The organism is Stenotrophomonas bentonitica, from assembly GCF_002887735.1.
Lineage (GTDB): Bacteria > Pseudomonadota > Gammaproteobacteria > Xanthomonadales > Xanthomonadaceae > Stenotrophomonas > Stenotrophomonas bentonitica_A.
This window is the reverse complement of record NZ_PKQP01000003.1, coordinates 1-52,192: the sequence shown is the minus strand read 5'-3', so window position 1 is coordinate 52,192 and position 52,192 is coordinate 1. Positions and strand designations below refer to the sequence as shown.

The following is a 52,192-nucleotide window of genomic DNA, read 5'->3' as shown; positions in this document are numbered from 1 at the left end:
TGCTAGGTTCTATTCCCTCTCCCAGCCGGTGGCGCGAGCACTACATGGCCAACGAACGTCCTGCCCAGCAAAACGACATCAAGCTTCTGATCAGCAAGGGCCTGGAACAGGGCTACCTGACCTACGCCGAAGTCAATGACCATCTGCCCGACGACATCGTCGACCCGGAGCAGATCGAAGATATCATCGGCATGATCAACGGCATGGGCATTGATGTCCATGAAGTTGCTCCCGATGCAGAAACCCTGTTGCTCAACGATGGCAACACCGGCAACCGCGAAGTCGATGACACCGCGGCCGAAGAAGCCGCCGCCGCGCTGAGCGCGCTCGACACCGAAGGTGGCCGCACCACCGACCCGGTGCGCATGTACATGCGCGAAATGGGTACCGTCGAGCTGCTGACCCGCGAAGGCGAAATCGCCATCGCCAAGCGCATCGAAGAAGGCCTGGGCCAGGTCCAGGCCGCACTCGGTACCTTCCCGGTATCGGTGGAATCGCTGCTGGCCGACTACGACGCGCACAAGGAAGGCAAGAAGCGCCTGGCCGAAGTGATCGTCGGCTTCAACGATCTGGTCGAAGAAGTCCCGGCCCCGGCCGTGGCCGAAGACACCAGCGATGAGGCTGACGAAGACGCCGATGAAGACGACGACGGCGACGACGTCGAGGAAGAGGCCGGCCCGACCGGTCCGGATCCGGAAGAAGTCGCACGCCGCATGCAGGCCCTGAGCGATGCGTACACCGCGTTCAAGAAGGCCGCTGCCAAGGGCGACCGCAAGCCGCTGGCCAAGCTGCGCGACGACATGGCCGCCGTGTTCGTGACCCTGAAGCTGCCGTTGCCGCTGACCGATGTGCTGGTCAAGCAGCTGCGCGACGTCATGGCCTCGATCAAGTCCCACGAACGCCGCGTGCTGAACCTGGCGACCGTGACCGCGCGCATGCCGCGCAAGGACTTCATCCGCTCGTGGGAAGGCAACCAGACCAACCTGGAGTGGGTGGAAGACGCACTGAAGCGCAAGCAGAAGTGGTCCTCGGCCCTGCGTGACGTGAAGGACCAGATCATCGCCGAACAGCAGGCGACGATCGACATCGAGAAGACCACCTGGCTGGAACTGGACGAGCTGAAGGAAATCAGCCGCGCCATGGCCTACGGTGAAGCGCGTGCGCGCAAGGCCAAGAAGGAAATGGTCGAAGCCAACCTGCGCCTGGTCATCTCGATCGCCAAGAAGTACACCAACCGCGGCTTGCAGTTCCTCGACCTCATCCAGGAAGGCAACATCGGCCTGATGAAGGCCGTGGACAAGTTCGAATACCGCCGTGGTTACAAGTTCTCCACGTATGCGACCTGGTGGATCCGCCAGGCCATCACCCGTTCGATCGCCGATCAGGCGCGCACCATCCGTATCCCGGTGCACATGATCGAGACGATCAACAAGTTGAACCGCATTTCCCGTCAGATGCTCCAGCAGTATGGCCGCGAGGCTACGCCGGAGGAGCTGGCCAAGGAAATGGACATGCCGGAAGACAAGATCCGCAAGGTGATGAAGATCGCCAAGGAGCCGATCTCGATGGAAACCCCGATCGGCGACGACGAGGATTCCCATCTGGGCGACTTCATCGAGGACACCAACGTGGAGTCCCCGATCGAGAACACCACCAACATCAACTTGTCTGAAACCGTGCGTGACGTGCTGGCCGGCCTCACCCCGAGGGAAGCCAAGGTGCTGCGCATGCGCTTCGGCATCGACATGAACACTGACCACACCCTCGAGGAAGTGGGCAAGCAGTTCGACGTCACCCGCGAGCGTATCCGCCAGATCGAAGCGAAGGCGCTGCGCAAGCTGCGTCATCCGAGCCGGTCCGAGCAGCTGCGCAGTTTCCTGGATATCGATTGATCGATACCGGCGCATCGCGTTGAAACCCGACAGACCCCGCGCAAGCGGGGTTTGTTGTTTGGGGCGGGTGTCGCCGCGTGGTGTACTCGAGCCTAGCGGCGGCGCAGCGGATGGAGGGGTGTTCGAAGGGGTCGGGATCGCTAGGCTGATTTGGTGATTTCGTTGCGTGTTTCGTAACTTAATTACGGATTTTTTCTCGGTGTTCTCCGGGGTGATGTTATTTAAATCAATGGCTTGTATGTTTAATTGGGTTGCGGTTCGCCGAAGATTGGCGTATAGATTCGTAACTTAACTCGTCCCGAAACTCAGGCCATGGCCCGTCCCCGTACCGTCCAGCTCCAGACGCTGTTCGACAACCTGCCTGCTGGCGAGGTCGTATCAGCTGCCGATCTCGTCGATCGCCTGGGAGTTACCCGGACAACGTTGAGTCGTCTTGTCGCCGAGGCCGGGGACCGCGTGGTGCGACTGGGCCGCACCCGCGCCACGGCCTATGCCGTCCGCCAGCAGACCGCCGCGGGCAGCGAGTGGCCGCTGCTCCGTCTGCGCCCGGACGCCACCCTTGAAGAACTGGGCTCGGTCGTGGCACTCACGGGCGAGTCCTTCCACGTGTCGACCACCGCCGCACGCCCCAATCTGACCCGTTCGCCCAACGAGACCGTCGACGGCCACTTCCCGGGGCTGCCGTGGTATCTGGATGACCTGCGCCCACAGGGCTTCCTCGGGCGCATGTTCGCGCATCGTCGCGGGCGTGACCTGGGCATCCCCGACGACCTCAATCGCTGGCAATTGGGTGACACCCTGCAGGCGCTGGTACGTGCAGGCGGCACCGGGATCGGTGACCTCCTGCTCGGCGGCGATGCCGTGCAGATGGCGTTGCGCGCGCTCGATGCGCCTGGCGATCACGTCCTGGCCGGGCAGCGCGCACGTCGTTATCCCGAGCGCGCCGCAGCGGCCCTGGAAGGCGAAGACGTCGGATCGTCGCCCGGTGGCGAGCAACCGAAGTTCACCGCCACGGTGGAGCATGAGGGAGGGCGCTATGCGGCGCTGGTGAAGTTCGCGCAGCCCACCGCAGGCGAGGCCGCCGAACGCTGGGCGGACCTGCTGGTCTGCGAGCACCTGGCCCTGCAGTGCCTGCGCGACGCGGGCGTGCCCGCAGCGGCGTCCGAGATCCTCCAGACCGACACGCATACGTTCCTGGAGGTGCAGCGCTTCGACCGCACCGTCGACGTGCTCGGCCGGCGTGGCTTCGTCTCGCTGCTGGCGCTGTCCTCGGCCTTCGTCGGTGACGTGACCGTGGACTGGGGAACGGCTGCCGACGCGCTGCTGACGCAGCGCTGGGTCGATCGCGACGCGCAGGCCGCGATGGGAAGGTTGCACGCGTTCGGCCGGCTGATCGGCAACAGCGACATGCATCAGGGCAATCTGGGTTTCCACCTGGTCGATCGCGGCCCGCTGCCGTTGGCGCCCGCGTATGACATGTTGCCGATGTCACTGGCCCCCTCGCGCACGGGGGTGCTGCGTGCCGCTACGCCACTCGGCTCCATCGCGCCGGAGCGCAGCGGCGAGCTAGCGCACCTGCACTGGGCGGCGCCGCTGGCGGTGGACTACTGGCAGCGTGTGGCGGGTTCGGCGCTGCTGCGCTCGAGCGTGCTGCGTGACCTGGCAACGGAGAATGCGCGTCGGGTCCAGGAGATGGGTCAGCGTTTCGGTTGATGTGAGGGGTGCAGTGGAAAGCGCCTACTGGCCTCCACTACACTGTGCGGCCGCAAGGGCCTATAGCTCAACGGTTAGAGCAGAGGACTCATAATCCTTTGGTTGAAGGTTCGAATCCTTCTGGGCCCACCATCGAATCAGACACTTAGGATCAACCGCAGTGCCTTCGTCGTCAAGCCATCGCCCTCCGGTGACCGCTCGGTGACCGTTTAGGCTCCGCTGCCGTCACAGTTGGCCGCCACCTGCACCGCGTTCTCCGGGGTCCAAAGAGGGGCACGACGGCGTGCGTGGATCCACCGCTGAACATCGCTCTGATACCAGCGGGTTCCGCCACCGATCTTGTGCTTGGGTGGGAACGTCCCCTTCTCCATCTCGCGGTAGATGTAGCTCTTCTTCATCCCGGTCTGGGCTTCAACCTGCTCAAGCTTCAGCAGGACTTCGGGGATGTTTTCAGCTGCGCCCATGACGAGCCTCCATTGCGTCAGATGTGAATTCCGGCAGCAGCGCGCCCTGGGATCCGGCACGTGCGCGCCCCAACTGGTTTGCGATCTGCATCAGGTCCATGGTTGGATCGTCGAAGAGGGCCAGACCGATCTGGGCAGTCAGCCTCTGGCTCGCCGTTGCCGTGAGCGGAGCCGGTGTGTCGATCGTGGCGACGGCGTAAGCGCGCCAGGCATCGCGGGCGGCCTGCAGCTGCGGTTCTCCGACGAACGTGAATGTCAGAGACCAGCCGCCGCCGGCGGACTGCTCCGAACTGGTCAGAGCGGTTTCAAGCGCTGCTGCAACCGCGATCGCAGTGCGGTGCTGGTGGGCCAGCGGAGATCGGCTGTCCGTGGTGATGTGCTCGATGTTCAAGGCTATTTCTCCTTGGTATGCATTTCGTGGATCCGACGTGCTGCGGCGATTGCTCAAGCATCGCCCTGCAGAAGCATCGACGGGTCAATGTTCCAGCCCGCTTCGCGCGCGGCGCGCAGGCGCAGATCGTTGGCGTCAAACTCGTCCAGCTGCAGCAGGGTGATCACTCCCTCAACCTGGCGCGGAAGCAGAGGGCGACTGCGGCCGAATACGCGCCACACGCTGAGCACTTTGCAGTCCCATGCGGGGGCGAGGCAGGCCAACTGCTTCCCATGCTCGCGGCAGTACCGGCGGATCATGTCGCGCACTGTGACGTGCGCGGGGGCTGGGCCGCGCAAGGCGGCGCGTACAGATGCGGCTTTGAGGCCGGGGCTCATGGGACGTCTCCAAGTGCAAGGCACGGCTGCCGACGGGAGCGCACCTCACCGATCATCACGCGCGCTGTCTGCTTGGCCTGGTGGATCTGTTCCATCAGGCCGCCTCCACCAGCGGCATGGCCACCGGATCCAGGTTGGCCTCGGCCAGAGCGCGCAGCGGCGGTGGGCTGACGCTGTTGCCGACCATGCGCACCGCGGCGCTGGTGGTGAGCGGGGTGCCGTTGGCCGTGCGATCGATGATGTAGCCCACCGGGAAGCCCTGCGCGCGGTAGAGCTCGTGCGGCTTCAGCATGCGTAGACCGATATCCACGATGACGTAGGGCGTGCCCTTGATCACCACCGTGACCAGCGCCAGCCGGTCTTTCGTGGTGATGGTGTCGGCGGGATCGGTCAGGCTCGGCACGTTGGCGCCGGTGCCGTAGTACTTCACCAGGAATGCGGCCACGCGCAGTGCCCCGGCTTCCTGATCCGGCGATAGCTCGGCCAGGCCTGCGCTGACCAGTCGCTGCTGGCTGCCGGTGGCAGTAATGGTGCTGACCGGCTCGCGGGCATCGTTGCCTGCACCTTGGTAGAAGCCGCCATTGGCCTGCTCCACGAATGCTGATACGACGCCAAAGCGCGTTGCCCCGGCAAGTACGGTCGGGACCGGGTCGCGGAGATCATTGCCCACGACGTTCTGTGCCATCGCGGTCAGATGAGCGCAGGCCAGAGCATGGTGGCCGCCTTGCGCTGCGATGGTCGACAGAGGCTGCTGCGCATCGGCGCCAGCCATGTTGTTGCGAAGGGTAACTAGGCTCGCAGCCGCCACGGCATGACCACCGCTGCCGCTGGCAGTGACAGTGCCAACAGGAGCCCGGGCGTCCTTACTGCCAATGCCCCAGCGCTGCACTCCGCCTGGTCGGCCTTCGCCGTGCGCGGCCTGCACCAGCACCGGCGCCACCAGCGCGGTATCCGCCTTCGCGGTCATCGTGTACAGCGGGTCGGCGCCGGAGCGCGGCTCGGACTGGCCCGCGCGCCCGCCGACGCCGGCGAGGATCGGCGTCACCACTGAGAAGTGGCCACCCTTCACCCCGGCGCAAACCGTGCGCAGTGGCTCGTCGCCCGCCATCGTGCGCTGATTGCTGGCATTGGCATGCTCGGCAATGAAGGCTGCCGCGGCTTCGCTGTTGTCCGCGCAGCTCGCCGGCACCGGCACCACGAAGGGATCAGCGGCCTGCAGCACATGCCGCATCACGCCCTTTGCGACGCGGCGCATGGTGGCATCCGCGAGGTCACGTTTCCGTCCGAAGATGGAGGGGCAGGGGATACTGAAGTCCAGACAATCGGCGGCGGATACGCGCGGCTTCTGGCCCGGCGCGGTGCCGTGGCTTGCCGCCGGCCACACGATCGGCTCGCCGTCGCGACGGCCCAGCAGGAACAGGCGTTCCCGGCTTGTGCCGGCGCCGTAGTCGCTCGCCACGAGCTTGCGCCATTCGACCGCGTAGCCCAGCGCACGCAGCGCGGCGACGAACTGCCGCCAGGTGCGGCCGGTGCGGCTCTTGTCCGGCACCAGCTGCTGATGCTCGACCGGCACGCGCTCGCCGCGCGCTGCAACGGTGCCGTCCATCTTCAGCACGCGCCCGGTGGACTTGCAGCGCTTCGCGATCAGCGGGCCCCACGTCAGGATCTGCCACACGTTCTCCATCGAGAAGATGCGCGGGGCGGTATTGGTGCCGTTGACCAGATCGGCGCGCAGCAGCATGCCAATCCACTTCAGCACCACCCAAGACAGGGCGCGTGTCTTCCGGCTGCGCGGCTGGCCGCCCTTGGCCTGGCTGAAATGGGTGCAGTCCGGGGACGCATGGAACCAGCCAATCGGGCGGCCAGCCACGTCGACGCGCGGATCCGCATGCCAGATGTCCTCGCGGTGGTGGCTGGTGAGCGGGTGGTTCGCCGCGTGCATGCCGATCGCCAGTGCGTCGTGGTTGTAGGCGAGCGCCGGGTCTTGGCCCAGCGCTTGCTTCAGCGCCTCGCTGGCGCCGCCGCCACCGGCGAACAGATCGACCACGATCTCACCGGTGCGCAGGCGCGAGCGCTGCGGCAGGGGGAAGTTGAAGGAGCGGGAGCCATCAGCCATGGGAGCAGTCCTTGTGTTCGGTATCGGGGCGCAGCCTAGTGCGCCGGTTACGCGGCGGCTTGACGGTAGCCAGAGTGACTGGCCGCGCTGCGATGGCGGCACACGTGGCAAAATGCCGGCCAGTCTCCGGGGGGATCAACGAATGAGCACATTGGACGGCATTAGCCAATGCTGGGCCCTTGGAGAGGCTTGCCATCCTTGGTGGGAAGCGTGGGGAGCGGGTGCCACTCTCGCTACAGCTTTGGTGGCTGTCGGGGCGCTCGCAATCGCCTGGATCGGAGTCGGAGTTACCGCCGCGTCGGCGTTTGCAGTCTGGAAATTGGGCATAGCCGCCAATGCAGCAAGTGGCGAAGCCACACGAATTGCTGCGACGGAGTCTGCGAGAAATGCGTACGAACGGGAGCGGCGCATGTATCGGGAAGAGACTGAAGAGTTGCTGGTACTCATGCAGATCCACTTTGAAATCTCGAACAATGTGGATGTCATGAGGGAAGTAGTAATTTTGCTTCGCGGAGCCGAGCTTGGTCAGGCACTTTTCGTATTGGACAAGGCCTATCGCGGAAAGGTGTTCGAAGATGTCGGGCGCATTAGATTTCCGGCAACCAATTCGGTAATCGAACGCCTGCATTATCTTGATCGTGGCGTCAGCGGGCGACTCCTCCGTGCGATTGGAATGGTTGGTTACATACAGGAGATGGATCTCGAATCGGGTGCGGGGGACATGTCCGAATGGTTTGAAGAAGTGCACGACAGTCTTCTGCGAACTCTCCCGCTGGTGATCGATGATTTGACTGTTGTCCGCCAAGCGTGCGCAGGCGCTCGCGTGCGACTTGCGATCAATCGCTCTGGCGAGACCGATTAGTCTTCCAGATGGATGCAAGGCAACTCCAGAAATTCGGGAAATATCAGCCATTGCCCACTCCCGGCGCTGCATCGCGCTGGTCGATCAGGTCCAGCTGTGCGGCGATCAGCGCACCCGCCCGCACCAGGTCGCGGCGCGCATCAACCGGCTTCCACCAGTGGGCCTCCCACGGCCAAATGGCCGGTGGGTTGAGCCAACCTATGTGACCGCGCGTTCCGGCGTCCAACTCCATCGCGGCCAGCTGCGCATATGCAACGGCTGCCTTCGCCAGTTCTCCCCGCTGGTACTGCTCATCGTGTGTAGAGGTGAAGCGCTCGGCCGCCATCTGCCGTTGGCGTTCGATTGCGATGGCTTGAACGCCCGGCCCCAGGTCGATGCCCTGCGCAGGAGGAGCGGCGTAGAGTGGAGCATCCCCGGGCTGCATGGACGCACCGAACCTGAGCACATTGCCGCTAAGCGTTCCGTCCTTGCCAGCCATAAGGAACAGGTGCCGAGGGTCAATACTGGCAACCGGCAGCTGCGCCCCCGGCTGGCGGGCGGCGAGGGCGGCTTGCCAGGCGGCTTGCCAATCTTCCCACCGAACCTGCTGTTCGGCTGGGCCATATTTCTCCGCATGCACGCCGTTGTGCATGTCGCGTGTCGGAGCGCCAGTCTGCCAGCGGGTCTTGAATTTCTCGCAATGCCACGCCTCAAACTGCGCCCGCGCATCCCCCTGCACCTCGCCACCCTGCTGCTTGCCAGTTGCGGCGAGGTGCTGCGCCAGCGCGCAGGCGAAGTCGGCGGCCAGCGTCGTGGTGATGTAGCGGGCGAAGTCGTGGCGACGAAGCTCCCGCGCGAAGAAGTCCGCGACGTAGCGGCGGCCGCCCTCGCTGGTGCTGAGGTCATAACGCGCCACAGATGTCGCGTTATCGCCGGAAGTGCCGGTGTTCTGCGCCACAGATGGCGCTTTGTGCATCTCGGTCGTCATGGCTGGCTTCCCTTCTCGTGGTCTCTGATGCGGTCGATGAGGTATGTGGCTTCCTTTCGCCATTTGTCGCGGTCGAAAGGGTTGAGGTTCTTGGCGAGGTAGTGGAGCTGTTCGAGCGGCTGGATCAGCCAGGTGATGCGGAAGGGCATGGAGGAGCGGTGGTCGCGGAGCGGGGCGTGCGGCCGGCAGTCCGGCCCTGCGAGCCATTCGGCTTCGTCGCAGTCCAGGCACCTGCCGTCACCGTTGCTTCCGGGCGGCCAGCGGTGCTGCTGCTTTCCGACCGGCGGGTGCAGGTAGAGCGCGCGGATGATCAGATTCCGGCGCCGCGGGTTGGCCACGTCCTCGGGCTCGGCCTCTTCCCATGGCTCTCTACTGCCGCGTCGCCGGCACTCATACCTGACCGGCTTCTGCGAGCCATACAGCTGCTCCATGAAAACCTTTGCCCAGGCAGCGGCAACCTCGGCCGGCACGGGCTCGCCGGCGGCGCCAGCGCGGCGCATGGCGCGCACCGTAGAGGCGACGGTCGGCGTCTGCATGCTCAGGCACCCGCGCTGCTGACGCGGAAGGAAGCAGCTAGCACGTCGAACAGCTGGCCCAGCTCGCCGGTCTGCAGAGCAAAGCGCGCGTCCAATTCCGCGCGCCGACCGTCCTGGTCGGTGGCAGCCAGCTTGTCCAGCGCCCCGTCTAGGAACTTCAGCTTGCGCACGATCAGATCGTCGCCCAGCACGAAGGACAGGTTGTCCTGAAGGACCAGGGCAAGCTTTGTGACCTGCTTGCCGGCGTCCAGGTGACGGCCGATTTCATCGCTCAGCAGCTCCTGTTTCTGCAGGCGCGCGACGCTTCCTCCTTCGACGGGATCACGCAGTTCGGCTTCTTCGCCAAGGGCCAGGTATTCCGGCAGGGGCTCGCCAGCGATCCAGCCAGTCAGTACCGATCGTGTGGCGACTTCCGCGTTCAGTGGCATGGCTGGGAAGGAGCCAAGCAGAGCGCGGATATCGGAGATCACGCTCTCGCCATTGCCGCGGCTGCTGCTATCCACGAACGCCACTCCGCGCTTCAAGTCCAAGAACACGTCGGTGCGGCCAGAAGTGACCAGGGCGCGTGGCATCAGCTCGTGCAGGAGGTCGTCCTTCATGCGCTTACGCTCACGTCCGCCAGGCTTGCGCCCCTCAATTTGCTCGATTTCCTCGATCTTTACCGCCAACAGGTTGTTGACCGCCGCGCCAGGCAGGATCTTCTTCTCGGTGCCGACGGTCAGCCACAGCCAGTCGCCGATGCGGTGGGACAGTACGGCGGTTTCCTCCCGGCCGAACGGCGAGATGAAGCCGCGGGAGGTCATTTCCAGCGGGCCGACCGGCTTCAGCTGCAGCTGCGGCAGCAGTGCATCCACTTCGGAGAAGTCGGTGGCGATTGGGAAGCGGAACAGGATCAGGTTGCGAAGGAACATGTGATCTCCAGATCAAGTCTTGTCGACGGCGCGGTGGCGGGTGTATCCGACGCCTTCTATCGGGATGCCGCGCCAGGTCAGTGCTGCGGCGGTGAGCGGTGCGGGGCGCGCGTCGCGCCACTTCTCCTTCGATCCGGCCTTGCGGCGTTCCAGCCAATCGGCCTTGGCTTTATCTCGGCGTGGTCGCTGCATGCGGCTCAGGATCCGGCGGACGCAGTGCCTCAGGTCCGCAGCGTTCACCACGATGCGAGCGGGGAGGGTGCTCTTAGCGAGCCCGTAGCCGTCCACATAGGCGGACACCTGGGCCCGAACGATTTCGACCTTGGGAGCATCGCCATTCGGTTTCTCAGGGAATTCGGGTTCACGGGCGAAATCGACAACGATGGTCGGGGCGTCGTCCGCCGGCTGGTGGGAGTGCTCATTGGCTCCCTGCGCTTTCCGCGCTGCCGGCGTTGTCGGGTTGGTTGCTGCACCGGTGCGCGCAACGGCACCGGATTCAAAATCCGTGTGGGTCATCGGGAGTGCCCTCGAGGTCGTTGTTAATCCGGTCGATCCGGATGGGGTGAATGTCGTTAGGTACGTTTCGGCGACGTCTCAGCGAAGTTGGGTCCGCGGCCAGAGGGCCGGCATGCGCTTCTGCCATCCGGCGTAGTTGATGCGGTGGCCGGCCTTGACCGCGCGCTGGTGCATCTCGCCGAACTGCACGCGCAGCCCATGGAAGCGATCGGGGTGCGCGACCAGTGCCGCCCGGTACCGCTCCAGGCGCTGCTCTGCAGTCGGTCGGACGGTGCTGGCGAACAGGGCGTCATGACCGCCTCCCAAAAGATGCAGGCCGTCCATCAGCGCACCAGCCTGTGCACGCCTGGGGAGATGCGTTCGCGGCGTTCGGCGGCTTCTCGCTCCGCCTGGCCGCTGCCCTGATGGAAGCGATACGGGTGCCGGCGCGGGCTCTTGGCGCGATCCAATGCCGCGCGCTGGTCTTGGGACAGGGCCGGTGCCGGCAGCTTGATGGCAGGGGCTTTCATTCGATGTGGTCCTCGCTCCTGGCGTGCTGACGGAGCGCGTGGTCGATGGCCTCGCAGTCGTCGCAGACATGGTTGTTGGTCGGGTCGCATTCGCAGCGGTGTGCTGCAAGCGCGATTGGGCTCGCGAGGGGCGGGATGCCGATGCGCATGTGTTCAATGAAGTCGTGCTCGGTCACGAGTCACCGCCCTTGGCGAGCAGCATGCGGCGCAGGCTCTTTCGCACGTCAGCGATGGCCCGGCCCGCGCTGGCTCGGCGATTCAGCACGGCGAAGGCGGCAACGTCTGCGGCAGCTGCTGCCTGATTGGGAGAGAAGCCCATGCTGGCCGCGGCGGTGGCTACGGCCTTCGCTGCTCCAGCCGCGCGCTCGGCGAGAGGGTAGGTAATGGCGGCGATCATGCGGCACCGTCCTGGCTGATCGTGTAGCCGCGGTTGCGGGTGGCGTTGATGCGGTAGCCGTGCTGGCCCAGCTTCTGGCGCAGGCGGCAGATGGTCACTTCCACCGTGTTCGACTTGCGGGCGTTGGCGCCGTACAACTTCTCTTCCAGCGAAGCGCGGCTGATGGGAGCTTCGCCCGCATCGATGATCAGCTGCAGCACCTTCGACTCGGTCGGACTGAGTGGCAGGCGGGCGCCGCCGACCATTGCGGCGCGCGGCTCAGTGCGAAGGGCGGTGATCACGGCGCCACCTCGATGAAAGCCAGGTCGTGCATCACGCACTGAGCCCGGGTCAGCACGGCGGGCGTGCTCGGCAATTTGCCGTCTGTGGTCAGCAGGGGGAAAACTGCATTGGCCCGGACGCATGCCGCGGGGGAAACCTGGTAAGAACCGCTCAGCACGGCATCGGCCGCGTCGAGGGCTAGCTGCCAGCGTGCAGGCTGGAAGTTCTGGGTGAGGGCTTTGGTGATGCCGGGCGCGCAGTCGGGGACACGACTCGCGTCGCGGAAAGCGTTGAGGCTGGTGTTTGCCACCGTGGCGCGCAGGGCCCAATCGTCGGCGGCGGCCAGTTCGTACACGGCCAAGGCTGCGCAGATTCGCGGGCTGGTGATCACCAGCCTGTCGGGGGCGTCCTCAGCGGCATCCGCTGCCGGCGCTTCGCCGGGAACGGCCCAGGCCGCAACGGCCAAGACGATGAAGCAGGCGAGGGCGATAAGGCCGAGGCGGGCTGATCGCAGGTTGCTGTTGGTCAAAGGCATTGCTTGGTCTCCGTCCCGGCGATTGCCGTTGGCGGAAACAATAGCGCTGCTATCTAACCATTACAATAGCGATGCTGTTTATACAGGCTAATTCGGTGCAAAAATTTCTGAATTCGTTAAGAAATCAGGATTCCCAGCGCCTCAAACAGCCTGCGTACGCGTTATCACGGAACTCGCCTTGAGCGACTTCCTTGGCCGAATCGGTTGAGAGGCGGGGCATTTCATACGCTTCGCGTACGTACCCTATGTAGGGTTCCCCCTGCTTTGTGGCGGCAGCCATCACGGTCGACATCGCCACCCCGGCCTGCCTCGCCGACATGATTCTTTCAGCAGCTGTCGACTCGCCTTCGCACAATTCAGCGGTAGACGATCGGAGAGTGTCCATCGCCTGCTGGGCCTCTGCAGCAGCCTCATTCGCTGAGGCTGCTGCGCGCGCAGCTGCTGCGCGCGCCGCGGTGTTGTCGCCCCCGGCATTGGCGCAGCCGCTCAGCGAGATGGCAAGAAGGGTCATGACAGTCAAGGACTTTCGCACTCGTGGTTCTCCTTTCATCCGTAGCGGCTGCGCAGCAGCCCTGCATCTTCGAAACTGACACCGTCCCGCATGCAGTCCTCGGCCCTCTCCAGGTCTTTGTGGAGCTGGATCAGATCATCATCAGGTAGGTGCTCGATGCCCATGTACCCGAAGCATGCCTGGTCGATGAGCAACTGCATTGGTGCGCCCCACCTGCGCAGGAAGTGCCGAATCATGCGGTAATGGGATTCGCGCAGGACAACATCCATGCGCATTGCAGGCCTGGCGCCAGACGCCATGGATGGCCGTGCATCAGCCGGCTTTGCGCTTCCTACCGCCGTTAGCATGGGCTTCACGCCCATCTTCCGCTGCGCGCGCAGTGCGATTAGCTGCGCCAGCTTGTCCATTTCCTGATCGAGATCCATCGTTCCCCTTCCCTTGTTTTCTTAAATCTGCGGCAAGTGCTACGCGCAGCGCTTGGGCAAATAGATCGGGGGATTGCTCGACATCGAATGTCTCACCTGTGGCCAGATCCAGAGCCTTGCGCACCACAGCGATGGCGGAGTTCACGATATCGGCGTCAAGTCTCGCAACCTGAGACGTGCCGAAACGATCCATCAGACGTGCGTATTCGGCGCTGATTTCTTGGGGCTGCAGACCCAGCACATCGGCCAGTGCTTCAGCCTTGTCCCAAGGAACCGGGCGAAGACCAGTCGCGAACTGGGAGATGAAGCTGGGGGTAACTTCCAGGCGCTCAGCTACCACTGCCTGTGTAAGGCCAGAGCGAGTGATGGCCTCCGCTATCGAGCGGCCTTCGGTGGTCTTGGGGTTGGCTGGCCTAGGCATATAGCGATGCTATTTGAAGGGGTTCAGGAAGACGAACAGCGTTGCTATTTACATGCGTTAATAGCACTGCTATGTTTGGCGCATGAACGCACTGACTCAGACCGTGACACCGATCCAGAAGGCCATCGACGCGGTAGGTGGACAAGGCGCGCTGGCGCGTTTGCTAAAGGTCCATCCGGCCTTGGTATCTCAATGGCGGACGGGCCGGAGGCCCGTTGCTGCCCACCACATTCTGTCGATTGAGGCGATGACCCAAGTGTCTAGGCACGAACTACGGCCCGACATCTTCGGTGGGAGCGCCGGGTCCGAGCCTGACCCAGACGCAGATCGCATCGTCCCGGTAGAGGGGGCATGAGCGATGCGCACTGGAGCTCTCCACCACTCGTCGCAACCCAGTGATCTCGCTTCTGCCTTAGCTGACGGAATGACCCCCCGGCAGCTCAGCGAGGTTGTTCTTTCCTCGGGCCTTCCACCGCAAGCCGGGTCGTCTCGCTCACCACCGCAAGCCCCCGCTGCAAGGAGGACTCGAGCTGGCTCGCATGTGGCCGTTTCGATGCCCCCTGGTTGGACCTTGGAAGAGGCACCAGAGGGCAACTACACCATTCGCTCAGCTGACGGACGTGGGCCCGGAGAGCGTGGGCCTGACATGCATGTCGATCTCGCCCACGTCGCCCTGAGTAATGAACGAAAAAGATCCGTTCGCCAGCAGAAGAAAAGTAACCGACGAGCCTGAGTGGAAGTGAACCGTAACGTCCACGTCCCGTCCGTTGGGGTTGTTGATGGTGGTTGTTTTTCCGGGCTGAGGTTCCAGCGGAATCTTGAAAACCTGATCGTTTTCCATGGCGCACTCCCTGCGTGCTGTGTTGTTGGCACAACAAGCTTAACGCCGGGAGTGCGCTACCCCAACTCAATTTGTGGGTCGTCCTGTCCATGGCGACCACTTTGCATCGCCTCCCGAGGTGCGTAAATGAAGCCTGATCCTCAGTACCAAGAACCGCGATCAGCGGTGGTGTTCCGCCACACGACCGACGCTATCCGCAACAGCGGCCACACCGATACGAGCCTGGCTCAGGCAATCGCCGAGCAATACCAGGCAGACGTGGCCCCCAGCGAGCGCAACGTCCAGTTCCACTCGGGCGATGACGCCGACAGCATGGAGCGCGCGCTGAAGGCGAACGCCCAGCTGGTTGGCCGGATCCGCAATGGCACGGTCAAGATGCCAGTGGATCTGGAAGAGTCCTGGGTGCGCGCGCTGCCGCCGCAGTGGCGCGACGCCTGCTCACGCGAGTTGGCCCAGCGCTATGGCTTCCTGGGCGCTCGGATCCCGATGATGGAACCGCATGCTGGCGTGCTGGCTGTGGCCCGTTTGTCGGTCGAGTTTGGCCACACTCTGGAAGCGCTGACCAACATCCTGGCCGACGGCCGCATCTGCCCGAAGGACATCCCCGAACTGCGCCGCGCGCTGGACGAGATGGGGCAGCTGGAAGCCGAGCTGATCACCGCGAAGCGCTACGTCACCGGCCACCTGCAGGATCTGGCACCGCGCGCGGTCAGTGGTGGGCGCCCATGACTTCGGCAGTCATGGTGAGCTGGGCGATCGCCGTGGTCGGCGAGTTCGAAGCCGCCGGCCGCCGTATCCCTGAAAACCTGGTGCAGCTTCTGCCCATGGTGGACGTGGTGTTGTGGGCTAAAGAACAGCCGCAGCCACTGCAGGTGGATGCGCTCCAGGCGCAGTTTGGCCTCTCCCGCGCTACCGCCTACCGGTGGCTGACTGCGCTTCAGGACGTGCACGATCCTGCTGCTGCTCGCAGCAGGTTGCCAGACGCCCGTGCGCCCTTCGCCGGCCGTCCCAAGGAGGCGCAGTTGCAGCGCGGCGTGGGGGATCGGGTGTGATCTATTTCGAGATGTACCCCGGCGACTACCTTAAGGACACAACGCGGCTGTCCCTGATCGAGCACGGCGCCTACTTCAAGCTGATGCTCGCCTACTACGCAGAAGAGCAGGCGCTACCGGAGAGCTTGGCAGAGCTGTACATCATCGCCGGCGCTATCACCGGGGGCGACAAGGCAGCGGTCAAGAAAGTCGCCGAGCGCTACTTCCCGGTGGGTGACGATGGACTGCGCCACAGCAAGCGCTGTGACGAGCAGATCACCAAAGCCCAGGGCCGCATTGCCGAGGGCAAAGGGCGACGTGATGCGCGGAAGAGTAATGAGACGGAGCGCCAAGCACGGACCCGTGCACGCAGAACGATGCTTTTCGAGGATCTGCGGGCCGTGGGCGTGGTTCCGGAGGGTCTGGTAACGATGGCTGAGCTTAAGGCTCTCCATGTCACGCATGTCACGCACAGCGAAAGCGTGACTAATGCAGCTATGTCACGCGTGACTGACCGTGACATGTCACACCTGTCACGCGTGACAGGGGGTGTGATCACAGGTGTGAACACGGGTAACCAGACCCCAGACCCCATATCTATTACTCCAGATACATCACTGCACACTCAGAGATCTCTGAGCGGTGTGACCGATGCCGGGCGTGCGTGCCTGCTGATGCGCCAGGCCGGTTGCCACTCGACCAACCCCAGTCATCCCGACCTTCTCGCCGCGCTGGCCGAAGGTGTGACCCCGGAGGAATTGGGTGACACCGCAGCCGAGGGACTGAGCCGTTCCCCGCCTGTCGCCAAGCCCTTCCCCTGGGCAATCCAGACCGCTCGAAGCCGAAAAGCCGCCGGCGCAACGCCGACGAACACCACCACCACCGGAGGCCCCAATGCAAACTCTCAGCTCGGTTCTGCCGACCACGTCGCAGAGCAGCGGCGCAAATTCGAACAGCGCTCGGCAGCTGGCGGCTTTGGCGGACCAGGCAGCGACGTCATCGACGCCGACTTCGAACTCGTCCAGCACTGACCCGGATCAGCGCGCGGTGAGTGCCCTGTGGACGGTATGGGAGCGCATGGCTGGCATGTTCCCCGGGAAGTGGGTGCGCGAGAATGGCTCATCCCCGGTGAACAACGCCGGTGGCCTGACGACCGCAGGAGAACTGTGGTTCCAGGTGCTGACAGGCATCACCCCGCGTCAGGTAGCAGACGGCCTGGCCAACTGCCTACGCAGCGCCCTCCAGTGGCCGCCGAATCCCGGGCAGTTCCGTGCGATGTGCCTCGGCGTCCCGGCCTTGGCCGAAGTTGATGGCCAGATGCGGCCCGGCCAGGCCCACAGCGGATTCACCGTGCTGGTGCGGTCGAAAATGGACCTGCACGCCTACGCCACAGCCGAGAGCGGCGCGGTGCAGCAGCGCATGGTGGCTAACGCCTACGAGCGGGCGGTGAAGCACGTCATGGACGGCGGCGCCGTGCCCGCGCCGGTGGCCGCGCTGCCCGCGCCGAAGCCCGAGCCGCAGGTGGTGCGCGATCGCGACGCGGCGCGCAGCGCCATGGCACAGGCCGCCGTTGAGCTGGGATTTGGAGACATGCATGGAGCCGACTGACATCCGCGCCTACCAGCGGCAGCTGGTGCTGTTCTGCCTGGGCATTCATGGCGACAGCACCGCAGCTGAGGCACTGGAACTGATGGGCAACGCGGCACTGGAGGCAGGCGCGCCGCGAGAGGCCATGCTACTCACCACCGCTGCCGCGGCCGGGCTGTTGCGTGAGCTGGACCGCGAGGGGCTTGTTCGTCGTTGCGAGAACCGCGCCAGTGGCCGCGACGGTCGGCCTGTAGCCACCTGGGCAGTTAGCGATACAGGCCGCGTGGACAGCATGCCGCTTCCCCCCTCGGGTCAGCAGCAGCTGGCCATGCCGCAGCTGGCACCGGCACCGACGCACCGCACCCGCGGTGGCTTGACCATGCAGCAGCTGATGGGCCTGCTCAACGTCGAGTTCGACTGCATGCTCGAGCAGATGGACCGTGAGCACCAAGCCACACAACAGCGTGCGCGCCACGACTTCGAGGCATTCCGACAGCGCGCGATGCGCGTATGGGCTGCTTCAGAGGCGTCCGCCTGATGGCTCCGAAGACGAAGGGTCGCCGCTCGCTGCGCTACGCCACCACCCAGGAGATGCCAGAGGGCATGCGGCGGCTGGTCGAAACCAGCACAGCGGTGGCACCGCAACCCTCCGCGGCGCGTGCCTACCGGCCCCCGGCCGCCGCGCAGCCCTTGGCGAGCGGCAACGCCGCCGGCAAGGTCTCGCGCGGCAGGCCGCGCCACGTGCCGGGCGAGATGAACAAGACCGAAGAGGCCTACGCCGCACACCTGACGCTGCAGCTGGCCGCTGGCGCGATCGCGTGGTTCCGCTTCGAGTCCGTGAAGCTGAAGTTGGCCGAGAAGACGCACCTGACCATCGACTTCTTCGTGATGACGGCAGCCGGAGATCTGGAGGCGCATGAGGTGAAGGGCTTCTGGGAGGAAGACGCCCGCGTGAAGGTGAAGGTGGCCGCGGCGATGTATCCGTTCCGGTTCCTGGCAGTCCAGCGCGCCCCAGGCGGCGGCTGGAAAACGGAGGTGTTCTCTTGAACGTGATGATGATTGGCGGCGCCAGCGTGCGCCGCGACGACGTGGGAAGGTTCTGCCTGAACGATCTGCACCAGGCCTCCGGCGGCGCCAAGCGGCACCAGCCCAGCGACTGGCAGCGCCTGAAGCAGACCGAGGAACTGGTGGCCGAACTGGTCAAATCCGGGGATTCCCGGGTTTACCCGGTGCACTCCGTGGCCGGCCGCTATGGCGGCAGCTACGTGGTGCGCGAGCTGGTCTACGCCTATGCGATGTGGATCAGCCCGAGCTTCAGCCTGCAGGTGATCCGTGCGTACGACGCGCTGGCTGCCGGCACTCCCGCACCTGACCCGATGCAGGCGCTGACCGATCCGGCGACGCTGCGCGCGCTGCTGCTGTCCTACAGCGAGAAGGCCGAGATCCTTGAGGCGCGCGTGCAGTACCAGGAACCACAGGTCCGCGCGCTGCTGCGGCTGACCCAAGCCGATGGCGCCTTCAACATCAGCACCGCGGCCAAGATGCTGCAGGTACAGCCCCGCCAGCTGTTCGCCTGGTTGTCTGAACACGGCTGGATCTACCGCCGCGCCGGCAGCAAGAACTGGCTGGCCTACCAGACCCGACTGCAGCAGGGCGTGCTCGCGCACAAGGCCAGCGTGCAGCGCCGGGATGGTGAGCCGGATCGCGTGCACGAGCAGGTGCTGGTCACCGCCAAGGGTCTGTCGCGGCTGGCCGAGAGCATCGACCGGGACCAGATGACCTGGGCGCAGGCCGACGCGGCGAGCGGGCTACAGCTGGCTGCGGAGGTGACCTGATGGAAAACGCATTGGTGAATGAGGCTCGTTGGCTGGCGGAAGAGGCACATGCCACCCAAACCGATAAGGCTGGCCGGCCATACATCGAGCATGTGGCTCGGGTCGCAGCGGCGGTCGCCGGCGATGACGCCGCCGAAATGGTGGCATGGCTCCACGACGTACTGGAGGATCAGCCGGCCTTCGCGACCAGCGTCATCCTGTTCCCGCAGGACGTGGTGGAGGCTGTGTTCGATCTGACACGCGGCGTGAACAAGAGCGAGGCGTTCTACTACTGGAACATTCGGCAGAACCCCCTGTCGCTCAAGGTGAAGCTGGCGGATATCGCCGACAACAGCGACGAATCGCGACTGGCCCTGCTGGATCCTGAAACGGCAGCTCGCTTACGGGCGAAATACGCCAAGGCGCGCGCTGCGCTGGGGGTGAAGTGATGGGCGGTCCGATCATCACGCAGCGGGAGGTGGCACCGATGAAGCCGGGCACTGCCATGGAAGAGCAGCTGCAGCTGAAGGGCATTGGCCGGCTGCTGGCCGGGTTCGGGTATCGCTACGGGTCGGAGGTCCAGCTGCACGAGGTTCTGGCCACTGTCTTGGATCGCGCGGGCCATGCGCACGTGCGCGAGTACCGGCTGGACGCCAGCAACCGCGCTGACTTCTGGCTGGATGGCCTGGTGATCGAGGTGAAGGTGGCCGGCTCGCTCGCCGATGCCCTGCGGCAGGTCGGGCGCTACATCAACCTGCCGCAGGTGCGCGGGGTGCTGCTGGTCACCACAGAGCGCTGGGGGGAACGCCCGCTCGTGGCCCGGCCGGCCTGGCACGGCAAGCCCTTCAACATCATCCGCCTGAAGAGGCAGGCACTGTGATGCAAACGACCTATGGCACCCTCCTGTACAGCGCCGCCGGCAGCACTTGGCGTGTGATCTGCGAGCCGCAGGTGCGTGCGCGCATGAAGCGCGTGTTTCCCCGGGTCCGCCAGCACGCCGCTGAGCACATCGACCTGTCGGCCACGCCCGAGAACAGCCGGGAGCTGCAGTGGTTCACGCAGCGCTACCCGCTCTCGATGGATGCCGACACCGAGCGCGCGCTGCAGCTGCTGGCCGCGGAGCATGTGGATATGGAGCGCAGCCTGGGCGAACTGCTGGCCGGCCGCGTGCAGATCCCGGAGTTCACCCTGGCCAAGCCGCCGCGTGAGTATCAGCGCGTGGCGGGGGCGCAGCTGTCCATTCGTGGTGGCCTGCTGCTGGCCGACGATCTTGGCCTCGGCAAGACGGTCACCGGCATCTGCCCCATGGCCGCCGCGGGCAACCTGCCGGCGGTGGTGGTGTACCCGGCGGCGCTGCCGAACCACTGGCCGGAGAAGCTGGCCGAGTTCGCGCCGCAGCTGCGCGTGCACCACATCAGGAAGGGCGCGCCGTACCCGCTCGTGCGTCAGCCGAAGCAGCGGATCAAGGATCTGTGGGACACGCTGCCCGACGTGATCCTGGTCAGCTACCACAAGCTCCGGGGCTGGGCTGAGACGCTGGGGGAGATTGCGCAGTACGTGGTGTTCGAGGAATGCCAGCAGCTGCGCAGCCCGGACAGCAGCATCCACAGCGCCTGCCGCCACCTGGCCAGCCGAGCACGACTGCGCATGGGTCTGACCGCCACCCCGATTTACAACTACGGGTGCGAATTCTTCCACGTGGTCGACCCGCTGCTGCCGGGGTGCCTGGGCACTTATGACGAGTTCCTGCGGGAATGGTGCATCTCCGCGCCGGGGGAGAAGGCCAAGCTGCAGGACGCAGAGCAGTTTGGCCAGTACCTGCGGCGGCAGGGGATCATGCTGCGCCGCACCCGCAAGGAAGTAGGGCGCGAGCTGCCTGCGCTGTCGAAGATCCCGCATGAGGTGGAGGCCGACACCAAGGCGCTGGACGCCATCACCGGCGACGCCGCAGCGCTGGCGCGGATCATCCTCCGGGCAAACGAGCAGTACCGCGGCGAGAAGATGCAGGCCGCCGGTGAGTTCGACCGGCTGCTGCGGCAGGCTACTGGCGTGGCCAAGGCACCCTACGTGGCAGAGTTCGTCAGGCTGCTGCTGGAGAGCGGCCAGAAGGTGCTGCTGTTCGGGTGGCACCGGGAGGTCTACAGCATCTGGCAGGAGAAGCTTGCTGCGTACAACCCGGTCATGTACACCGGCAGCGAGTCGCCGACCCAGAAGCAGGCGGCGAAGGATGCATTCATTGCCGGGGACAGCCAGGTGATGCTGATCAGCCTCCGCTCTGGTGCTGGCATCGACGGGCTGCAGCACGTGTGCAGCACCGTGGTGTTCGGTGAACTGGACTGGTCGCCTGGCGTCCACGAGCAGTGCATCGGCCGTGTGCACCGCGACGGCCAGGCAGAGCCGGTCATGGCGTACTTCCTGCTCTCCGACAGCGGCAGCGACCCGATCGTGTCGGACGTTCTCGGGGTTAAGCGCGAGCAGATCGAGGGCGTGCGCAGCCCCGGGGAACACCTGATGGAGCGTCTGGACGTAGGCGAGAACCAGTTGCGCGCGCTGGCCCAGCAGTTCCTTCAACAGCAGGGCGTGGCCCTGGAAACAACAAACGTTACAACCATGGAGACCTCCCGATGATTCCCAAATTCTTCAGCCTGGACGAGGCAACCCACCACCTGTATCTGGAAGGAAAGGAGGGCCCCATCAGGTGCCAGGTCGACGGCAGCCTGTGGGAGGTCTGGCAGGATGGCCGGTCCCGCTGGGTCAGCAACTGCGAGGTGGCCTGATGTCAGCAGTGGAGGCGCCCGCAGTGGCCCTGACGCCTTGCGGCAACTGCGGCAGCGAGGAAGTTCGCATGCGCGCGCGGGGCAGTGCCGGCAGCCGGCGCACCGCGCAGGTGGTTTGCGCGCGCTGCAGCGCGCGTGGAGAACTGCATGTTGGCGCAGATGCGGAAGAGGGCGCCCGCAGGGCGTGGACACAGCGGCCGATCTACATGCCGGCGCCGACGGCAGTCAGGGTGGTGCATGGCCGTGTGCCAGTGCCAGAGCCGACCCTGGAGCGAGATCCGCTCGAGCTGATCGCCCGCATGCTGGTAGGCGGGAGCTTCCGCGAGCCAGCGGACGGCCGGTCAACCATGCCGCCGCTGACGTCTGCCGACATCGCCGGCGCCGTCGGCATGATGCGTGACTCGGTGGCCAAGCAGGCCGTGCTGGCGGTGGCGCTGCGCGGGCAGGGCGTGTCCCTGTCCGCGCTGGGGCGCTCCCTGGCCAGGCGGGTGATGCGGCAGATTCAGTGGCAGCGACGCAATTGCACAAAGCCAGCGCTGCGGATGGATGACCCGGCTGACCGCTGGCGCATGAGGCTGGTGCTGCAGGACGCGGTGAACGACCTGGTATGGCCCGAAGGGAAGATCGCCGCACAGGATGCTGCCAAGGCGGCCAAGATGCGGAAGGGGGACTACCTGCGCGTGTACGGGATCGCTGCTGCAACGCTGCGACAGGCACTGGATGATGGGCGGAAGGAGTTCAGTAGCAGGGTTTTCAATGGTCAAGACTAAATATGTGGCGGAACAACAAATTGTTGTCCCGCAACAATCAAGTCAGAAACCAGTCTTGATATCAAAGCTGACCGCTTTGTGTCCAAGATCATGCTGAGAGCCCATCAGCAACGCATAAAGATCGTCACCTTGTTCCTTCGTGAGAGAAGTGAAATCGTGGGTCTGCCCTGATTTCATGTAAACCGACAGAGAAATGACGCTTGGGCGGTACTCGAATGACGCAATTTGATCAGCCAAAATTACTGTCGTGTAGGAGGATGCCTTTCCAGTGGTGTGCTTGCGGGTGCGAGTGATTTGAAGCATTTCAGCCATGTTCGATCTCCTTGATAGAAGGCCCGGGCGTTAAGCAACATTACCGCAGTCGCCGCGAACCTTACCGCATTCGCCCGACTGCGGTAAGGAACCTTACCGCAGTTGCAGCGGGAACCGGAGTTGTTGTCCAATTGGGACCATGGGCGAGAAAGCGCGTAACGGGGTGTACGACTGCAATGGTCGCTGGGCCCTCGGCCGATGCTACGTGTATGTGTTGATGGCCCGCGACGCGCAAGGCCCCATGTACGTCAAGATAGGAGTAAGTGACGATCCCTATTCACGGATCGGCGCTATCCAGACGGGGTGTCCAATCCCGTTAGTCAAGGCGGGCATGGTCAAGTGCATGAGTCGTGCCCAAGCCAGGTTGATTGAGAAGGAACTCCACGTTGAACTGGCCCCGTTTGGATCCAATGGGGAGTGGTTCCGATTCGATTGGGCTGACGTAACGCACAAGCAGGCACTCAATGTCGCCATCGAGGCGCATATGTCGAGAGTCAAGGAATGGGCCCTTGAGGATGTGGACCTGCAGAAGGTCTTCGCTATGAAGCGCCTTATCGAGGCACATCGGAAGAATGCGTATCGCGAGAAGCGCCGGCGTGCGACAGCTGTGAGGGCAGCAGTCGGAATCTGAAAGGTTATGGCGGCCGCAGGCCTGGACTCGGGAGGTCCAGTGACCTGCGGTTCGTCGTTTCAGGACGGCCGAAACCCGGATGCTGACGAGACGAGCTCTCCTCTCAGTTGCGTGGGTCGGCGCAATGTTCTGGTGACCGCCTGCAGCGCTTGGTCGTTGGGAAACCTTTCGGATAGCCGCTGAAGGCGAAGGATGATTGTTCTGACATCGGACGTGACGAAGTAGTCGGCCTGTGCCTCCAAGGAGGCCTCTAGGTGTTCCACGTCAAATTCCTTTCGCCGAATCGTCTCGTCGTACAGGAACGTGCCGGCTGACTGTGCTCGCACGGCGGCTTCATGGATCAAGCGTTCATGGTCGACGCCATCCGCCGTGAGCATCACGTCCAAGCTTCCCCCGTGGACGCCTCCAAATAGGATGCTTCCGTCGAGCTTGAACGAGCCATCTGCTCGTGTGAGCGGGATAGGTACGCGGGTTGAGTGGCCTTCGGTTCGCCTCCGCACCTCAGTAGCAAGCGCCTCACCGAGCTCAAGCATTACCCGTTCGTCGTACAGAAGCCGGGCCTGCACATGGCCGAGTTTAATGGCCATGACAACGTCATCGAATGCGGTGGCATCTGCGCAGTGCGGTGATAGGTCGCTGATTCGGCCTGCTATCCAAGAGAGCCAGTGGCGCCAAACGCACGTATCAACAAAGATTTTCAGCATTTCTTCCTGACCTTGCTGTTGGGAGGAACCAGGTGCATTCAAGCACCGTAATTTACGCCCGCATCCCCCGTCCGGATCAACCCTCGCGCCTAGCCGGCAGCGGGGCGGGCACCCTTCTGCAGGAACCCCTGATGGCCAAGATCAACGCTCAACAGGCCGGCGGCACCAACGTCGTCGCCTTCCTGGACATGCTGGCCTGGTCGGAGGGAACGAGTACCAGCCCGGCAACGAAAAACCAGGGTTACGACGTGATCGTGACCGGTGCTGACCGTGTGCCGGAGATCTTCACCGACTATTCGGTGCACCCGTTCTCCCGCGGACGGAAGTCGAAGGCCATCAACAGCAAGGGCCTGACCTCCAACGCATCTGGTCGCTACCAGTTCATGCTGAAGGACTATGCCCACTACCGCGCCCTGCTGAAGCTGCCGGACTTCGGGCCCCTCTCGCAGGATCTCTGGGCCATCCAGCTGATCCGCGAACGCCGCGCTCTGCCGTTGATCCAGGCGGGTCGCATCACCGACGCCATCAAGGCCGTGCGCAACAGCTGGGCGAGTCTGCCGGGCGCTGGCTACGGCCAGCCGGAGCACGCTCTGGAAAAACTGCTGGCTGCCTACCGCAAGGCTGGCGGGGCAGTGGCGCCGTGACCGAGCCGATGAGCACCCTGAAAACCTTCGTTGGGACGTTCACCGCTGCGGTGGTGGCGCCGGCGACGGCTGACGCGTTGCGCGAGGCCGAGCGAATCATCCTGGGCGTGCCGCAGTCCGTGCTGCTGGTGGCAATGGCCGGCGCGCTGATCGGCGTGTTGTTGCTGCCGGAGAAGGATGCAGAGCGAGTAGCCGCTGATTCCAACCGCAGGCGTGGCCACCGACTCCTGCAGACGGCTGCGCGCTGGGCTGCGCTGGCAGTGGCAGTGGTGGCCTACGCCATCGTGGCAGCATGGGTCATCGCAGTTGCCGCGTCGATCTGGCCGGCACTGGCTGGCGCCCCACAGCTGCCGCTGGCCGGTCTCTCCGGTGTCCTGATTCGCCGGCTGCTGCCCGGCTACGTGCGCATGGTGGAGAGAGCCACCGGCGCCATCGGAGGCGAGAAGCCATGAGCGTGCTGATTCGATTCTTGGGCGCGCTGTGGGCGCTGGTCGTGGGTGCCGCTGCCGACGCGTTGCGCTGGTTGGGCAAACCTGGGAGCAAGGTCAAGTTGGTGTGTGCCGTACTGGCCTTTGGTTGCTTGGTCTCCGGCCTGACGGCTTGGGAGAAAGAGCAGAAGATCCGTAATCTGAACGCCCAAGTCATCAAGGTCCAGGCTGACTGGAAAGCGGACGCTGCCCGGCTGCAGGCTGACGTGGACACCCGTGATCAACGACTGGCCGAGATTGCCATCGCGCTCCGAGCTGAGGCCGAGAAGCTGGAAGTGCTCAAGGCCGAGAGCGCGGCTGCACTGCAGAGCCTGGCCGGAAAGATCGAGGCGTCTGAGAAGGAGGCATCCACCTGGCGCGGTAGGTATGAGCAGAGACCTGACACCTGCAAGGCAGCGCTGGAGCTGCTTGATTCCGCCTGCCCGGATCTGAAGGGGTACTGACATGCGACTCATCGTGATCGCCGCATCCGCTCTTTTGACCGCCTGCCAGTCGGCGGTGCCCAAGCAAAACCCTCCGGCACCGGCCATCTTGCAGGTGCCGGTAGCTACCTATGTCCCCATCGACGCCGCGCTGACCAAACGCTGCAGCTGGGTGCGCGACGACAGGCCTTCAGCCGTGTTCGACGTGAGCAACGGCCGCAAGCGATGCCTGGAACGCTACGAGGCACAGTTCGATGCCATTGAGCAGGTGCAGGGCAAGCCGGTGCCCGACTAGGGCCCATGAGTGCCTGTGCCGCGCCTAGCGGCTTGACACTGCCTTTGTCCCAGTCCGGCAGAAATGTTTCACGGAATAGTTTCACAATGCTCTCTGGGAAGATGAAACTGAACGGAAATGGGCGATATCCACAAGATATCCACAGAAAGCTGAACGGGGCGGGGCCCCCGGGGTTATCCACAGCCACCGGGGGGAATTCGGACCCCGGTAAAAGACAGTATTTCGGCCTCTAGGGTGCTCCACCACAGGTCTCCTTTTTGGCGGATTTTCTCGGGAGAAACCGCATTTTCACGCCTGAATAGGCTGTGCATCGGGTAGGACATGGCTGACATCCACGAATTCACCAAAGGCTGGTCCGTGGCCCGGCTGGCTGATGAGTTCGGAATGGACCGCCGCACTGCCAGCAAGCGCCTGAAGGAGGCCGGCGTTCCCCCGCTGACCAAGCGGGCTGGGCACGACGTCTATCGCCTGGCCGATGCTGCCTCCGCGCTGGTGAATCCTGGCGCTGCGGCCTTCGGCGCTGAAGGTGTGGTGGATCCACGCGACCTGCCGCCGATGGAGCGGCGCGCCTTCTACCAGTCGGAGAACGAGCGCCTGAAGGTCGAATCGACCATCGGGCAGTTGGTCCCGGCCGCAGAGGTCGAGGCCGACTACGCCGAGCTGGTGAAGAAGGTCGTGCAGTTCTTCGACACGCTCCCTGATGTTCTCGAGCGAAAGGCCGGGCTCACACCAGAGCAGGTAGTCAAGGTCCAGGACGAGTGCGATCGCGTCCGCCAATCCATGTACGAGGGCATCACCGATGACGACGTACGCGACAGCGCGTAGCGTGCGCCAAGGCGTTGCCGAGATGATCCGGCCGCCGCGCCGGATCAGGGTGAGCGAAGGTGCACGGGTGCTGCAGGTGGCCAATGCCGCCGGCGCCGCCGGTTCTTGGGATCCGGACACCACGCCCTACATGGTCGAGCCGCTGGATACGACCGGCAGCCGGCACTACGAAGCAGTGGTGTTCATAGGGCCGGCACGTTCGGGCAAGACCATCTCACTGATCGATGCGCGCCTTGCCTACCTGATCACTTGCAACCCGGCCGACGCCATGGTTGTGCAGATGTCCAAGGATGCGGCCGAGGACTACAGCAAGACCCGTATCGCCCGCAGCATCGCCGCCAGTCCGGAACTACGCTCCCGGCTGAGCCCGCGCGCCCACGACGACAACATCCTGCTGAAGTTCTTTCGGTCGGGAATGTCGCTGCGCATGGGTTGGCCCTCGGTGTCGGTCCTGTCGGGCAAGGACATCCACGACGTCCTGATGACGGACGTGGATAACTACACCGGCGACCTGACGATCGATGAGTGCTTCGGCCTGGGCCTGAAGCGCACGCAGACCTACATGTCGGCCGGCATGGTGGTGGCCGAGTCGAGCCCGGCAACGGACTACGCCGACGGCGCTTGGAAGCCACTGCACCCGCATCAAGGCCCACCGGCCGCCGGCATCGCCGCGCTGTATGCGCGCGGTGACCGGCGGCGCTGGTACTGGCCCTGCCCTGAGTGCGGAGAGCGGTTTCAGGCAGCGCCAGGCTATGACGGATTCGCCTTGCCACCGATGGAGGAACTGCTGGAGCGGGTCGTGCTGGATGACGTGCAGAAGATGGCGCGGCACTACTCGCTGTTGCACTGTCCGCACTGCGGCGTCGGCCTGCAGCACCGGTGGAAGAATGGGATGAACCGCAGCGGTGTGTGGGCTGCGGAGGGCCAGGTCGTGCACGCCGACGGAACGGTCACCGGTGACCGGCCGGAGGCGCGCATCGCCAGCTACTGGCTCGGCGGTGTCGCCGCGTCGTACCAGTCCTGGGAATCGCTGATAGAGCGCTACCTCCAGGCGCTGCGTACCTTCGCCACCACCGGTGAAGAGCGCCCGCTGAAGACAACGCACAACGTGGACGGGGCGATCAACTACGTCCCGATGGCAGCGCGGTCCGCCAGTGATCCGAACGAGATGCAGGAGCGCGCCGAGGTATGGGCGGCTGGCGCTGTGCCCGCTGGGGTGCGCTTCCTGTTGGGAGAGGTCGACGTCCAGGCCAACCGATTCGTCGTGCTGGTGCTGGGCTTCGGCATCGGCGAATCCGGGCAGCTGGAGCGCTGGGTGGTGGATTCCTTCACCCTGCGCACGTCCAAGCGCGAGGACGGCTCGGGCGGCTTCCTGCCGCTGGATCCGCCTAAGTACCTGGAAGACTGGGAGCGGCTGGTCGAGAAGGTCATCAGCCGCCGCTACCCGCTGGACGATGGCACCGGCCGCAGCATGCCGGTCCACGCAGTGGGCGTCGACTGGGGTGGCAAATCCGGCACATCGGTGAGGGCGCTGGAGTTCTGGCGTTCGCTCAAGGCCCGGAAGCTGCACGCCCGGGTCAGGTTGATCAAGGGTGATGCGCGCCGCGAAGGCGGGCTGTTCCGAGAGACCTTCCCCGACAGCAGTAAGCGCCGGGACCGCAAATCAGGGTCGAAGGGCGATGTGCCGCAGCTGCTGCTAAACGTGGACAGGCTCAAGGACACCGTGGACGCCAACGTGAAGCGAGCAGAGCCCGGCCCGGGCTACTACCACTTCCCCGACTGGCTGCCGGAAGCGTTCTACGCCGAGCTGACGGCCGAGTCGAGGACGGCAAAGGGCTGGGAGAACCTAGCGAAGCGACGAAATGAGGCGTTCGACCTGTGCGGCTATGCCGAGGGCATGGCGCTGTGGCTGAAAGTTCCGGCCATCAACTGGACCGCGCCGCCGCCATGGGCCGCGCCGTGGGACGACAACCCAGACGTGAGGGCAGATGACGTCGCGCTGGCGCCAATGCCGCGCACTCGCACCCGCCGCGTCATCCGAAGCAAGTATCTGGGACGCTGAAATGGCATTCACCAACAAGCAAGTCGAGCAACTGGAGGCCGCGATCGCGGCCGGCGTGCTGAGCGTCCGATATGCCGACCGCACCGTGACCTACCAGAGCCTGGTTGAGATGCGTCGCCTGCTGAAGCAGATGCGCGATGAGCTTAGCCAGGCCGCAGGGGCACCACGGCGTCGACGCATCGTGCGCCTCTACCAATCGGGGACCGGCAATGTCTGATACCGCCGAGAGCAGCTACCGCGCCGCCGGCAACGGCCGCCGCCTCCGCACCTTCCGGCCATCCTCGCTGGGGCCCAATGCTGCATTGCTGGGCCTGCCCACGCTGCTCGCCAGGGCGCGGCACCTTGCCCGCAATGACCCGTGGATGGTCAGTGCACTCAACAAGAGCGTGTCCAACGGCATCGCCACCGGCATCCAGGCGAAACCGATATGGGGCACGAAGGAGCACAAGAAGAAGCTCACCAAACTGTGGGAGCGCTGGGGCAAGTACGCCGATGCCGACGGCGTGCTCGGCTGGGGCGGGCTGCAGGCGCTGGCCTGGCGGGAGTGGAAGGAGGCTGGCGAGGTGTTTGCCCGCATCCGCTACCGGCGACCCGAAGACGGCTTGCCGGTGCCGCTGCAGGTGCAGCTGATCGAATCGGAGCAATGCCCGCAGTACTACAACGGCGTCGCCAGCAACGGCAACGTGATCCGGCAGGGCATCGAAGTCGATAGCATCGGCCGACGCGTGGCGTACTGGATGTACCGGGAACACCCCGGAGACATGCAGCTGACCGTCAACGGTAACGAGCTGGTTCGCGTACCGGCGGAGCAGGTGCTGCACCTGTACCGGCCGAACCGGGCAGGTGCAATGCGTGGCGTGCCGAGCTCGGCGCCGGCGCTGCTGCGCATGTTCAACCTGGACCGCCTCGATGATGCGGTGCTGGAACGGCAGGCATTGGCGAACTTGTTCGCCGGCTTCATCACCACCGATGCCAATGCGGATGGCGAAGACGGTGATGCCGTCGGGGATCTGATCACCGGTGAGGATGCCGACGGCACCGCGATCGGTGGTCTCGAGCCGGGCACGATGCAGGAGCTGCCACCCGGCCGCAAGATCACGTTCGCCGAGCCGCCCAGCGCTGGTTCGGACTATGCCGAGTTCCTGCGTGGGCACCTGCTGGCGATCTGCGCCAGCCAGGACGTGCCCTACGAGGTGCTCACCGGCGACCTGCGCAACGTCTCCGACCGCGCACTGCGCCTGATCCTCAATGAGTTCCGCCGGGTGATCGAGCAGGACCAGTGGCTCTTCATGATCCCGATGTTCTGCCAGCGGGTCCGCGACGCCTTCATCGACCAGGCGGTGCTGTCGGGTCTGCTGAAGGTGCCGCGCTATGCGGCCCTGCGCGATGACGTGACCGAAACCCTGTGGGTGCCCGAGGGCTGGCCCTGGAGCCACCCGGTGCAGGACGTGACCTCCGAAATCAAGGCGGTGCGGGCGGGCTTGAAGTCGCGCAGCAAGGTGGTGCTGAGCGCCGGCGAGGATCCCGAACAGGTCGATGCCGAGCAGGCGCAGGACAACGAGCGCGCAGACGCGGCCGGGCTTCGCTACGACAGCGACCCGAGGCGAACGAACGCCTCCGGTGCCCGGCAGGACGACGAACCCGGCGCCTCTGGCGCCAACGACGATGAAAGGAATGACGATGACGAGTAAGCCTGGCCTGTTGGCCCGAATGCTGGGTCGCGGCAGCCGTGCGCCCGTGGTGGCCTCGCTCGCCGCCGCGGTCCTCAATCAGCCCCTGCTGGTGCAGCCGGCCATCGGTGAAGCACTGGTTGGCGGTTATCTGGAAGGGAAGGTCACCAGCGACGACAGCGTGCTGAAGGCCGACCGCTTCGAAGTGTCCGGCACCGATGGGCAGCCGGTGGGCGTCGCCCAGAACCTGATCGGTGTGATCAACCTGTCCGGTGCGATGGTGAACCGGCCGATGCCCGGCGCTAGCGGCCCGGGGCCGGTGAGCTACGCAGCGGTGCGCGACACCTTCGACGAACTGCTCAACGATGATGCGGTGACGTCCATCATCCTGCGGCTGGATACGCCGGGTGGTATGGCGTCGGGCTGTTTCGACCTGGTCGACCACATCTTCGAGGCGCGCGGCCGGAAGCCGGTCTATGCGCTGGTCGATGACCATGCGTACTCCGCCGGTTTCGCGCTCGCGTCTGCGTGCGACGAGATCTGGATCAGCCGCACCGGCGGCGTCGGGTCGGTAGGCGTGGTCTGCTATCACCACGACTGGAGCGTCAACAACGCCCAGATCGGCCTGAAGGTGACCCCGCTGTTCGCCGGCGCCCGCAAGATCGACTTCAACCCGAACTTCCCGCTCAGCGAGGAAGCGCACGCCGAGGCCATGGCCGATCTGGAGGACATGCGCACGATGTTCGTGGACACCGTGGCGAGGAATCTTGGCATGGAGGCTGAGGCCGTGCGCGCCACCGAGGCGGCCTGCTACCGCGGCCAGGCCGCCGTGGCAGTGGGCTTCGCTACCCGGCTCGGCACCTGGCACGACCTGATCGCACACCTCGGTGCCGCCGAAGCACCGCCGCCGCCCTCGCCGGGCAATCCCGACCCGGACGACGAGCCGGAGGCAGCGGCAGCCGGTGCGGTGCCCGAGGCGGCCACCGCACCGGCTGCAGCAGTGGTGGAGAACCCGGCGGCAGCGTTGGCGGCAGCAGTCGCATCCAGTGAGCTGCCGCCGGCACTCGCGGTGGCCCTCCTGCGGCGCCCGCTGCAGGAGGCCGAGCCGGCGGCCTGCGCCATCGAGTACGCAACCGCCGTGCAGGACGCCTGCGCAGCAGCGCTGCGAGGCGATGACACCCTCGCAGCCAGCTTCATCGAGAAGAACACCGACCTCGACACGGTGCGTGCACAGCTGCTGTCGATGAAGGCGGAGGAAGGCCGCAGCACCCAGGTCGTCACCGCACACCCGGCTTCCATGGCCGATCAACGCGCCGCCGACAACAAGGCGAAGCTGAATCCCAATCACATCTACAAGCAACGAGGTAACTGACGATGGAAATCTCCCTGGCCGGCACCCGTACCGGCGAATTCCTGCTGTCCGAAGCGGGCGGCGAGCGCAGCCGCGAACTGATCCGTCTGCCGGCCGGGCAGGGCATGCTGTCCGCTGGCACCCTGCTCAAGGCAGACAACACCGTCGCTGCCAACGGCACCGACGCAGTGAAGGTGCTGTACGGCCCGATCGACACTGGCACCGATTCCGCGGCGCTGGCCGTCAAGGGCGCGGCGATCGCGCGCGACGCCGAAGTGTTCGGCGAGAAGCTGGGCTGGGCCAGCGGGGTCACCGCTGACCAGAAGCTGCTGGCCGCGTTGAGCCTGGCCGAGTCCGGCATCATCACCCGTTGGACCCAGCAGCCGATCGCGTCGAACGCCGCCGATCACCTGGTGTTCGTGTCCGCACCGCTGACCGGCACCGCTGGCGTGGCGCTGGGCCCGATCGTGGCGCACGTCAAGGACGTCTTCGGCGCCCTTGTCACCGGCAGCACCGTCAGCGCCACCCTGGCCAAGGCCAGCGGCACCGGCAATCTGGCCGGCGGCGGCGCGAAGGCCGCTGTGGGCGGCGTCATCACCTGGGATGCCGCGACGCTGAGCGCCGCCGGCGACTACACCCTCAAGGTGACCGCCACCGACCTGGACGAAGCCGTCAGCGACACCATCACCATCGAAGCTTCCGGCGGCTGACCGTCGAGCAGAGCCACTTTCAACCGTTGACCCTTGGCCCCGCTTCGGCGGGGCCTTTTCGTATCCCATTTCGAGAGAGAAATCACCATGGATCTGCAGATTCTTCTGGCGCTGGGCGTGCTGAGCTTCGATGCCCTGAACGCCCACATCAACAACCTGCCGCGCATCTCCACCCGCCTGGCCGATATGGGCCTGTTCCAGGAACAGGGCCTGGTCGGCACCACCATCGTCAAGGTGGGTATCAACGGTACCAAGCTGGTGCTGGTCCCGAACGTCCCGCGCGGTGCTCCCGGCCAGCCCAAGGGCCTTGAGCGTGGCAAGGTGAAGCTGCTGGAAACCACCCACCTGCCGCAGAACTCGACGGTCATGGCTGACCAGCTGCTAGGTGTCTATGACCCGGCCGACCCGGAAGGCAACAACGTTGCCGCCGTGGTAAATGCGCTTCAGGTGGTGCACAAGCGCGACCTTGACTTCACCATCGAGTACCACCGCATGGGCGCGCTGCAGGGCAAGCTGCTCGACGCCGACGGCTCGATCATCATCGACTTCTACGATGAATTCGGTGTCGAGCAGACCGTTATCGCAATGGAGCTGAACAAGGACACCAGCAAGGTCCGCGCGAAATGCATGGCCGTAAAGCGCTCCATCGAGGAAAAGCTGGGCGGCATCCCGTACACCGGCATCCATGTGTTCTGCAGCGCTGGCTTCTTCGACGCACTGACCGATCACCCGGACGTGCAAAAGGCTTACGAGCGCTGGCAGGACGGTGCCGCGCTGCGCGATGACGTTCGCAAGGGCTTTGTCTTCGGCGATATCACCTTCGAAGAGCTGCAGGGCAACACCGGTGGTGAACTCGCCCTGGCGGAAGGCGAAGCAATCGCGTTCCCGCTGGGTGTGCCGGACATGTTCCTGACCCGCTTCGCCCCGGCGGACTACCTGGAAACGGTGCGCGGCATCGGCCTGCCGTACTACACCAAGACCGCCCCGATGCGCATGAACAAGGGCATCCAGCTGGAAAGCCAGTCCAACCCGCTGAACATCAACACCCGACCTGATGCGGTGATCCGCCTGAAGGCCGGCTCGAAGTAAACCAGTGGTGCCTGGCCCGCTTCGGCGGGCCGGGCAGGAGGTTGTATGGCCCAGATCAGGATCGGGGTCGATCCCGACAATGCCTTCGGGCGACAGCTGACCGAGCTGGAACAGTCCCAACTGCCCTACGCCGCATCGCAGGCCGCCAACAAGGTGGCTTACGAGATCCGCGAGCGCTGGAAGCGCCAGGCGCCGCGGGTATTCGACCGGCCGACGCCGCTAACGGTCAATGCGGCGATGTACCGCAAGGCAACCAGGGCGCAGCCTTACGCAGAAATCTTCATTCGGGACGAGGCATTCAAGGGCACGCCACCGGCGAAGTACCTTCTGGCCGAGGTGGATGGCGGCCAAAGGCGCCGGAAGGGCTTCGAGCGGCTGCTGCAAAGCCGAGGCCTGTTGTCGCCGACGCAGTTTGCGGTAATGGGGCGCGGCGCCCAGGAGAACCAGTTCGGCAACGTGCCGGCCGGCCAAGTCACCAAGATTCTGTCGCAGCTTGGCGCTCAGCGAGACCGATACCAGAACCAGACCACTGTCAGCCGGAAGCGGCGACGGGGCAGGGGCAACAACCGTGATGGCGAGTACTTCGTGATCACCAAGCGCCGCGGTTCATTGCGCCCGGGCATCTATGAGCGGATCGGGCGCGGATCCGGCGTCCGATCCATCTTCATCTTCACCAACACAGCCGCCTACACCCCGCGATACGACATCTTCGGCATGGCCGAGGACACCTGGAGGCGGTTGATGCCGTTCTTCCTGAAGCGCGAGCTGGAGAAGGCCATGGAAACCGCGAGGCCCTTGCCTTGAACCAGAGAGCTTTCATGCAGGCCCTCGACGCAATTGCGTTCGGAGCCTTCCGCGCAGCCGGCGTTGCCGATGCTGCCCACTACCACGAGCCCGGCACCTCCGCAGGGGTGCCGTGCACGGTGCTGCTGGACGAGGGCGTCGAGCAGTTCACAGCGGATGATGTGGCGCCGATCGCGACCACCATCGACCGGGTCACGCTGCAGCTGGCCGAGATCACTCCGCGCACCGGTGGCGTGGTACGAATCGACGGCACCGGCCGCCGGCTCAAGCTGGTGCAGAAGATCCGTGCCGACGAGTCGACGGCGGTGTGGGAGGTGGCCAGTGTCTGAGCCAATCCCCAGCCCTCGGCGCCAGCTGCTGGTCGCCATGGGCACAACGCTGCAGCTGATCAGCACCAAGAACGGCTACCTGACCGATGCCGGTGTCGGGTGGACGCTGGAACCGACACCGGGCGACCAGGACATCCAGGCAGTGCTGACGGCCGTGATCGAGAAGCAGCAGCGCCCGGAGGCCCCCTCCAAGGCCACCACACACCGTCTGACGACAGTGAGCGTCATCGCCAAGGTGCCAGCCAACACGGAGGGCTACCAACAGGCGCTGGACGACTTGGTGACCGATATCGAGGCGGCCATGGACAGCCGCGAAGTGGCCCGGAACTTCCCCGATGGCATCCAGGTGCCGGTGTACGTCGGCATGGAGCCGCTGATGCCGGAGAAGGCCAGCGCCGGCTGGGTGGGCGCACTGCTCACCTACCAGTCCCACATCCCCAAGAAATAACCCGCCGCACAGCGGCAACCCAACTGGAGAGCCACCATGGCCGAAGATTACAGCTACCTGGGCAGCGGCATCGTCCTGATCCGCCTGTGGAACAGCAACAACCCCTTCCTCGAGGTCGGCAACGTTTCCGCCTACACCGTCGCGCCCCAGACCACCACCCTGGAGCTGGCCGACAGCCAGAACCCGGGCGGCGGTACGGCCAACAGCGTCGACCGCGTCACCGGCTACAACCTCAACTACACCTTCCACGACTTCAACGCCGAGAACTTCGCGCGCGCCACCCGTGGCAAGGCCAGCAGCATCGCCGCCGGCACCGTGACGGACGAGCTGGTGGTGGCGACGCCGGAGCGCTTCTCGCCGCTGTTGCGCCTGGCCAGCGAAATCACCTCGGTCAAGCCCGTGACCGGCACCGATACCTACGTGGCCGGCAAGGACTACCGCTTCGAGCGCGGCATGCTGTTCATCCCGGCTGGCTCGGCCATCGTGGCGCCGACGACTGCGGGCACGCCGAACGTCAAGGTCACCTACAAGAACGCGGACCTGGGCCACGTCGAGGCCGCCGTCACCTCGCAGCAGTACTACGAGATGCAGTTCTACGGCGCCAACGAAGCCCGCGGCGGCAAGATGGTGCGCATGGTGGCGCACAAGGTGTCCGGCGGCGTCATTGAGAGCATGGGCCTGATCGGTAACGAGTACGGCGCCGGCAGCGTGCCGGGCAAGCTCGTGAAGGACGCCGCCAAGGCCACCGGCTCCGACAAGTCGGCCTACTTCTACTGGCAGCAGGAGAAGTAAGCCATGGCGGATCTGGACGTGATCATCCCGCCGACTCGTACCGTGCGCTTTCGCGGCGAACTAGTGCAGGTAACTCCTCTTCGCCTGCTGCAGATCGGGCCCTTCATCACGGCCAGCCGCACCATCATCGCCCGGATGGCGATGATGGCCGGCGCGGTCGATACGGCACCGGCTGCCGCCACCGGTGCCATCTTGCTCGACCTGCTCGAGCAGGACAGCGCAGAGCTTGCTGCTGCACTGGCCGTTGCTGTTAGCCGTGACGCGGAATGGATCGCCGGAGGTACCCTGGACGAAGTCGCCGACTTGCTCGAGGCAGTCGTCGGGCTCAATCGCGATTTTTTCGCCCATCGCCTGCGTCGTCTTCTGATGCAGGCCAAGCCGCTGGCGGAAGACAGTACGGACTCGGCGACGTTGTCCAGTTCCTGATCGCCCGCGGCCATCGTTTGCCGGAAGTAATCACATACACCCTGGCGCAGCTGCGCGGCTTCATGGAGGCCGCCGCTCAGGATGACCTCGATCGCGTCGCCCAGTTCGCCGTGGCCACTCGCATGGCGATGGGTGCCGAGCCGGCGGACTGGCAGAAGTACCTGGCCGCATTGAGCGGGAAGGCCCCGGCGCAGCAAAAACAAGGAGCTACTCATGGCTGATCCTTCAGCGAATCTGCGCGTCCGCATCAGTGCGGACCTGGCCGACATCAGGCAGGGGCTGGGTGTGCTCACCCGGCAGCTGCGCGAGGTGCGTACCGAGGCGGCCCGGCCGCTGCCGGCAAAGAACAACATCACCGACCTGGGCGTCTCCGCCGGCCAGACCGCGCAGGCGATGCGTCAGCTGCCTGCGCAGTTCACCGACATCTTCACCAGTTTGCAGGGCGGCATGCCGTTCTTCACGGTGCTGGTGCAGCAAGGTGGCCAGATCAAGGACAGCTTCGGCGGCGTCGAGCCGGCATTGAAGGGCGTGTCGTCCGCATTGCTGGGCTTGGTCAACCCGTATACGGTGGCCGCCGCCGCTGTAGGGCTCGTGGTTTTCGCGTGGTACGACGCAGAGAAGCAGGCCGAGGCGTACACCAAGGCGCTGGTGCTATCGCGCAACGAGGCGGCAGCTACGACGCTGACGCTGACAACCTTGGCGCAGCGCACGAGTGAGGCGATGCAGGTCACTGCTGGTGCTGGTGCCGAGGTAGCGCAGGCCATCGGGTCCAACGGCCGTATAGCAGTCCAGAATATGCAGGATGTAGCGGCGGCAGCGGTGGCGATGAAAGAAGTGACAGGCCAGGCCATCGAGGACACCGTCGCGCTGTACGGCAAGCTCGCCCAAGACCCTTTGAAGAACGCTCAAAAGCTTAACGAGCAGGTCAACTTCATGACCGTGGCGCTCTATGAGCAGGTTAAGGCGCTGCAGGAGCAGGGGCGCAACCAAGACGCTGCCACTGTCATCACCCGCGCTGCTGCCGACGAAACCGTCATGGCACTGGCCAAAGTCCGGGCAAGCCAAAATTGGTTGGGTCGCGGCTGGGACGAGCTGATGGTGAAGTCCAGCAGAGCATGGGCAGTGATGCAGAACAACATGGGTTTTGGACCACAGGCCGACCAGCTGCAGAAGATGCTTGCCGACAACCGTCGTGACCTTGCCCGGCTGAATGCACTGGCGGCATCGGATGACCCCAGGGCTCAAAATCCCATGGTCATCTCGGCTCTCGAGAAGGATGTGAAGGATCGGTCTGCCAAAATCAAGGCACTGGCCACCGACTTGATCAAGGAGCGGAAAGACGCGGAGGTCAAGGCTGCGCAAGCAGCATCGACGGACTTCGTCGCCGAAATGGACACCATCATCGGCGCTCAGGCCAGCAAAGAGGACAAGAAGCGCGAAGAGGTCCAACGCATCAATGGCGAGGCTGAGGTTGCCCGTCGCACGGCACAGGCATCCGGCCTACTGGATGAGGTCCGGGCAATCGAAGAACGCCGATCGGCAGCCGTTGCCGCGATCGAGAGGAAGTACAAAGAGAAGCCGAAGGCCGGAAACGGTTCGGCGGCGCGCGCTGCAGGCTTGCATGGTTACAAAGATGACCTGATCGCTGAGCAGGCCCAGATTACTGCCGGCACACAACTGCTGCGTGCGCAATTCTCGGCACGCGAAATTACTGCTTCCGAGTACTACAGTCGGATGCGCGAATTCGCACAGGAGAGCACTGAAGCGCAGGCAAGGTCATTGCAGCAGCAGATCGACTATCTGCAAAAGCAGACGGTGGGGGGCAAGGAAGCAATCGGTGTGAACCGCCAGATCGGCGAACTGGAGGCACGGCTTACAAAGGTGCGCATCGAGGGCGCCGCGGCTCTGGATGTTCTCAAGACCGAGGAGGAAAAGACCGCGAAGGCTCGTGAGAATGCGGTCAAGGCCTACGCTGGAGCACTCGATGCCAGCAACGCAGCTCTTGCACGACAGCTGGCAACCCAGGCACAACGCGTCGGGATGGGTGATCGCGAGTATGAGATTCAGCAGCGCATCAACGACGCGATCGCAGATGAAGCGGACAAGCTCAGGGAACTGAGCCTTCAACGGAACGCTGATCAGATCGACCAAGTGACCTTTGAGGAGGAGAAGGCGCTTCTTCACGCGAAGACGCTCGACCGGCTGCAGCTGATCAAGGACGGTTATGAGGAGCTGCGCCAAGCTGAAGGCAATTGGCTGTCTGGGGCGGCCGCTGCGTGGGCCAACTATCAGCAGGAGGCGAGCAACTACGCCGAGCAGATGGGCGACACGGTCACCAGCGTAGTCGGCGGATTCGAGGACGCCTGGGTTCGGTTCACGACCACCGGCAAGCTGAGCTTCTCGGACCTGACGAAGTCGGTGCTGGCCGATCTGTCCCGGATCCAGATCAAGCAGGCCATCGTGGGCATCGGCAACTGGATCAGCGGCTCCTTCGCGGCGCAGTCCGGTTCCATCAACACCGCAGGCAACACGGCTGTCACCCAGGGCACGTCGACCATCAACGACGAGCTGTTCCAGCGCCTGATGCGGAACGGCAAGGCTGAAGGCGGCTACACCGGCGACGGCGCCAAGCATGATCCGCGCGGCATCGTTCACGCGGGCGAGGTGGTCTGGTCCCAGGCCGACGTCGCGCGCGCTGGTGGCGTCGGGATTGTGGAGGCGATGCGACTGGGCCTGCGCGGGTATGCGAATGGTGGCGTGGTGGGTGCACCGCGCGCTGCTGCCGCGGCAATGGCTCGCGGGGCTGTCAACGTCTACATCGATGGCGCCAAAGGCGACTCCAGCGGGGTTCAGGCAGAGATGGGCCCGTCCGGTGACCTGGATATCAGGGTGTCCCTGCGCGATCTGATCCGTGGCGAGATCCGTGGCGGATCGTTCGACAACGACTTCCGCAGCCGATACGGGCTGGCCTACAGGGGGAACCGAGGTGGTTGATCTCTACATGCCATCGAGCATCCCCGACCCCGAGAACGAGAGCCTGGACTACGCGCCACACGGTGAGGACGTCATGCGATCGACCATGGGGGCGGGGACTAAGACGCGCCCGGTCCGGACCAGTTCTCTCGAAGCGTTCAAGTGCCGGCTCTACTTGGAGCCGTCGCAACTGAAGACGTTGCTGGACTTCTACAGCATCAGCGCCCGGCGCGTGCTCCCGTTCTACTGGTGGGACTGGCGGTGGTCTGGCGCGGGGCAGAGCCGGGCTATCTACAAGTTCACGGCGCGACCCAGCTACGTCAAATGGCAGGACATGTGGCGGGCAGAACTCAGCCTGCTGATCGTAGCCAACGCAGACGGTCAGTTCCTGCTCGACATCCACGACACCAACAACTGGCCGACAACCTGATGCCACGCGTCCTCTCAGCCGCAGCCGCCAGATCCATTCTGGCGGAGGACACGGCCGAAACATGGCTGTGCCTGCTCACCATCACCCACCCGGATCTGCAGACTATCCGGATCGTCAACAACACCGAGCCCGTGGTACGGGGAAGTACCGTCTGGCAGCCGTACCCGTTCGAGGCATCGTTCCCCGACGACACGGACGACGCGACGCCGAACGTCGGACTGCGCATTGACAACGTCGACCGCGACATCACCCGGCAAATCAAGGCGCTGCAGGGACCGCGCCCGCAGGTGCGTCTGGAGGCCGTGCTGGCGAGCCAGCCCACCGTGGTGGAGATGGGGCCGTTCAACTTCGCCGTGCTGCAGGTGGACTTCGACATCATGGAGTTGGGTGTGCAGATCGGCTATCAGGAAGACTTCCTCAACCAGGGCGTGCCTGCCCAGAGCTACACGCCGTCAAACTCGCCCGGGCTGTTCGTATGAGGAAGTGGATCGGCATCCCCTACCGGGGCGACAAGTTCTGCCGGGAGTTCGCTCGCATGGTGCTGGCGGAGCAGGGCATCCCCATGCCCGACGTGGCAGCGCCTGCCGATGCCACCGCCTGGGCCGAGGTTGAGATGCCCGAGCGCTTCGACGTGGTCGTCTTCAACAGCGCAGGCAGGCCCTGGCACGTCGGTGTGTGCATGGGCAGCGGCGAGTTCCTGCACGTGGAGCTGGGCCGCACCAGCCGCATCGAGCGGCTGGGCTCCCCCATGTGGGAGGCGCGCATCGCTGGCTTCTATCGATACATGGGGAAGAATGATGAATGAGGTTCCGCTGCACCTGCGGGGGCACGAGTTCGATGCGCCAGGCGTGGTCTATGCCCAGCCCGGGCAGACCCTGCTGCAGATGCTCAGTGACGCCGCCGGCGGCGCGGAGATCTCAGCCGACGTTGTGGTCCGGGTCGGTGGATATGTGGTGCCACGCGAGGCTTGGGGCCGCCTGCGGCCCAAGGCCGGCGTGCGTGTCGACGTGCTGCGGCAGGGACTGGCCAAGGGCGGCGCGCGGCAGATCCTGGCCGCTGTGGCGATGATCGTGGTGGCGTACTACGCCCCGGGCTGGGGCGCTTCGCTGGCCAAGGGCGCGGGTTGGAGCGCTGCTGCGGGCAATGCGATCGCGTCAGGCATCACGCTCGTCGCGTCTCTGGCAGTGAATGCTCTGGTTGCCGTGCCAATGTCGACCGAGGGTGGTTCGGAAGCCCAGCGGTCATGGAATGCCCTGACGGGCAGCTCCAACCAGATCAACCCCTATGGCGCCATCCCGTTGATCCTTGGCGAACACCGGTTCTTCCCGACGCACGCTGCCATTCCCTACACCGACGTTGTGGGCTACGACGCCTACCAGTGCTGCATGTTCGACCTCGGCTTCGGGGCGCTGAACATCTCCGATCTTCGCATCGGTGATACCCCCGTGCAGAGCTATCAGGACTTCCAGTGGGAGCTGTCCTGGCCCGGTGGTGCAGCCCCGAAGCTGTACACCAACGACGTTGACGAGCAGGCGGTCAACGCGACGATGAATTCCGAAGGCGACCAGGTTCTGCGCACTACCGCGCAAGGGGTGGACGCAATCAGCCTCGACCTGTTGTTCTCCAACGGCCTCAAGGTATTTGGCGACTCCCTCAACAAGGGCTGGCCGATGTGGGTGCTGTGGCGTGTGGAGTATCGCCGGGTTGGCACAACCATCTGGCTGACGCCCCCAGCGCCGCGGCTATCGAAGCTGCTCGGCACCTGGACTGCTGGGGCGAGCGAGTACCCGACCACGCCGCCGGCGCCGGGCCTCTACCTGAGCTGGGATCAAACCCGTGATCCCTTCGCATCGGGTATCGCATGGGACATCGACAGCGGTCAGTACGAGGTGCGCGTCACCCGCGTGGCGCGCAAGAACCAGACCAATCGGACCTGGGCCGATGGCGCCATCTGGACCTCCTTCCGGAGCGTCCGCTATACGTCCCCGAGCACGACGGGAACGTCCAAGCTGAATGTGCGCGTCAAGGGCACCGACCAGCTGTCCGGCACCCTGCAGACCTTCAGCGTTCTGGCCCGGTCGATGGTGCCGGTCTACAACCGCAGCACCAACACCTGGAGCGACCAGTACACGCGGAATCCGGCATGGATCGCCTACTGGCTGATGACGCGGTGCCAGGCCTTGGCCGAGCATGTGCCTGCGTCCCGCATCGACCTGAACTCGTTCGCCGACTTCGCCGCGCACTGCTCGGCGAATGCTCTGGACTGCCGGATGGTGGTCGATGCTCAGATGACCGCGCGCGATCTGCTGAGCAAGGTTCTGGCCTGCGGCCTGGGTGACATCGGCAACAGGGATGGTCGCTACTGCGTTGTCTTCGACCGGAACAGTTCCGCTGCCACCGCCGAGCTGTCGCCTCTGGACATCAAGGAATTCAACGGCAGCCGGCAGTTCATCAAGCTGCCCCACGCTCTGCGCGTGCAGTTCAAGAACCCGGATGCGGACTGGCAGGACGACGAGATCATCGTCGTCCAGGACGGCTACAGCTATCGCGGCGTCGACGCACGGGGAAACCCCTCCACCGAGCCGGTGGCGACCCTGTTCGAAACGCTGCGGCTGGAATGGGCCATGCTGGCGAAGCAGGCGTGGCGCGTTGCCAGGTATCACATGGCACAGGGTCTCTACCGCAGCACGGTCTACAGCTTCACCACCGATATCTCTGGGCTTGGGATCGTCCGTGGCGATGTCGTGGACGTGGCGCACGATGTGGCCGAATGGGGCACCGGCTGGGGCCGCATCGTGAGTGTGGTCAACGGCACTCCGGAAGGTACTGACGGCGCCACCGTGAAGCTGGACACGGAGATCTACACCGACCCGCTGAAGCTCTATGGCATTCAGACGCGCACGGCGGGCGGCGCAAAGCGGAAGGTGAACTGCCGGCCGCATAGCGCGTTCAGCGATACCTTCTACACGGATAGCCGGCCTGCTTCGGCCGTGGTCGGTGACCGTGTCGTGGTGGGCGAGCGCGGGTTGGAGATGACCACGCTGATCATCACTGGCGTGCGCTACTCCGAAGACCTGTCGTCCTCGTTTACCGCTGTGGCGTACGACGAGCGCGTGGACGCCTACTGGAAGAATCCGCCCGAGGGCATCGTGAGCGAGATCAGCGGCCGCGACTACGGCGTCCCGGCGGCGCCCAAGGTCACCGTGGCGGTGTCGGACCCGGTGAACGATGAGGTGGACGATGCCGGCATTCCCACCGCAGTGGTCCGAATCGGCACCGCGCCGCGCCATGGCTACAACACAGTGGAGATGCTCCAGTGACCGTCGCGATCGCGTCGTATGAGCTTCGGTTCCGCGAAGTAGGCGCGCCGGACACGGCGTGGCAGTACCGCAGCCAGGTGGCAGGGCAGGTGTTTGTCGTTCGTGAGCTGCAGCGGGGCACGCCCTACGACCTGCAGATGCGATCCATCGGCGTCAACGGGCGATCCTCGGAATGGATCGACGTGGCGGTGAATGTGCCTGACACCAACCGTGTGGGCGCGGCGGCGCTGCCGAACGTCGGCAACCAGCAGTCGATGTGGGATATGGCGACCTCGGTGACGTTCGCCGCGGCAAGCGACGCCGACGGCGCTTCGGTGGCCACCATCAGCGTGACCGCAGGCACCTTGGTCATCGGCTCGGTGCAGGTCTCCTACGCAGCCAGCAGCGCCAGCTTGACCGGCACGGCAGGTCAGAAGGTCACCGTCTACCTGTACTACAGCGACCCGCTGCTGCAGGGCGGCAGCAAGCAGCTGCGAGTAACAACCAACGTGGTCGAGTCGGCCAACGCCAATGGCAACGTCGCCATCAGTGCCCTGCAGATCCAGTTCCCCGCCGCCGGCTCCAGTGGCAGCGGCGGTGGCGGCATCGGCGGCGGCGGCGGGAGCGGCGGCGTCAGAAATCCCGCATATGAGGAAGTGTTGAAATGAGCTATGTGAAGAAAGACGGGGTCGCTGCCGAGTCCGGTCAGACGGTGGTCGAGCTGGACACCGGAGACCTGGTGGCGGTCGTCTGCACCAGGACGCTGCAGGGAGGGCAGATCCTGTTCCGTGGGTGGGCCCGGGCCATCACCGATGCCGGGCTGCCGCTGATCGGCACGGACGGCAAGGCCATCGAGCGCGAGTTCCAGCACAGCGACCCCCGACCGGCCAAGGCCGACGAAGTCGCCCGGGACGTGCTGTTGGCACTTCTCGGGGAGCCGCCGCAGCTGGTGGTCTGGTCCGACCAGGTGCTGCTGGACGTGAGCATCCGCCAGGCACTGGCCCTGGCCAACATTGATACCGGGGCCGTCGATGCCTCGGCTGTTCTCTAGGAGAGACGATGACGACGATTGATGGCCGACAGATCATTCCGGCGGCGGATCTTCCCAAGCGGCCAGCCGGAAGGGCCGACGCTCTCGTGGGTGTGGTCCGTACATCGGATTCCCTCGCTGCGTTTCCGATTGTTGATTTGCCCACCCCGAAGGCTGCGCAGGTTGAGATCGACGCGCTCAAGGCAGGGCAGTCCACGAACGCAATTTACACGGCGACCTTGAGCGAGCTTCAGGCGAAGGCAGGAACCTTCGAAGGGCAGGGTGCTTTCGTCGCCACTGGGGTTGGTGCAGGCCAGTACCGTTGGGATGGTTCGGCTTGGCAGTTTCTCCGCGAGGACATGCTGGCCAGCAAAGCTGAGGCCAGTGACCTGCTCGGTTTGGAGCGTGAATCCCTGCCAGCAATCCGACAGATCGACCCTCTCACGGACGCAGTACGTTCCAGCCAGTACCAGCTACGCGTTGCGCGCACGCCTACGGCTCTGGTGGCATCGAGTATTGGCTATTCGTCCTGGACGCAGGCATTCGATGTTGGGACCGACATTGCTGCAGGAGTCAGCTTTGATGGCGTGCGGGCGCAGCTTCAGGTTGTGGCGGACGCGGCTACCTTGCAAGTGTCGATTTGGCGTCGATCGCTGACAGAGTCAACGCAGGATCGCGCAGGTCCGGGGCTTGCGGGTGACATTCTTGTAGCCAACAAGTCGATGCCCATCGCAGAGCTTGGGTTGACCGTTGGGCTTGCGGCGCTTGTGTGGATTCCCGTCCCAGTAGTGATCGCCGAGGAAGGGTACACCTACCTCGTCACTCTCGATTCCAGGAGCGCTGCTGGCACTTCCGTTGGCATGGGTATGGGGTACCAGAGCGCAACTGGCTTCACGCAGCGTCGAATGGGCTACTACCGCTCGACCCCCGGTGCTGGCTTCTGGAGCAACATGGGGGCAGGGTCGGCAATCGCATGGAACCTCGGAGCGGCCGAGTTGATCCGGTCGGCTGAGCTTGATGCTCGCTCCCGGGCACTCGAAGCGTTCGAGGCAGCGATCAACCAGGTGATCCCTCGCGGACCCCAGTCAGTGGCGCGTCTGGCCGGCGAGAACGAATTCTCACTCCCGACAGGTCGTTACACTTGGGCGATCGGAATCGTGGGCGGCTTGGATGTGTCTGCGGGCACAGAGGTTGATGGCGCGACCGTACCGCTTATCGTCGACAACGGTACGGCCAAGATCGTTGCGTCGCTCTATTCCCGCCCGCGTGGAGCAGCGTGGCAGGACCAGGCGCCGGGTTTCACCGGCGACGTACTGGTGGGAACCTACGAGGCCAGCGTCGACAGTCTGGGCGTGGTCCCGGGCGCCCCGTCGATGACCCCGGTGAACTTCCCGTTGCCGCGATTCGCGATCGCAGCGGCGACGATGTACTACCTGGTGATCGAAGCGCAGGATGCTGCGGGCGCGCGTCTGCTCAGCGCGATCACCTACCGAAGTGTCTCGGGCTTGGTCGCCGATCAGTACCGCAAGTTCTGGCGCAGCGGTCCCGTATCCTCTTGGTCTAACGGCGCCAGCTCAACGACCTACCGGTTTGCATATGACTTCACGCTCACTGGCTACCAGATTGACCAAGGCGCCGGCACCGAGGAGGCATGGGTCGGTGACGTCATTGCTGAAGCGTCTGCCAAGTGGCAGGGGAACAGCATCGTGGTCAAGGGCAAGGCCGGTCGCAGCGGTGGCAGCCGTGTAATCGAGGCATCCTTGTCCCTTGCGCCGCTCACCGGTGGATCGGTGGCTGATGAGGCCATCACCCTTCGGCCGGCTGGTGGCGCCGCAAAGACCTGGAGTTATCTGCGCGATCGTGTCGCGCATGCGGCGTTGACTACGGTCTCGGTCAAGGACGTTGGCAGCGGTGGGAGCTTGGTGCCGGAGACGGACTATTGGTCGATTCCCGCCCTAGGTGCATTCTCCCTGCCGGGAACCACAGGGGCGGAGCGTGCAGTGCTGGTCAGTTATGCATGGAAGGCTCGGCGCTATGACTTGATCGTCTACACGCCGTTGACCGGAGTGGTTTCCGTCATCACGGGCGAAGAGCGCGTTCGCGATGCGAGCGAGTTCGTGCCCGTCGCCGGCGTCGGGCAGCTGCCGTTGTTCGCGGTCGATGTGCAGGCGCGCATCATTGTGCCGCTCTGGGATAACGCACCCGAGGGGGTGAAGCGACGTTCCTTGGCGGAGGCGCAGGCCGAACTTGTCCGCAATCAACGCATCCTGCGACCGGTGCTGCGCAAGCTGCGCAAGGGGCAGGGGCTGGTCGTTCTTCCCTACGGAGACAGCAACTTCGCCCAGATGGGCGGGGCGTACAACCTCGCTGCTGTGCGGTCGACGGCCAACACCCAGTTCCACGACCGGACCAAGGACGTGAATGGTCTGCTCGCGAATCCGCCGTATGGAGCCGACGTTCTGGCGGCTGTACCGGTGTACGACAACGGCGATGGCGCGGGAGCAGTGCACACGCGCTTCGGCATGGTGTGGGAGCTGATCAGGGCCATGGAGGCTGGGTATGGTGGTCCGGTCACCATGCGCAACCGCAGTATCCCCGGCACCACCTCTGCCAACGCCACGTATCAGGGGCAGGACAGCGTGCGGCTGGGGGCGGCGGTGGCTGACGTAACCGCCGGCGATCTGGTCATCATCGGTTTCGGCCAGAACGAGCTCGGCCAGGCCACCACTCGCGCCAACGTCATCGCGATCTGTCAGGCATTCCAGGCGGCCGGCGCCGCGGTGCTGGTCATGGGGTGCTTCCGCCCGAACGCAAACGATCTGCACACCAGCCACACCAACGGGAACTGGCGATACACCCAGCGTGCGTTGCGCGAGGCTGCATATGCCTGCGGGGCAGCGTATGTGTCCACGGAGCTGCTGTACGACGACGCGGTGCTTGGTGCGCTGAGCCTGTCGGCCAACGATTTCAGCGCCGCTACGCTGGACGTCCATCCGGGTCCGCGAGAGCATCGCTACCTGGGCGCCCGTCTCGCATCCTGGTTGGATTGAAAGGGTGGCTAGCCTACGACTGCCGGGCACCCTTCACGCGACTGCAGTTAGCAGTTCCTCGCTGTTGTTGCGTGGGGTGTTCACCGCGCGACTGACGCGGTAGGCCTCCATCGCCGGCGGCTCGCTGGCCATCAGCATCGCCATGGCATCTTCGGGCGATGCGGCCAGCCACTCATCGGCCTGGCCGGCCTGCAACCACACCGGCATGCGGTCGTGGATATCGGCCGACACTCCGCTGCTGTCACCGGTGATCACGGTGAAGGTGCCCAGGTTGTCCGGGTCGAGCAGGGGGCTGGTGTCTTCCCACAGCCCGGCGGCCAGCAACGGCCCGGTCGCGTGGATGAACCACGGATCCTTCTTTTTGTCTTGGGCGTTGACCGACCACTCGTAGTAGCCGGCCATGGGGATCAGGCAGCGGCGCTTCTTGAACGCCGACCGGAAGGCCGGCTTGGTGGCCACCGTCTCGATGCGGGCATTGATCGTGGAGCCCTGCAGCTTCTTGGCCTTGGCCCAGAAGGGGAGCAGGCCCCACGCCAAGCGGGTGACCTGGAGGCCGGTGCCGCGATCGAGGATCACGGACGCGCGCTGCGTCGGCGCCAGGTTGTAGCTTTCAGGGATCGACATGAGGTCGCCGACCAGCTGGGGGAAGCCCAGGGTGTCAGCGTTTCGGATCGGGGTCTGGACGAATCGGCCGCACATTGTGTGATCCCGTGCCCCAGTCAGGGACGCTTCTTTCGCATCACTTTGACCGGTCCCGCGTGATTATCCGATGCCCGGCCAGTGAAGGAGATCGCCATGACGCCCGGCGCCGAGAGAATTCTCGACCATTGGGCGGCCGCCCCGGATTTTCGCCAGATTACCGTCCGAGAGGCCGCGCGGCAGCTGCAGGAGTTGGTGCCCAGCTATCCCCATCCCTCCGATCACCCCGTGGCGATCTGCGTCAATGGCTACCGGTGGTTTGGCTCCGAAATGGAGGCCGTTGCCGACGCCATCTATCGGACGGCGAGGAAGCCTCATCGACTGGATGAAACGCTGGCCGGCCCGGATTGGGATGTGGAACGCGATGATGAGGGCCGCTGGTCGGTGCCGGGCATGTGCTTGGCCCGTGTCCATGCCGAACGAGCCTCCGACCGCCTCCACACGGCCTGAGCTCGGCAGCCCAGTTGGACAGTTCTGCCGGCCGCAGGTCATAGTTGCGAGACCTATTCCTTACGGCCACCCATGAGCATCCTCAATGTCCTGATGACGCCGGAGCGAGCATTCGTGGCCGTCGATACCCTTGCTCAAGACGCGGTCAGCGGGGAGATCTCAGAGGGTGCCAAGCTGCTGCTGATCCCCCAGCACAACATCGTCGTTGCTGGGCGGGGATCCGGGCAGTTCTTCCTCCGCATCTATCAACTGTGTCTTGAGGCGAGTTTTCGGAAGGCCTTCAGCATTGAACAGATCATGCGAGAGGTCGGACCCGTCATGGACCAGCTCTGGCCAAAATACGTCCAGGCGGCCCAGGACGCCAATATGGACTTGGCTCAGTTGCAGGCGGAGATTGTTGTGGTGGGCTGGTCCAAGGCCCAAAGCCGCATCGTCGGCACCGCCTACGCGAAGTCAGTTGTTGAGCAGCCCACCCATATCGCCGCGCTGGTCGGCGGGATAGCTGCGCCAGGTCAGCCGTTGCGGGATCTCCCCGATAGCTTCCATCCCGACGCGATCCTCGCCGCTGGGAGCCGGCAGGCCGCTTATGTGAATGAAGAGGAGGGGCGGCACGTCGCCGGCGGGCGGCTCATCGCGGCCTTCCTGCAGCGAGGTGAGGCGCTCGTGCGGGATCTCGGCACCATCTGACAGGCCTAGTCGGTGCCTTCGGGCGGCCCTGACGGACCGCCGCGTCTGATCGGGGTCCGGTCGACTCGGCCCGCGCCTAACCATCCCCTGCCTGTGCTCCGGGCCTTCGCATGGTCTGCACCCAGCTGGCCAAGGGCGACTGCCGCTCCCCTGACTGTTTGCAAATTCGCAGCACACTTTCACTTGACTGCGCAATTGTTTTCGACAGGTCCGGGCCGTTTGAAGGTCGCCTGTCTTGACGGGTCCTTGCGCCGCAAGGGTTTGGGGAAATTCACTACAAATGCCGTTGACGCCCCCCAAGAGCCTCACTATCTTCGATTTGTCGGCACGGAAGCATTTTCCGCCGGCAAAGAAAAGGCCCGCCTGGGCTTAATCAGACGGGCCTGAAGTTTTTTTCCCCTTTAACGCGGCAAGCTGAGCTTGGCGTCTTGCCCGGGCTTCCACCCCCGGACAGGAAAAATAGTAGAACTCTGTTGACGGTTATGTCAATGGGTATACGCCAGTGTAGCGCGCCGCTCATTTTTAACTAAACCCATGATTTCATAAGGATTTCGTTGATATGAGTAGCCTTACTAACAACCCGTCCGCCTTGGCGGCTATCCCTGTTGTGCCGAATTCGGCAAAAAATCACCCGGGCACGCCGGTGCTTCCGTTCCGCTTCGAGTCCATCAGCGTCCGTGCTGTGGAAATCGGCGGCGCCCCGTGGTTTGTGGGGAAGGACGTCGCTGAAGCGCTCGGATATGCCGATCCCACCAATGCGATGAAGCAGCACTGCCGTGGGGTGGTGAAACGCCACCCCATCGTCGATGGTTTGGGCCGAATCCAGGAGGCCCGGATCATCAGCGAGCCAGATCTTTTCCGTCTGGTAGCTAATAGCCGACTGCCGGATGCAGAGCGTTTCGAGCGCTGGATCTTTGAAGAGGTCTTGCCGAGCATTCGAAAGACTGGGGGCTACCAGCAACCACAGCCCCTTGGCCTCGTCGGTGACGGATGTGCGCTGATTGAATCAGCAGCTCGCGCGCTTAGGCTTGCCCCCTCTGTCACATTGGGCATGTACCAGCGGCTAGGCAGCAAGGTTGGCCATCAAGACCTTCTGCCGCAGTATGCGGTGGACGCATCGAACGGCTCCGATGCCACGAGCAGCGACGTGACCTTCCCGCTGACCCGGTTGCTCGAGGACTTCAAGATCGGCATGAGCGCCCAGCGGGTCAACAAGATGCTCGAGGCGGCAGGCATCCTTGAGCACGTATCCCGCTCCTCCACCCGGACGGGTACAAAGAAGTTCTGGTCGATTACGGCCGCGGGCGGTCGATTCGGGAAGAATGTCACTTCGCCCGAAAGCCCTCGACAGACACAGCCTCATTACTACCAGCATCGGTTCGTCGAACTTCTCGACCTCGTTGGCCTAGGTGCCTCCAGGGCCGCCTGATCCAGAGCCCCGCTTCGGCGGGGCTTTTCCGTTGTATCAATACCTGCGACCGGTCGGTCATATCCTGCGGCCATGCTTCCTCCCGACTTCCGCTGGCGCTCGGTCGCCAGCCGCCCTGATGAACTCCCGGATGCCATCTACTGCGGCATGACAGAGGTGCTGCGCCTGTCGCAGCGGGTGGACGATAAGATCTGGTGGGTCGAGGTGGACCGTCATCTTGACGATCAGCACCGCGGACGCCGGCTATGCACCAGCTACGAGCAGGGCGTAATCGGGTCGGAGCTGTGGGCGGTCAGGCATCAGCAGCGGCTTCGCTTGGAGATCGATCAGCGTGAAGTGGCCCGCGCTGCCCAGCGAAAGAACCGTACCTGGTAGGCAGTCAGCCGGCGTTGCCTCCGTATCGGCGCGTGCGACCGCCGGCGGCGACAGTAGCTGCATGGATCAGAAGAGCATGGGAAAGGCGCGCTGGGCGCGCGCGAAGGCGGCATCGCTATGGCAGCAGGCCGACGATCTGGACAGCAATCACAGTGGCGACTGGCGGGCGAAGGCGACACGCCGGCGCGGGGCGGCCCGGCTGCGGGCAGAGGCCGCGCGGTTTGACGGTATCGCCAACCGGCTGCAACCCTTCGACGACTCTCAGGCAGCCTGAACAACTGACCCCGAAGCTGGTTCCAAGGCAAGGGTGATTCATTGATGGAGGCTAGTGGGCCAGCCATTAAACCTCGGTTTGGCTCGCCTACTCACAACTGGTTCAGCTAGACTGCCGCTTTCCTATTGAACGTGGCAGGGCAGGGATGGCGCAGGAATATGTTGTATATCTGGAAAATAAGATTCGGTTCAACACGGCCGCGCCTGTCAGCGTTGACGACGTTGTCGCTTCTTTGCGCGGCATGGAACGATTGGTCACAACGCGCTTTCCCAAGGCGATTCGTGTACTGACCGGTGCCACGGTCAAGCGAGCTGAGCTCACCGTTGCGTCTGTGGAAGAGGGATCGTTGATTGAAGAAACGGTCGTCAGTTTGGTCTTTGGCAGTAAGAAGCACTTCGACAAGTTCATCGGCTCGATTCGAGCCAAGTTTGTGTCCAAGAACGATAAGGGAGAGACGGTGGTGAAAGGCTGGGTAGCAGGCTCGCTCCTTGTCGGAATCGCTGTTGTGGGTATTGCCTATTATCAGAAGGATTCGACGCCGGCAGCTCCCGTTGGCGGGCTGGTCACTGTCAATGGTGACAACAACGTCATCGTCACCATTGGCGCTGAGGCGTATGAAAAGAGCCCTGAGAAATTCGCTGAGGCGCTTGAAAAGTCAATGACGAATCAGCAAAAGATCGCTGCCGCCAAAGCTGGCGTCGACATGCTTACTCCGGCGCGTACTCAGGGAGTGGGATTGGATTTAATGTCGGCAGATGGTGACATCGAGGTAATGTCGCCTGAGACGTCACGGAAGATTCCAGCAGCGGTTGAAAAGCGTGATCAATCGGAAGATAAGCTGTATCAGCGAGTCAAGCTCCACTTTCGCGC

69 protein-coding genes and 1 tRNA gene are annotated in these 52,192 nt (G+C 64.4%); 49 read left to right on the top strand and 21 right to left on the bottom strand.

What is annotated here, in order from left to right; translation table 11 throughout:
* The first annotated feature begins 44 nt into the window (after positions 1-44).
* The 3 genes from rpoD to C0R07_RS07370 all read left to right on the top strand — a co-directional run bounded on the left by rpoD (position 45) and on the right by C0R07_RS07370 (position 3,737).
* Complete coding sequence (gene rpoD, locus C0R07_RS07380) at positions 45-1,892, top strand: RNA polymerase sigma factor RpoD (RefSeq protein ID WP_019183598.1); 1,848 nt, start codon at positions 45-47, stop codon at positions 1,890-1,892.
* Positions 1,893-2,204: 312 nt separating this feature from the next.
* Positions 2,205-3,605 (top strand): type II toxin-antitoxin system HipA family toxin YjjJ, encoded by a 1,401-nt coding sequence (gene yjjJ, locus C0R07_RS07375; protein ID WP_102788570.1) that lies wholly within the window; start codon positions 2,205-2,207, stop codon positions 3,603-3,605.
* Positions 3,606-3,661: 56 nt separating this feature from the next.
* Positions 3,662-3,737 (top strand) — tRNA-Ile (locus tag C0R07_RS07370).
* 77 nt (positions 3,738-3,814) lie between these two features.
* On the opposite strand, the gene C0R07_RS07365 is transcribed toward C0R07_RS07370, so the two are convergent.
* From C0R07_RS07365 to C0R07_RS07350, 4 genes are all read right to left on the bottom strand, one after another.
* Complete coding sequence (locus C0R07_RS07365) at positions 3,815-4,069, bottom strand: helix-turn-helix transcriptional regulator (protein ID WP_102788569.1); 255 nt, start codon at positions 4,067-4,069, stop codon at positions 3,815-3,817.
* Positions 4,056-4,460: a hypothetical protein gene (locus C0R07_RS07360; RefSeq protein ID WP_102788568.1), complete on the bottom strand. Its 405-nt coding sequence runs from the start codon at positions 4,458-4,460 to the stop codon at positions 4,056-4,058. The genes C0R07_RS07365 and C0R07_RS07360 overlap by 14 nt, the downstream gene beginning before the upstream one ends.
* Positions 4,461-4,513: 53 nt before the next feature.
* Positions 4,514-4,837, bottom strand: a complete 324-nt coding sequence (locus C0R07_RS20125) for a hypothetical protein (protein WP_254427805.1) — start codon at positions 4,835-4,837, stop codon at positions 4,514-4,516.
* Between the two features lie 94 nt (positions 4,838-4,931).
* Positions 4,932-6,953, bottom strand: coding sequence for a DNA cytosine methyltransferase (locus tag C0R07_RS07350; protein ID WP_102788567.1), 2,022 nt, complete (start codon positions 6,951-6,953; stop codon positions 4,932-4,934).
* Positions 6,954-7,095: 142 nt separating this feature from the next.
* On the opposite strand from C0R07_RS07350, the gene C0R07_RS19695 reads away from it, so the two are divergent.
* On the top strand, positions 7,096-7,815 hold the full coding sequence (locus tag C0R07_RS19695) for a hypothetical protein (RefSeq protein ID WP_146027591.1): 720 nt from the start codon (positions 7,096-7,098) through the stop codon (positions 7,813-7,815).
* Between the two features lie 43 nt (positions 7,816-7,858).
* Here the strand turns inward: C0R07_RS19695 and C0R07_RS07340 are convergent, their stop codons facing one another.
* The 13 genes from C0R07_RS07340 to C0R07_RS07280 form a co-directional block, all read right to left on the bottom strand.
* Positions 7,859-8,782, bottom strand: coding sequence for a hypothetical protein (locus tag C0R07_RS07340; protein WP_102788565.1), 924 nt, complete (start codon positions 8,780-8,782; stop codon positions 7,859-7,861).
* Entirely contained in the window at positions 8,779-9,318 is a 540-nt protein-coding gene (locus C0R07_RS07335) for a hypothetical protein (RefSeq protein ID WP_102788564.1), read from the bottom strand. Before C0R07_RS07335 ends, C0R07_RS07340 begins: the two co-directional genes overlap by 4 nt.
* 2 nt (positions 9,319-9,320) lie before the next feature.
* A complete protein-coding gene (locus C0R07_RS07330) occupies positions 9,321-10,229 on the bottom strand; it encodes a recombination-associated protein RdgC (RefSeq protein WP_102788563.1) in 909 nt (302 codons plus the stop codon).
* 12 nt (positions 10,230-10,241) lie between these two features.
* Positions 10,242-10,745, bottom strand: a complete 504-nt coding sequence (locus C0R07_RS07325) for a hypothetical protein (protein ID WP_102788562.1) — start codon at positions 10,743-10,745, stop codon at positions 10,242-10,244.
* A 78-nt stretch (positions 10,746-10,823) separates the two neighbouring features.
* A complete protein-coding gene (locus tag C0R07_RS07320) occupies positions 10,824-11,069 on the bottom strand; it encodes a hypothetical protein (RefSeq protein WP_102788561.1) in 246 nt (81 codons plus the stop codon).
* On the bottom strand, positions 11,069-11,254 hold the full coding sequence (locus C0R07_RS07315) for a hypothetical protein (protein WP_102788560.1): 186 nt from the start codon (positions 11,252-11,254) through the stop codon (positions 11,069-11,071). Before C0R07_RS07315 ends, C0R07_RS07320 begins: the two co-directional genes overlap by 1 nt.
* The gene (locus C0R07_RS07310) at positions 11,251-11,430 is read right to left on the bottom strand and encodes a hypothetical protein (RefSeq protein WP_102788559.1); all 180 of its coding nucleotides are present in this window, start codon (positions 11,428-11,430) and stop codon (positions 11,251-11,253) included. The genes C0R07_RS07315 and C0R07_RS07310 overlap by 4 nt, the downstream gene beginning before the upstream one ends.
* A complete protein-coding gene (locus tag C0R07_RS07305; RefSeq protein ID WP_102788558.1) occupies positions 11,427-11,651 on the bottom strand; it encodes a hypothetical protein in 225 nt (74 codons plus the stop codon). The genes C0R07_RS07310 and C0R07_RS07305 overlap by 4 nt, the downstream gene beginning before the upstream one ends.
* Positions 11,648-11,932 (bottom strand): winged helix-turn-helix domain-containing protein, encoded by a 285-nt coding sequence (locus C0R07_RS07300; RefSeq protein ID WP_146027590.1) that lies wholly within the window; start codon positions 11,930-11,932, stop codon positions 11,648-11,650. Before C0R07_RS07300 ends, C0R07_RS07305 begins: the two co-directional genes overlap by 4 nt.
* Positions 11,929-12,447, bottom strand: coding sequence for a hypothetical protein (locus C0R07_RS07295; RefSeq protein ID WP_254427804.1), 519 nt, complete (start codon positions 12,445-12,447; stop codon positions 11,929-11,931). Before C0R07_RS07295 ends, C0R07_RS07300 begins: the two co-directional genes overlap by 4 nt.
* Positions 12,448-12,571: 124 nt before the next feature.
* Entirely contained in the window at positions 12,572-12,958 is a 387-nt protein-coding gene (locus tag C0R07_RS07290) for a hypothetical protein (RefSeq protein ID WP_102788556.1), read from the bottom strand.
* Between the two features lie 35 nt (positions 12,959-12,993).
* Complete coding sequence (locus tag C0R07_RS07285; protein WP_146027589.1) at positions 12,994-13,227, bottom strand: hypothetical protein; 234 nt, start codon at positions 13,225-13,227, stop codon at positions 12,994-12,996.
* A 43-nt stretch (positions 13,228-13,270) separates the two neighbouring features.
* Complete coding sequence (locus C0R07_RS07280; RefSeq protein WP_102788554.1) at positions 13,271-13,804, bottom strand: helix-turn-helix domain-containing protein; 534 nt, start codon at positions 13,802-13,804, stop codon at positions 13,271-13,273.
* Positions 13,805-13,886: 82 nt separating this feature from the next.
* Here C0R07_RS07280 and C0R07_RS20285 point away from each other — a divergent pair, with 82 nt between their 5' ends.
* Positions 13,887-14,159 (top strand): helix-turn-helix domain-containing protein, encoded by a 273-nt coding sequence (locus tag C0R07_RS20285; protein WP_102788553.1) that lies wholly within the window; start codon positions 13,887-13,889, stop codon positions 14,157-14,159.
* 252 nt (positions 14,160-14,411) lie between these two features.
* On the opposite strand, the gene C0R07_RS07270 is transcribed toward C0R07_RS20285, so the two are convergent.
* Complete coding sequence (locus tag C0R07_RS07270; RefSeq protein WP_102788552.1) at positions 14,412-14,645, bottom strand: hypothetical protein; 234 nt, start codon at positions 14,643-14,645, stop codon at positions 14,412-14,414.
* Positions 14,646-14,771: 126 nt separating this feature from the next.
* On the opposite strand from C0R07_RS07270, the gene C0R07_RS07265 reads away from it, so the two are divergent.
* The 12 genes from C0R07_RS07265 to C0R07_RS07215 are packed head-to-tail and all read left to right on the top strand — an operon-like array spanning position 14,772 to position 22,624.
* A complete protein-coding gene (locus tag C0R07_RS07265) occupies positions 14,772-15,374 on the top strand; it encodes a hypothetical protein (protein ID WP_254427803.1) in 603 nt (200 codons plus the stop codon).
* Positions 15,371-15,697: a hypothetical protein gene (locus C0R07_RS07260; RefSeq protein ID WP_102788550.1), complete on the top strand. Its 327-nt coding sequence runs from the start codon at positions 15,371-15,373 to the stop codon at positions 15,695-15,697. The genes C0R07_RS07265 and C0R07_RS07260 overlap by 4 nt, the downstream gene beginning before the upstream one ends.
* Entirely contained in the window at positions 15,694-16,707 is a 1,014-nt protein-coding gene (locus tag C0R07_RS07255) for a YdaU family protein (RefSeq protein WP_102788549.1), read from the top strand. Before C0R07_RS07260 ends, C0R07_RS07255 begins: the two co-directional genes overlap by 4 nt.
* 46 nt (positions 16,708-16,753) lie before the next feature.
* Positions 16,754-17,284 (top strand): hypothetical protein, encoded by a 531-nt coding sequence (locus C0R07_RS07250; RefSeq protein ID WP_102788732.1) that lies wholly within the window; start codon positions 16,754-16,756, stop codon positions 17,282-17,284.
* Complete coding sequence (locus C0R07_RS07245; RefSeq protein ID WP_102788548.1) at positions 17,271-17,801, top strand: hypothetical protein; 531 nt, start codon at positions 17,271-17,273, stop codon at positions 17,799-17,801. The genes C0R07_RS07250 and C0R07_RS07245 overlap by 14 nt, the downstream gene beginning before the upstream one ends.
* Positions 17,801-18,310, top strand: coding sequence for a hypothetical protein (locus C0R07_RS20120; RefSeq protein ID WP_254427802.1), 510 nt, complete (start codon positions 17,801-17,803; stop codon positions 18,308-18,310). Before C0R07_RS07245 ends, C0R07_RS20120 begins: the two co-directional genes overlap by 1 nt.
* Positions 18,311-18,315: 5 nt before the next feature.
* Positions 18,316-19,098, top strand: coding sequence for a phage antirepressor KilAC domain-containing protein (locus C0R07_RS07235; RefSeq protein WP_254427812.1), 783 nt, complete (start codon positions 18,316-18,318; stop codon positions 19,096-19,098).
* Positions 19,098-19,526 carry an HD domain-containing protein gene (locus tag C0R07_RS07230; RefSeq protein ID WP_102788546.1) on the top strand — a complete coding sequence of 143 codons (429 nt, stop codon included), beginning with the start codon at positions 19,098-19,100 and terminating at the stop codon, positions 19,524-19,526. The genes C0R07_RS07235 and C0R07_RS07230 overlap by 1 nt, the downstream gene beginning before the upstream one ends.
* A gap of 38 nt (positions 19,527-19,564) precedes the next feature.
* Complete coding sequence (locus tag C0R07_RS07225) at positions 19,565-19,957, top strand: hypothetical protein (RefSeq protein ID WP_254427801.1); 393 nt, start codon at positions 19,565-19,567, stop codon at positions 19,955-19,957.
* Entirely contained in the window at positions 19,957-21,705 is a 1,749-nt protein-coding gene (locus C0R07_RS07220) for a DEAD/DEAH box helicase (RefSeq protein WP_102788545.1), read from the top strand. The genes C0R07_RS07225 and C0R07_RS07220 overlap by 1 nt, the downstream gene beginning before the upstream one ends.
* Positions 21,702-21,854 (top strand): hypothetical protein, encoded by a 153-nt coding sequence (locus C0R07_RS19885; protein ID WP_167390335.1) that lies wholly within the window; start codon positions 21,702-21,704, stop codon positions 21,852-21,854. The genes C0R07_RS07220 and C0R07_RS19885 overlap by 4 nt, the downstream gene beginning before the upstream one ends.
* Positions 21,854-22,624: a hypothetical protein gene (locus C0R07_RS07215; protein ID WP_146027588.1), complete on the top strand. Its 771-nt coding sequence runs from the start codon at positions 21,854-21,856 to the stop codon at positions 22,622-22,624. Before C0R07_RS19885 ends, C0R07_RS07215 begins: the two co-directional genes overlap by 1 nt.
* A gap of 42 nt (positions 22,625-22,666) precedes the next feature.
* Here the strand turns inward: C0R07_RS07215 and C0R07_RS07210 are convergent, their stop codons facing one another.
* Positions 22,667-22,936, bottom strand: a complete 270-nt coding sequence (locus tag C0R07_RS07210) for a hypothetical protein (protein ID WP_102788543.1) — start codon at positions 22,934-22,936, stop codon at positions 22,667-22,669.
* Between the two features lie 139 nt (positions 22,937-23,075).
* Here C0R07_RS07210 and C0R07_RS07205 point away from each other — a divergent pair, with 139 nt between their 5' ends.
* Positions 23,076-23,567 carry a GIY-YIG nuclease family protein gene (locus tag C0R07_RS07205; protein WP_102788542.1) on the top strand — a complete coding sequence of 164 codons (492 nt, stop codon included), beginning with the start codon at positions 23,076-23,078 and terminating at the stop codon, positions 23,565-23,567.
* A 59-nt stretch (positions 23,568-23,626) separates the two neighbouring features.
* Here C0R07_RS07205 and C0R07_RS07200 read toward each other — a convergent pair whose 3' ends face one another.
* On the bottom strand, positions 23,627-24,154 hold the full coding sequence (locus C0R07_RS07200) for a hypothetical protein (RefSeq protein ID WP_146027587.1): 528 nt from the start codon (positions 24,152-24,154) through the stop codon (positions 23,627-23,629).
* 248 nt (positions 24,155-24,402) lie between these two features.
* Between C0R07_RS07200 and C0R07_RS07195 the strand changes: the two genes are divergently transcribed.
* The 25 genes from C0R07_RS07195 to C0R07_RS07080 all read left to right on the top strand — a co-directional run bounded on the left by C0R07_RS07195 (position 24,403) and on the right by C0R07_RS07080 (position 47,408).
* Positions 24,403-24,915, top strand: coding sequence for a glycoside hydrolase family 24 protein (locus tag C0R07_RS07195; RefSeq protein WP_102788540.1), 513 nt, complete (start codon positions 24,403-24,405; stop codon positions 24,913-24,915).
* The gene (locus tag C0R07_RS07190) at positions 24,912-25,367 is read left to right on the top strand and encodes a hypothetical protein (RefSeq protein ID WP_102788539.1); all 456 of its coding nucleotides are present in this window, start codon (positions 24,912-24,914) and stop codon (positions 25,365-25,367) included. The genes C0R07_RS07195 and C0R07_RS07190 overlap by 4 nt, the downstream gene beginning before the upstream one ends.
* The gene (locus C0R07_RS07185) at positions 25,364-25,846 is read left to right on the top strand and encodes a hypothetical protein (RefSeq protein ID WP_102788538.1); all 483 of its coding nucleotides are present in this window, start codon (positions 25,364-25,366) and stop codon (positions 25,844-25,846) included. Before C0R07_RS07190 ends, C0R07_RS07185 begins: the two co-directional genes overlap by 4 nt.
* A 1-nt stretch (position 25,847) precedes the next feature.
* Positions 25,848-26,120, top strand: a complete 273-nt coding sequence (locus tag C0R07_RS07180) for a hypothetical protein (RefSeq protein WP_102788537.1) — start codon at positions 25,848-25,850, stop codon at positions 26,118-26,120.
* A 321-nt stretch (positions 26,121-26,441) separates the two neighbouring features.
* Positions 26,442-26,945 carry a DUF1441 family protein gene (locus tag C0R07_RS07175; protein WP_070471465.1) on the top strand — a complete coding sequence of 168 codons (504 nt, stop codon included), beginning with the start codon at positions 26,442-26,444 and terminating at the stop codon, positions 26,943-26,945.
* Complete coding sequence (locus tag C0R07_RS07170) at positions 26,920-29,007, top strand: terminase gpA endonuclease subunit (RefSeq protein WP_254427800.1); 2,088 nt, start codon at positions 26,920-26,922, stop codon at positions 29,005-29,007. Before C0R07_RS07175 ends, C0R07_RS07170 begins: the two co-directional genes overlap by 26 nt.
* Position 29,008: 1 nt before the next feature.
* On the top strand, positions 29,009-29,224 hold the full coding sequence (locus C0R07_RS07165; protein ID WP_088433711.1) for a phage head-tail joining protein: 216 nt from the start codon (positions 29,009-29,011) through the stop codon (positions 29,222-29,224).
* Positions 29,217-30,698, top strand: a complete 1,482-nt coding sequence (locus tag C0R07_RS07160) for a phage portal protein (RefSeq protein WP_102788535.1) — start codon at positions 29,217-29,219, stop codon at positions 30,696-30,698. Before C0R07_RS07165 ends, C0R07_RS07160 begins: the two co-directional genes overlap by 8 nt.
* A complete protein-coding gene (locus C0R07_RS07155) occupies positions 30,688-32,049 on the top strand; it encodes a S49 family peptidase (RefSeq protein WP_254427799.1) in 1,362 nt (453 codons plus the stop codon). The genes C0R07_RS07160 and C0R07_RS07155 overlap by 11 nt, the downstream gene beginning before the upstream one ends.
* A gap of 2 nt (positions 32,050-32,051) precedes the next feature.
* Positions 32,052-32,738, top strand: coding sequence for a head decoration protein (locus C0R07_RS07150; RefSeq protein ID WP_102788534.1), 687 nt, complete (start codon positions 32,052-32,054; stop codon positions 32,736-32,738).
* Between the two features lie 87 nt (positions 32,739-32,825).
* Entirely contained in the window at positions 32,826-33,827 is a 1,002-nt protein-coding gene (locus C0R07_RS07145) for a major capsid protein (RefSeq protein ID WP_070471459.1), read from the top strand.
* A 45-nt stretch (positions 33,828-33,872) separates the two neighbouring features.
* Entirely contained in the window at positions 33,873-34,631 is a 759-nt protein-coding gene (locus tag C0R07_RS07140; protein WP_070471458.1) for a hypothetical protein, read from the top strand.
* Positions 34,632-34,645: 14 nt separating this feature from the next.
* Complete coding sequence (locus tag C0R07_RS07135; RefSeq protein WP_083298730.1) at positions 34,646-34,960, top strand: head-tail joining protein; 315 nt, start codon at positions 34,646-34,648, stop codon at positions 34,958-34,960.
* Positions 34,953-35,408 (top strand): hypothetical protein, encoded by a 456-nt coding sequence (locus C0R07_RS07130; RefSeq protein ID WP_254427798.1) that lies wholly within the window; start codon positions 34,953-34,955, stop codon positions 35,406-35,408. The genes C0R07_RS07135 and C0R07_RS07130 overlap by 8 nt, the downstream gene beginning before the upstream one ends.
* Before the next feature lie 36 nt (positions 35,409-35,444).
* Positions 35,445-36,200 carry a hypothetical protein gene (locus tag C0R07_RS07125; protein WP_102788532.1) on the top strand — a complete coding sequence of 252 codons (756 nt, stop codon included), beginning with the start codon at positions 35,445-35,447 and terminating at the stop codon, positions 36,198-36,200.
* 3 nt (positions 36,201-36,203) lie between these two features.
* Positions 36,204-36,626, top strand: a complete 423-nt coding sequence (locus tag C0R07_RS07120; protein WP_102788531.1) for a hypothetical protein — start codon at positions 36,204-36,206, stop codon at positions 36,624-36,626.
* Between the two features lie 62 nt (positions 36,627-36,688).
* Complete coding sequence (locus C0R07_RS19880; RefSeq protein WP_167390333.1) at positions 36,689-36,847, top strand: hypothetical protein; 159 nt, start codon at positions 36,689-36,691, stop codon at positions 36,845-36,847.
* Positions 36,840-39,620, top strand: a complete 2,781-nt coding sequence (locus C0R07_RS07110; RefSeq protein ID WP_102788529.1) for a phage tail tape measure protein — start codon at positions 36,840-36,842, stop codon at positions 39,618-39,620. The genes C0R07_RS19880 and C0R07_RS07110 overlap by 8 nt, the downstream gene beginning before the upstream one ends.
* Positions 39,613-40,029 carry a hypothetical protein gene (locus C0R07_RS19875; protein ID WP_167390332.1) on the top strand — a complete coding sequence of 139 codons (417 nt, stop codon included), beginning with the start codon at positions 39,613-39,615 and terminating at the stop codon, positions 40,027-40,029. Before C0R07_RS07110 ends, C0R07_RS19875 begins: the two co-directional genes overlap by 8 nt.
* A complete protein-coding gene (locus C0R07_RS07105) occupies positions 40,029-40,508 on the top strand; it encodes a DUF1833 family protein (RefSeq protein WP_167390331.1) in 480 nt (159 codons plus the stop codon). Before C0R07_RS19875 ends, C0R07_RS07105 begins: the two co-directional genes overlap by 1 nt.
* The gene (locus C0R07_RS07100) at positions 40,505-40,834 is read left to right on the top strand and encodes an NlpC/P60 family protein (RefSeq protein ID WP_102788527.1); all 330 of its coding nucleotides are present in this window, start codon (positions 40,505-40,507) and stop codon (positions 40,832-40,834) included. The genes C0R07_RS07105 and C0R07_RS07100 overlap by 4 nt, the downstream gene beginning before the upstream one ends.
* Positions 40,827-43,349, top strand: a complete 2,523-nt coding sequence (locus C0R07_RS07095; RefSeq protein ID WP_102788526.1) for a phage tail protein — start codon at positions 40,827-40,829, stop codon at positions 43,347-43,349. Before C0R07_RS07100 ends, C0R07_RS07095 begins: the two co-directional genes overlap by 8 nt.
* Positions 43,346-43,996 carry a hypothetical protein gene (locus tag C0R07_RS07090; protein WP_102788525.1) on the top strand — a complete coding sequence of 217 codons (651 nt, stop codon included), beginning with the start codon at positions 43,346-43,348 and terminating at the stop codon, positions 43,994-43,996. Before C0R07_RS07095 ends, C0R07_RS07090 begins: the two co-directional genes overlap by 4 nt.
* Positions 43,993-44,379 (top strand): hypothetical protein, encoded by a 387-nt coding sequence (locus C0R07_RS07085; protein WP_102788524.1) that lies wholly within the window; start codon positions 43,993-43,995, stop codon positions 44,377-44,379. The genes C0R07_RS07090 and C0R07_RS07085 overlap by 4 nt, the downstream gene beginning before the upstream one ends.
* Positions 44,380-44,387: 8 nt before the next feature.
* Positions 44,388-47,408, top strand: a complete 3,021-nt coding sequence (locus C0R07_RS07080; RefSeq protein WP_102788523.1) for a hypothetical protein — start codon at positions 44,388-44,390, stop codon at positions 47,406-47,408.
* 33 nt (positions 47,409-47,441) lie between these two features.
* Here the strand turns inward: C0R07_RS07080 and C0R07_RS07075 are convergent, their stop codons facing one another.
* The gene (locus C0R07_RS07075) at positions 47,442-48,107 is read right to left on the bottom strand and encodes an SOS response-associated peptidase (RefSeq protein ID WP_102788522.1); all 666 of its coding nucleotides are present in this window, start codon (positions 48,105-48,107) and stop codon (positions 47,442-47,444) included.
* A 96-nt stretch (positions 48,108-48,203) separates the two neighbouring features.
* Between C0R07_RS07075 and C0R07_RS07070 the strand changes: the two genes are divergently transcribed.
* From C0R07_RS07070 to C0R07_RS07045, 6 genes are all read left to right on the top strand, one after another.
* Positions 48,204-48,557: a hypothetical protein gene (locus C0R07_RS07070; RefSeq protein WP_102788521.1), complete on the top strand. Its 354-nt coding sequence runs from the start codon at positions 48,204-48,206 to the stop codon at positions 48,555-48,557.
* Positions 48,558-48,629: 72 nt separating this feature from the next.
* A complete protein-coding gene (locus C0R07_RS07065; RefSeq protein WP_102788520.1) occupies positions 48,630-49,244 on the top strand; it encodes a hypothetical protein in 615 nt (204 codons plus the stop codon).
* Positions 49,245-49,803: 559 nt separating this feature from the next.
* Positions 49,804-50,673, top strand: coding sequence for a BRO-N domain-containing protein (locus C0R07_RS07060; protein ID WP_102788519.1), 870 nt, complete (start codon positions 49,804-49,806; stop codon positions 50,671-50,673).
* 72 nt (positions 50,674-50,745) lie between these two features.
* The gene (locus C0R07_RS07055; RefSeq protein ID WP_102788518.1) at positions 50,746-51,048 is read left to right on the top strand and encodes a hypothetical protein; all 303 of its coding nucleotides are present in this window, start codon (positions 50,746-50,748) and stop codon (positions 51,046-51,048) included.
* A 61-nt stretch (positions 51,049-51,109) separates the two neighbouring features.
* Positions 51,110-51,322: a hypothetical protein gene (locus C0R07_RS07050; RefSeq protein WP_146027584.1), complete on the top strand. Its 213-nt coding sequence runs from the start codon at positions 51,110-51,112 to the stop codon at positions 51,320-51,322.
* Positions 51,323-51,467: 145 nt separating this feature from the next.
* A partial coding sequence (locus C0R07_RS07045) for a hypothetical protein (RefSeq protein ID WP_146027583.1) occupies positions 51,468-52,192 on the top strand: 725 nt, incomplete at its 3' end.

What these genes read in the sequence shown, in the direction of transcription:
- rpoD (WP_019183598.1), top strand. Translation starts at nt 45, where the DNA reads ATGGCCAACGAACGTCCTGCCCAGCAAAACGACATCAAGCTTCTGATC.
- yjjJ (WP_102788570.1), top strand. Translation starts at nt 2,205, where the DNA reads ATGGCCCGTCCCCGTACCGTCCAGCTCCAGACGCTGTTCGACAACCTG.
- C0R07_RS07365 (WP_102788569.1), bottom strand. Translation starts at nt 4,069, where the DNA reads ATGGGCGCAGCTGAAAACATCCCCGAAGTCCTGCTGAAGCTTGAGCAG.
- C0R07_RS20125 (WP_254427805.1), bottom strand. Translation starts at nt 4,837, where the DNA reads ATGAGCCCCGGCCTCAAAGCCGCATCTGTACGCGCCGCCTTGCGCGGC.
- C0R07_RS07350 (WP_102788567.1), bottom strand. Translation starts at nt 6,953, where the DNA reads ATGGCTGATGGCTCCCGCTCCTTCAACTTCCCCCTGCCGCAGCGCTCG.
- C0R07_RS19695 (WP_146027591.1), top strand. Translation starts at nt 7,096, where the DNA reads ATGAGCACATTGGACGGCATTAGCCAATGCTGGGCCCTTGGAGAGGCT.
- C0R07_RS07340 (WP_102788565.1), bottom strand. Translation starts at nt 8,782, where the DNA reads ATGACGACCGAGATGCACAAAGCGCCATCTGTGGCGCAGAACACCGGC.
- C0R07_RS07335 (WP_102788564.1), bottom strand. Translation starts at nt 9,318, where the DNA reads ATGCAGACGCCGACCGTCGCCTCTACGGTGCGCGCCATGCGCCGCGCT.
- C0R07_RS07330 (WP_102788563.1), bottom strand. Translation starts at nt 10,229, where the DNA reads ATGTTCCTTCGCAACCTGATCCTGTTCCGCTTCCCAATCGCCACCGAC.
- C0R07_RS07325 (WP_102788562.1), bottom strand. Translation starts at nt 10,745, where the DNA reads ATGACCCACACGGATTTTGAATCCGGTGCCGTTGCGCGCACCGGTGCA.
- C0R07_RS07320 (WP_102788561.1), bottom strand. Translation starts at nt 11,069, where the DNA reads ATGGACGGCCTGCATCTTTTGGGAGGCGGTCATGACGCCCTGTTCGCC.
- C0R07_RS07315 (WP_102788560.1), bottom strand. Translation starts at nt 11,254, where the DNA reads ATGAAAGCCCCTGCCATCAAGCTGCCGGCACCGGCCCTGTCCCAAGAC.
- C0R07_RS07305 (WP_102788558.1), bottom strand. Translation starts at nt 11,651, where the DNA reads ATGATCGCCGCCATTACCTACCCTCTCGCCGAGCGCGCGGCTGGAGCA.
- C0R07_RS07295 (WP_254427804.1), bottom strand. Translation starts at nt 12,447, where the DNA reads ATGCCTTTGACCAACAGCAACCTGCGATCAGCCCGCCTCGGCCTTATC.
- C0R07_RS07290 (WP_102788556.1), bottom strand. Translation starts at nt 12,958, where the DNA reads ATGACCCTTCTTGCCATCTCGCTGAGCGGCTGCGCCAATGCCGGGGGC.
- C0R07_RS07285 (WP_146027589.1), bottom strand. Translation starts at nt 13,227, where the DNA reads ATGGATGTTGTCCTGCGCGAATCCCATTACCGCATGATTCGGCACTTC.
- C0R07_RS07280 (WP_102788554.1), bottom strand. Translation starts at nt 13,804, where the DNA reads ATGCCTAGGCCAGCCAACCCCAAGACCACCGAAGGCCGCTCGATAGCG.
- C0R07_RS20285 (WP_102788553.1), top strand. Translation starts at nt 13,887, where the DNA reads ATGAACGCACTGACTCAGACCGTGACACCGATCCAGAAGGCCATCGAC.
- C0R07_RS07270 (WP_102788552.1), bottom strand. Translation starts at nt 14,645, where the DNA reads ATGGAAAACGATCAGGTTTTCAAGATTCCGCTGGAACCTCAGCCCGGA.
- C0R07_RS07265 (WP_254427803.1), top strand. Translation starts at nt 14,772, where the DNA reads ATGAAGCCTGATCCTCAGTACCAAGAACCGCGATCAGCGGTGGTGTTC.
- C0R07_RS07260 (WP_102788550.1), top strand. Translation starts at nt 15,371, where the DNA reads ATGACTTCGGCAGTCATGGTGAGCTGGGCGATCGCCGTGGTCGGCGAG.
- C0R07_RS07250 (WP_102788732.1), top strand. Translation starts at nt 16,754, where the DNA reads ATGGCTGGCATGTTCCCCGGGAAGTGGGTGCGCGAGAATGGCTCATCC.
- C0R07_RS07245 (WP_102788548.1), top strand. Translation starts at nt 17,271, where the DNA reads ATGGAGCCGACTGACATCCGCGCCTACCAGCGGCAGCTGGTGCTGTTC.
- C0R07_RS20120 (WP_254427802.1), top strand. Translation starts at nt 17,801, where the DNA reads ATGGCTCCGAAGACGAAGGGTCGCCGCTCGCTGCGCTACGCCACCACC.
- C0R07_RS07235 (WP_254427812.1), top strand. Translation starts at nt 18,316, where the DNA reads ATGATGATTGGCGGCGCCAGCGTGCGCCGCGACGACGTGGGAAGGTTC.
- C0R07_RS07230 (WP_102788546.1), top strand. Translation starts at nt 19,098, where the DNA reads ATGGAAAACGCATTGGTGAATGAGGCTCGTTGGCTGGCGGAAGAGGCA.
- C0R07_RS07225 (WP_254427801.1), top strand. Translation starts at nt 19,565, where the DNA reads ATGAAGCCGGGCACTGCCATGGAAGAGCAGCTGCAGCTGAAGGGCATT.
- C0R07_RS07220 (WP_102788545.1), top strand. Translation starts at nt 19,957, where the DNA reads ATGCAAACGACCTATGGCACCCTCCTGTACAGCGCCGCCGGCAGCACT.
- C0R07_RS19885 (WP_167390335.1), top strand. Translation starts at nt 21,702, where the DNA reads ATGATTCCCAAATTCTTCAGCCTGGACGAGGCAACCCACCACCTGTAT.
- C0R07_RS07215 (WP_146027588.1), top strand. Translation starts at nt 21,854, where the DNA reads ATGTCAGCAGTGGAGGCGCCCGCAGTGGCCCTGACGCCTTGCGGCAAC.
- C0R07_RS07210 (WP_102788543.1), bottom strand. Translation starts at nt 22,936, where the DNA reads ATGGCTGAAATGCTTCAAATCACTCGCACCCGCAAGCACACCACTGGA.
- C0R07_RS07205 (WP_102788542.1), top strand. Translation starts at nt 23,076, where the DNA reads ATGGGCGAGAAAGCGCGTAACGGGGTGTACGACTGCAATGGTCGCTGG.
- C0R07_RS07200 (WP_146027587.1), bottom strand. Translation starts at nt 24,154, where the DNA reads ATGGCCATTAAACTCGGCCATGTGCAGGCCCGGCTTCTGTACGACGAA.
- C0R07_RS07195 (WP_102788540.1), top strand. Translation starts at nt 24,403, where the DNA reads ATGGCCAAGATCAACGCTCAACAGGCCGGCGGCACCAACGTCGTCGCC.
- C0R07_RS07185 (WP_102788538.1), top strand. Translation starts at nt 25,364, where the DNA reads ATGAGCGTGCTGATTCGATTCTTGGGCGCGCTGTGGGCGCTGGTCGTG.
- C0R07_RS07180 (WP_102788537.1), top strand. Translation starts at nt 25,848, where the DNA reads ATGCGACTCATCGTGATCGCCGCATCCGCTCTTTTGACCGCCTGCCAG.
- C0R07_RS07175 (WP_070471465.1), top strand. Translation starts at nt 26,442, where the DNA reads ATGGCTGACATCCACGAATTCACCAAAGGCTGGTCCGTGGCCCGGCTG.
- C0R07_RS07170 (WP_254427800.1), top strand. Translation starts at nt 26,920, where the DNA reads ATGACGACGTACGCGACAGCGCGTAGCGTGCGCCAAGGCGTTGCCGAG.
- C0R07_RS07165 (WP_088433711.1), top strand. Translation starts at nt 29,009, where the DNA reads ATGGCATTCACCAACAAGCAAGTCGAGCAACTGGAGGCCGCGATCGCG.
- C0R07_RS07160 (WP_102788535.1), top strand. Translation starts at nt 29,217, where the DNA reads ATGTCTGATACCGCCGAGAGCAGCTACCGCGCCGCCGGCAACGGCCGC.
- C0R07_RS07155 (WP_254427799.1), top strand. Translation starts at nt 30,688, where the DNA reads ATGACGAGTAAGCCTGGCCTGTTGGCCCGAATGCTGGGTCGCGGCAGC.
- C0R07_RS07150 (WP_102788534.1), top strand. Translation starts at nt 32,052, where the DNA reads ATGGAAATCTCCCTGGCCGGCACCCGTACCGGCGAATTCCTGCTGTCC.
- C0R07_RS07145 (WP_070471459.1), top strand. Translation starts at nt 32,826, where the DNA reads ATGGATCTGCAGATTCTTCTGGCGCTGGGCGTGCTGAGCTTCGATGCC.
- C0R07_RS07140 (WP_070471458.1), top strand. Translation starts at nt 33,873, where the DNA reads ATGGCCCAGATCAGGATCGGGGTCGATCCCGACAATGCCTTCGGGCGA.
- C0R07_RS07135 (WP_083298730.1), top strand. Translation starts at nt 34,646, where the DNA reads ATGCAGGCCCTCGACGCAATTGCGTTCGGAGCCTTCCGCGCAGCCGGC.
- C0R07_RS07125 (WP_102788532.1), top strand. Translation starts at nt 35,445, where the DNA reads ATGGCCGAAGATTACAGCTACCTGGGCAGCGGCATCGTCCTGATCCGC.
- C0R07_RS07120 (WP_102788531.1), top strand. Translation starts at nt 36,204, where the DNA reads ATGGCGGATCTGGACGTGATCATCCCGCCGACTCGTACCGTGCGCTTT.
- C0R07_RS19880 (WP_167390333.1), top strand. Translation starts at nt 36,689, where the DNA reads ATGGAGGCCGCCGCTCAGGATGACCTCGATCGCGTCGCCCAGTTCGCC.
- C0R07_RS07110 (WP_102788529.1), top strand. Translation starts at nt 36,840, where the DNA reads ATGGCTGATCCTTCAGCGAATCTGCGCGTCCGCATCAGTGCGGACCTG.
- C0R07_RS07105 (WP_167390331.1), top strand. Translation starts at nt 40,029, where the DNA reads ATGCCACGCGTCCTCTCAGCCGCAGCCGCCAGATCCATTCTGGCGGAG.
- C0R07_RS07100 (WP_102788527.1), top strand. Translation starts at nt 40,505, where the DNA reads ATGAGGAAGTGGATCGGCATCCCCTACCGGGGCGACAAGTTCTGCCGG.
- C0R07_RS07095 (WP_102788526.1), top strand. Translation starts at nt 40,827, where the DNA reads ATGAATGAGGTTCCGCTGCACCTGCGGGGGCACGAGTTCGATGCGCCA.
- C0R07_RS07085 (WP_102788524.1), top strand. Translation starts at nt 43,993, where the DNA reads ATGAGCTATGTGAAGAAAGACGGGGTCGCTGCCGAGTCCGGTCAGACG.
- C0R07_RS07080 (WP_102788523.1), top strand. Translation starts at nt 44,388, where the DNA reads ATGACGACGATTGATGGCCGACAGATCATTCCGGCGGCGGATCTTCCC.
- C0R07_RS07075 (WP_102788522.1), bottom strand. Translation starts at nt 48,107, where the DNA reads ATGTGCGGCCGATTCGTCCAGACCCCGATCCGAAACGCTGACACCCTG.
- C0R07_RS07070 (WP_102788521.1), top strand. Translation starts at nt 48,204, where the DNA reads ATGACGCCCGGCGCCGAGAGAATTCTCGACCATTGGGCGGCCGCCCCG.
- C0R07_RS07065 (WP_102788520.1), top strand. Translation starts at nt 48,630, where the DNA reads ATGAGCATCCTCAATGTCCTGATGACGCCGGAGCGAGCATTCGTGGCC.
- C0R07_RS07060 (WP_102788519.1), top strand. Translation starts at nt 49,804, where the DNA reads ATGAGTAGCCTTACTAACAACCCGTCCGCCTTGGCGGCTATCCCTGTT.
- C0R07_RS07055 (WP_102788518.1), top strand. Translation starts at nt 50,746, where the DNA reads ATGCTTCCTCCCGACTTCCGCTGGCGCTCGGTCGCCAGCCGCCCTGAT.
- C0R07_RS07050 (WP_146027584.1), top strand. Translation starts at nt 51,110, where the DNA reads ATGGATCAGAAGAGCATGGGAAAGGCGCGCTGGGCGCGCGCGAAGGCG.